This is a genomic window from Photorhabdus khanii NC19 (genome assembly GCF_000517265.1).
Taxonomy (GTDB): Bacteria; Pseudomonadota; Gammaproteobacteria; order Enterobacterales; family Enterobacteriaceae; genus Photorhabdus; species Photorhabdus khanii.
The window spans coordinates 313705-361203 of the sequence record NZ_AYSJ01000014.1 but is presented as its reverse complement, the minus strand read 5'-3'; the positions used below and the strand labels follow the sequence as shown (position 1 = coordinate 361203).

Genomic DNA, 47499 nt, shown 5'->3' with positions numbered 1-47499 from the left:
AAGTGACTCAGCAATGAAACGCTGTGAAAAACCCGCTTTTTTTAAACTGGAAATCTGATATCTTTCTGTCTCGGTCAGTTGTGTACGATGGAGACAAGCAACGATCCACCAAATCATCCCCATCCATAAGANAAAGATGATTTGCTGTTGTTCAATCAAATCAGTGAAATCTGGCAAAGTATATTGTAATGCCAATAAAGCCTATTGTGATCTCCTTAATTTACCTCATAATTATAATATTGAAGGAAAATATGATAGAGAGCTTCCTGCCCCAACAGCAGAATTTGAAGCAGACTTTCAATCACATGATCGTAAAGCAGAAGAACTGGAGCAAAAAACATATTCACTGGAAACCCATCCTTTTGGTAAAAATCAAATTCTTTGTTCATACTTATTTGAATTATACCCTTTCTATAATGACTCAGGAAATTGTATCGGAACTCTATTTCATGCAGGTAAAGTAAAAAATTTTTCTCTAACACATCTGTTTTATGGAAAATTACCCGAATCCATTATGTTCCAAGCGCCATCTGAAATTTTTACTCAACATGAGTGTGATATTATTTTCTTGATTCTACAAAAATCCCCCCGTAAACAAATCGGGAAAATACTGAATATATCCTATCATACCCTTGAAATTCATATATCAAGGATTTATTGCAAAATTGGAGTTAATTCCGACCGACAACTGGAAGAATATTGTCGACTTAATGGTTTTCATCTCTATGTACCAGAAAGATTTTTGCAACAAGAGAGCATCATGTTTTCCTAAATCAGGATATTATATAACAATAAATATGACTATAAAAAATTCGACTATTTCGTCACAAATAATAAACACCCTGGAAACCAGCAACGAACCGTGGGGAGTAAAAGATAAATCCTCCTGTTTTCTCTATGGTAATGATGCATTAATTAAACTTCAAAATATCAATACCACTTATGATTATGAAGGTAAATATGATAGTGACATTCCCTGGAAAGGCAATGAATTTTCTGAAGATTTTATTAAACATGACTTGAAAGTAATAGCAAATGAAGAGAGTGTTTTATCATTAGAAACGCATGTATTTGGACGAGATAAAGTTTTATCATCTTATTTACAGGAAAAGTTTCCACTCTATGATGATGAAAAAAAATGTATCGGCATCCTGTTCCATGCCTGGAAAATTCAGGATAACTCACTCACTCGGCTATTCCATAGCAAACTACCCAATTCTATTATATTTCAATCACCGACTCACCTCCTTACTGAGCGAGAATGGGAGGTAGTCTTCCTTTTTCTGCAAAAATATAGCAGGAAGAAAATCAGCCAATTACTTAATATTGCTGATAAAACCATAGATGTATACATAAGAAAGATTTACAATAAGTTGAACATTAGTTCAGATTCACAATTGGAGGAATATTGCCGACTAAATAGCTTTGATCTCTATGCACCAAAAAGATTTTTATTGTCTTACTTATAAATGTCGTCTATTTACTCAAATTTTTATAAGGTAATAATGTTATAAAGGTCAAATATGAGTCAATCAGGATGTAAAAAAGTCCCTTTTATTACTCCTCAGCTAACTAATATGTGGGATAAAAGCTCAGAACCGTGGTTTGTAAAAGATAAGGAATTCCGCTTTATTTATGCAAATGCAATGTTTATTAAAGTCAATAAGTTACCTGAAAACTTTAATGTTATTGGATATACCGATAAAGAATTACTAACACCAGTTAATAAATTTACTCACCTTTTTGAGAAACATGATCGTAAGGTCTTACAGTATATGCAGAGAATATCATCTCTTACCTCTTATGCTCTAAACAAAAACGAACAATTTACATCCTATTTTTGTAATAAATACCCATTAATGGATGAAAATAATCAGTGTATTGGCGTAATTGCTCACGCCAGAGAAATACATAACTTTACCGTGTCTCATTATATGGAGAATGATATTCCTATATCGATTATATTTCAGCCACCAAATGCTATCTTAAAAGAGAAAGAATGGGTAATAATTTTTTTATTCTGCCGTGGCGTCAGCAATAAATATATTGCTGAAGAAATGAAAATTTCATATCGCACTGTGGAAAAATATTTCGAAAGTATCTATGAGAAACTATCAGTTAACTCAGCTATTGAATTAAGAACATTTTGCAAAGAGAATGCTTATGATCTTTATATCCCCCCAAAATACCTTCAGTCTATAGGCCACATTTTGCTATAAATAATCACGATTTCATTATTACGTATTTCTCTCTGACCTGTTTAATTAATCTACTTTTCGATTAAACTCCCCCCTAAGCTGATATATGGAAAACAATTTGATAAATAAAAATAAAGGGCTTAATACGAGGCTAAATTATCATTTTTCTGAATATTTATTCACTCGTTTCTTTTGTTAAAGACTTTTAGAAAATTAAGAAACCACGAGACCAGCATGAGCACTGATTGAAGCTTATTATGGTCGAATGGTTTGCATTAATATTTTGGTAAAAGAGATCGAGACAGGGTATTTATAACCCTGTTTCAAACTCCAGATATTCCAATCAACGAACAATAACGCCTAACAGAATGCCCAATGCACCAAAGTCAGCGTCACTGAATGTCGTGTTAGCAATACCAATATCCCCCAGAACAGGTAACAGGAATACAGGCAGAAAAGTTATCAGCAAGCCCTGAGCAAAAGCACCGAGAATAGCGCCTCTGCGACCACCTGTCGCATTACCGAATACCCCAGCCGCAGCGCCAACGAAGAAATGTGGCACGACACCGGGAATAATTACCGTCATACCCAATGCATATAATATAAACATACCGATGATACCGGCAATAAAACTACTCAGGAAACCAACTAATACCGCATTAGGCGCGTAAGGGAATACAACCGGACAATCCAAAGCAGGTTTAGCATTCGGAACTAATTTGTCAGAAATTCCTTTAAACGCAGGGACGATTTCTGCAATCACCATTCTCACACCTTGCAGTATGATATATACACCTGCGGCAAAGGTAATGGATTGCATTAACGAAAACATAAACCCATTTTTTCCACCACTGACTCCTCTGACGAAATCACCACCGGCAAACAAACAAGTGATCATGAAAATAATTGCCATCGTGAAAGAGATGGCAACCGGTGTATCACGCAGAAACAGCAAGCTTTTCGGTACATTCATCTCTTCCGTTGAGTGTTCTTTGTTACCCAATTTGCTGCCAATAAAACCGGACAAAACATAGGAGAACGTGGAAAAATGCCCAATGGCAACGTCGTCAGAACCGGTCACTTTTTTCATATATGGATGGGCAATCGCCGGGAAGAAAACCATAGCAACCCCAACAACCACCGAACCAATAACCACCAGCATAGTGCCGTTTATCCCCGCAGTTGCCAGAATGACCGCGACCATCATGGACATAAACAGCGTATGATGCCCTGTCAGGAAGATGAATTTCCACGGGGTAAAACGGGCAATCAAGATATTGATCACCATAGCAAAGAACATAATCATTGCCATTTCTTTACCAAAACTTTTCTGCGCAATGGAAACAATCGCTTCGTTGTTTGGTACTACTCCCTGAATACCAAAAGCATGTTGGAAAATTGCCGCAAAGTCCCCCAATGAAGAGACGATTAATCCAGCCCCGGCCCCCAAGATCACAAAACCCATAATGGTTTTTATGGTGCCCTTGATACATTCAGTCACCGGCTTTTTTTGCACGACCAGACCAATAAGCGCGATAAATCCCACTAAAATCGCAGGCTCTGACAGGACATCACTCATCAGAAAATGGAAGAATTCCATGACAGCCTCCGGTTACAACGCACCAAGTTCGGCTAACGCCACGGACAGACGCGCTTTCATTGCGGCTTTATCCACCATATTGTCCAGTGCAACAATTTTGCCATCGACTGCCTGAGCAACCAGTTGTTCTGCAATATCTTTAGTACCAACAAAAATATCACTTTGAGTTGCTTTTGCTGAACCCAGATCAACATGATCAACGCCAGCATCTATCCCCATCTCTTTCAGAATATTTTTAATGCTCATTTCCATTATCAGGCTGGTACCTAACCCATTTCCGCAAACGACTGTGATTTTCATACTGTTTTCCCATAACAAAAAAATAACAAATTAGTATTTGTTAATAACGAAAAGAATTTCTTCTTTACTTTTAGCGCCTATCAGCAGCGCCGTATCTTGTTGATTATCAAACAGTGCAGCAAGTTGAGAAATCACTTCGATATGGCTATTGCTGTCAGTCGCTGCTAAGACAATCAATAGCTTGACCGGATCATTTTCTTCAGAACCAAATTCAACACCGTTGCTAATAACGGTTAATGCTAAAGACAATTTGTTGACCCCCTCCTCAGGTCTGGCATGTGGCATAGCAATTCCCGGCCCGACAACGTAATAGGGCCCAATGGCCTCATGAGAGCAGTAAATAGCATCAATATAACGGAGTGAGATTGAATGGTTTGCCACCAGAGGCTGGCAAGCAATAGCAATAGCTTCGCGCCAATCTTTAGCGTCAGGGATCACTTGGATCACATTACGGGTAAGTAAAGTTTTTAGCATCAGTTTCTCCTGGTTGAAATTGTGTTCCGTCTTCTATACCCCTGTCCTCTCTCCAGAGATATTAATCACAAATGGTAGCGCTATCTATCATCGTAATTCATTATTGTGATAGCGCTATCATTGTTATCTAATCGATTTACCTGAATACGAAAAACACATCATGGTTTTTTTCCCACGACTTGCCTGAGATAAGGTAGAATCCTACCGTCAAATTCATAGCCGTTAATGAAAAAAATAGAAAAATATTGATGGAAAAGACACGAAAACGCCGTAATACAGGGCGAGTAACATTACAAGATGTTGCTAAGTATGCCGGTGTCGGTTCAATGACGGTCTCTCGCACATTGAGAACACCAGACATGGTATCGGATAAATTACGGGAAAAAATTGAACACGCCATACAGGAGTTGGGATATATCCCCAATGGCGCTGCCGGCGTACTTGCCTCCGGCCAAAGCAATATTATCGCGGTTCTTGTTCCGTCTTTGACAGATAGAGCCAGCGCCACATTTATACAGTCCCTGCAACAAGTGCTGAATAAACATTCCTTTCAGGTTTTACTCGGATGTCATGAATATAACCGCAATAAGGAAGCCGAAATTATCATGACATTGCTGCAAAGCAACGCAGCCGCATTGGTTATCTTCGGTTCTCAACTGGCAGATAAAACCTATGACAATATTTCGCATATCAATATCCCGATTATCAATGTCGCGGGATCTCATCAACAACAGACAACAATCAATATAGAAACGGATTTTTCCGCAGCGGCTTATACCCTGACTGAGCATATGCTGAATAAAGGCCGGAAGCATATTGGTTATATTGGCGCACAAATGGATAATCGTTTGCAAAATCAGCAAATTAATGGCTGGAATAAAGCCATGCTACATCACTATCAGAACGCAGACCAAAATATCACTACGCCAAATGCTGCCAGTATGCAATTTGGTTGTCAGGCAATCGCCGAAATGTTATTACGTCAACCTGAATTGGAAGGCGTGATTTGCAGCCATGAAGTGATTGCTCTGGGAGTCATGTTTGAATGCCAGCGTCGTCTGCTTAAAATACCGGCTGATCTGGCTGTTGCCTGTCTGGAAGGATCGGATAACTGTGATCACACGCAACCAACGCTGACATCAATCCGCATTGATTACCCCAAAATAGGCAAGGACACAGGAAAATGGCTGGTAAAACTACTTAATAAACAGGATGAAGATGAGCCAGAATATCAAAATAATCAATATCACCTGTTTTCGTATAAATTTGAGCCAAGACAAAGTGCTTGATGGAGTTGAAAATCCCAGTAAAGTGCCACAAGAGCCTATAAAAGCGCTAATTATTTATCTGCTGACAACTGCTTAAAAGGAAAACCCGCACAGTCTTCAACCCGATTGACTATGTCAGCAATTGTCGTTTCAGCCAGGGTAGCTTCCAACACACAGGTAATACGCGAGAACTCATCTTCTAAAACCGGAGTGATATTGTGTCCGATATAACATTTGGGATTGGGTTTAGAACGGTGCAACGTAAAATATAATGGATCTTCAACTGTACGATAAATATCCAATAATGAGATTCGCTCCGGTGGACAGGCCAATAACGCTCCCCCTCCCTGACCCATTTGCGAGTAGGTCAACCCGGCTTCTGCAAGGGCGCCCAGAAGCCGGCGAACGACCGTTGGGTTAGTATTCACACTTTTTGCGATATCTTCGGAGCGTACAGCTTGACCATGATGAAGCGCAATATCAGTGAGAATATGAATAGCCACGGCAAAACGAGTAGATGTCGGCACTAGAAAACCCTGTATATCTTAAAAATGTCATTGAGAATAGCAGAAAATAAGAAAAAAGTTATATGATATATAACTAATTTCGCCGCATAGTAAATAGTGAAATTCAGGATGTCAATCTGTCTGATTAACATTCCTGCTCCTCCCGATCTGTTACCCACATCACTATCTGGTTTAGCGAGTGTGACGAGCTTGATATATCAGGTTAGATACGATTTGCATGGGCACGTTCAATCTGAAGAGTATCGGCAACCTGCTGTAATTTAATTAACCGCCCATCCCGCACTGTCCATATATGAACGAAACGAGAAATAAATCGTTTGCCTTTCTTTACTCGTCCCAAATAATTACCCAATACAATGACATGATCACCTGACTCGAAATATTCAGAGCCATCTGCAACGAATTCATCAGTATCGTTAAAAAGTGGCACAAAAAAATTATTCAATATATCTTCAATTCCTTCATAAACCCCACTATATCGAGAGCCTTCGGTAATATCCCAAACAATATCACTCCCCATGATCTGGCGAAGAATACCGACATCCCCCATAGAATCGTAAAAACGACGAACAATAGATATATTTAATGAATCTGACATTGATACTTCTCCTTCAAATTATCCCGCGATGAAATAGGGTCGACTCTGGTAAAACGAGCCGACCTGATATCCCGGAATGTTCAGTAAAGAAATTCTATGGAACGTTGAATTCACATCCCCGGAAAATAACTCGAACATCTTTCATCTTAGGCTATCCATTGTGGGTAAGATATCCCCTTACCTAGGTAAGCACAGGATAATCGATATAGCCTACAGGCCCAGGAGCCATAAAGGTTTCCGGTTGTTGGTCGTTAAATGGCGCTTCAATTAAAAGCCGGTGAGGTAAGTCTGGGTTAGAGATGAACAAGTGACCGAAAGCCACTGCATCAGCCCTGCCGTCAGCAAGCGCTTGCGCGGCACTCTCTTTTGTCAGTTCCTCATTGGCAATATAAGTTGACCCAAAAGTTTCTTTTATCATCTTACCCAAATCACCGTCAACAACAGGATCACGTGAGAAAATGAAAGCAATTCCACGTTTACCCAGTTCACGCGCGACGTATTCGAAAGTCATCATAGGATTAGAATCCGCCATGGAGTAATGACCACCACGTGGTGACAAATGTACACCAACACGAGATGCTCCCCAGACTGAAATGCAAGCATCTGTCACTTCCAGCAACAACCGTGCCCGGTTTTCTACTGAACCACCGTACTGATCCGTACGAAAATTAGCATTATCTTGCAAGAATTGATCGAACAAATAGCCATTGGCGCCATGTACTTCCACGCCATCAAATCCTGCCACTTTCGCATTTTCCGCTCCACGTCTGAACATCTCGACAATGCCGGGAATTTCATCCGATTCCAGAGCCCGTGGAACCACAAAAGGACGTTTTGGGCGTAATAAGCTGACATGACCATCAACTGCAATCGCGCTTGGAGCCACGGGTCGCTCCCCATTAAGGAAAGCGGGATCCGATACCCTCCCCACATGCCAAAGCTGCATGAAAATACGCCCACCGGCAGCATGTACCGCATCCGTAACCAACCGCCACCCAGCAACTTGTTCGTCTGACCAAATGCCAGGAGTATCAGCGTAACCCACACCCTGTGGCGTTACTGAAGTCGCTTCACTAATAATCAAACCAGCAGATACGCGCTGAACATAGTATTCCGCCATCAGAGCATTGGGGATACGTCCTTCTCCCACTGCACGGCTACGCGTCAGAGGAGCCATAATGATACGGTTCGGCAAGTCGAGATCACCAATGCGAATTGGGTCAAAAAGTGTAGGCATATTTTTTTCTCTCATATGGACTATGGACTAAATAAATGCACTTCGTTGCAAATCATCAATAGGTACATAACCAGGTAATACCGCCAGCAAACAACATCGGTCAGGGAATGTATTCATTCTCAAACCCTTAGCAACGGGGGATCCGCCTGATATGAATTAATGTAACTTACACAGTTACATTAAACAAGAGGGATCTGACATTCGATGTCAGGACATATGCTGTTCACCAGCATCATTCTTTCTAAACGATCCATGCAAGCTCTTCGTTAACGCCATTAGAAAGGGCGCAATGAAGCTCAGTTTTATCTTTTTTAGCCCTCTCCCCTCAAAAATTGGTTATGATTACAAATGGCTTACCTGATGCTGACCGGCTGTTAATTGATATGTCAGAAAATTGTTGCGAGGAGAATACCTATATGAATTTATTAGATAATTTACAAAAAAAACTAGATGGTTACTTTAATAAAACAAGTGGAATTAACTATGTAAAAATATTTGATACTCCCAAAATATGGGGGCTTCCTTTTGGAAAGGAGATAATGCCACAGGCTGTTAAAAGAGCAGAGGAATTTGAAGATGCTATTGTCAGCATTCTGGAAAACATGCGTTATCGCTGTGATATTTCCTCCTTGAATGCCCCAGATGCAGAGTGGAGGAAAGTTATCCTATCAGCTATTGATAGCGCATTTACAAAAAAAATCAACAGGAAGGACAGAACTCAGATAAGGTTCTTATTCGCTCAAACACCAACATCTTTGTTAAACGGTGTGAATTCATATTTTGAAGGTACCCCTGAATATCTGGCATTGAAGAATGATATTATCAAATTAATTCAGGAAAGGAGAGATAATTGGGAGTGTATACCTGAAATATGGATTGGTAGGTTTTACAGGATAGTAGACGGGCTTAAAATATCATTAGATAAGAAGCTGCTGCCAGAGGAAATGATCCCAGAAGCTGATACCAGAATGACATGGAATCATACAAAAATTATCGCCGTTGATGGAATTGAGTCATTTGTCGGGGGCCATAATTTAAATATGGATCTTTTTAGAAATTACCCTCCAGTTCATGATGTCTCAGTTAAAGTTATAGGAACGGCATCATTAAGCTCACAATTATTTTTAAATAACATGTGGCAGGCTAATACAGACCTCTTAACTAAAGAATTCTTTGATATAGATAAAAATAGGTGGATTAATGCAAATGGTATTGTGGGAAAGCCGGAAGATCCATTAAAAAAAGAGTACATTACTGAATATATAGACAGAAAAAAAGAAGAATGCCTAAAAAACCCACCTAAGGACCCAGAATATAAGAAAGCCAGCAGGATATTATCCGTAGGTAAATATTGGTCTGGGCCTGATATGCGAACGGATTATAAAAAAGGCTCTGAAATAATGAAAGAGTTTATAATAAAGAATGCAAAGAAAAAAATTCGCATGTCCCAACAAGATCTTGTCAGTGCATGGAAAAAACAATGGCGAGACCATCATGTGTGCCGATGGTTGATCGAAGCATTACTTTCCAACCCCGAGCTGGAAGTTCAAATTGTTGTATCGCCACTTGATGCAGCAGCAGGTGCTGCTGGTGATCAATATTCTTTTGGTTCTGGAGCCAAAAGAACGTTTGAAATATTTAAATACTATTTAACACATGATGAGCATACCGATGAGAAACTGGAAGATCCGGATGGAATCAGGCAAGCCGCACTGAAAAGAATAGCAGTTGCCCCTTTTTTCTTTACAGACAAAGTACCTGAAGATCTTTTGATTGAAGGTACTACATACAAATGGCCAACCCCGGATGAAAATTCTTATACTGCCACGCTAAAAGAACCGTCTCTTTCTGAAAGAGCTCCACAGGTAGGTGCTATAGGACGCCCATTCCGATCCTTAATTAAAGCAAGTGGTCCGGTATATCCCAAAGTCCCCCCTGCTCCTGGAAATCATGCAAAAGTAACAATAATTGATGATGAACTCTACGTGGTTGGTTCTGATAATCTCTATCCGGGGTATCTTTCGGAGTTCAACTATCTTATTGAGGGAGAAGATGCGGTGAAAGCTTTCATAGAATCCTACTGGGAACCGTTGTGGAAATATTCAGGAACACATTCATTTAATCACAAAAATACTTGATGTAAGTAACAAGTGTACTGATATATTCCCGCCAAATGCAGGCGGGAATATAACGTAAAAAGCATTAAGGAGATGACTTTTCAGAGTAGAAAACCAAATCAAAGCGTTTTTCAGCAATAGCCCGGAGGCCGGCAGGACATCAATAAAAAGACCCGATTTTGAACAGATTCACCAATGAATTACACTCATAATACAAATCGGGTACTTTCAAATTACTTACGATTAGATTTTGGCGGCAGCCAGGTATTTTGTCATTTCATCATCAGGCACCATACCACCGCCGGTTGCCCAGACTAGATGTGTAGCCTGTTTCATCTTGTTCACCGAAAGGTTTTTACTACTCAAGTAATCAAGGTTCCCGTTAACACGAGCAGGACCAGCCATCCCAACTAACGCCGAAGGCTCTAATCGGATACCCTCATCACGATTAAGTAAGCCCAACAGGTTATACATTTCTTGATCATGAACGGTATAAAAACCATCCAGCAAGCGTTCCATAGCGCGCCCAACAAAGCCGGAAGCCCTTCCTACCGCAAGACCATCAGCAGCAGTAATATTGTCGATACCAATATCCTGTACACAAATATTGTCGTGCAGACCAGTATATACACCCAACAACATACATGGAGAATGGGTAGGTTCAGCAAAAATACAATGCACATGATCACCAAAAGCTAACTTCAATCCGAACGCGACACCGCCAGGACCACCACCAACGCCACACGGCAGGTAAACGAATAATGGATGATCTTCATCAACGACCCTATTCATTTGCTCAAGCTGCGCTTTTACCCGCTCACCTGCTACAGAATATCCCAGAAACAACGTTTGGGAGTTTTCATCGTCGATAAAGAAACAGTTGGGATTAGATTCCGCTTCTTTACGGCCCTGGGCCACGGCCACCCCATAATCTTGTTTATACTCCACAACATTAACCCCATGTGAACGTAGCTTTTGCTTCTTCCATTCACGGGCATCGGCAGACATATGCACACTGACATTAAAACCCAGCTTCGCACTGATAATACCTATGGATAACCCCAAATTACCGGTGGAGCCTACAGCAATGCTGTATTGATTAAAAAACTGCCTGAACTCTTCTGAAAACAGTTTGCTGTAATCATCGTTTTCAGAAAGCAAACCAGCCTGTAATGCTAATTTTTCCGCGTGAGTTAATACTTCATAAATTCCGCCACGGGCTTTAATCGAACCAGAAATGGGCAAGTGACTATCTTTTTTGAGTAAAACTTTTCCTGCGATATCCACACCATAATGTTGCTCCAGTGTTTTCTGCATCGCAGGAATAGCGACTATCTCTGATTCAATAAAGCCATGTGTGGCTTCTGTTTCCGGGAAAGCTTTACATAAATAAGGTGCAAAACGATTCAGGCGCGCTTCAGCATCCCCGACATCATTAGCATCCAAACCCACGAAAGGTAATCCCTCTTTAAACGTGGTGTTACAAGGGTTAAACCAGAAGATTTCCTCCAATTCCATTAAATTTTTTACTAACGGATATTCATTTAGTAATTGTTGAATCTCAGTACTTTTCATTTATGTGTTAACCCAAGATTGGTGTTTCCCTGGTATATAAAAAAACAACTCTTACTTCTTTAATTATTAGAATTTTTATTATATTCAATATGTTATTTTTACTACGATTTTCTACACAACATCAGCACATCACAGTTTATCTATTTTTTATCTTCCCCTCACTTTGATTACTACGTTACTGTTTATTTTTTATTATTTTAGCTATAAAGCTGCCTATTTTATAGGCTTCCCTGGTACTGACACATCCGCACTTCTTATTCTTATTTTTCAAGACTGAGCTATTATTCCCTCTGATTACACAATGGTAGAAAGAAGAAATGTCCCAGCCAACGCAACAATAGATGCAATAAATGTTGCAGTTGTATAGTATTTAAAAGTTTCACTGAGGGTTGCGCCGCAATACTGCTTAACTAACCAAAACAGTGAATCAGTGACGATAGTACAACCGATAGCCCCGGAACCAATAGCTAACACAATAATTTCAGGGCTGATATCCGGATATAACGGCAATATTGGTGAAACAATCGCTGTTGCGCCCATCATTGCGACGGTTGCTGAACCAACCGCTGCATGCAAAATAATAGCAACCAACCAAGATAAAAGAATTGGATGCATATCCAGGCCCGACAAAATAACGGCCAGCATATCACTAAGCCCACTTGCTTTCAGAATGCTATTGAATGCTCCGCCTGCGCCGATAATCAATAAGATATTAGCGATAGAAGCGAAACAATCTTCCGTCTTCGTCAACAGTGTGCTCATGCCCATATTTTGCTTAATGCCCAAAGTATAATAGGCAACAAACGCGGCAATAAACATGGCTGTAGTAGGGTTGCCGATAAATTCCAACACCGTGTAAAACGTGGTGCTTTTTTCCATATTTAATTCGGCAGCCGTTTTAATCAGCATTAACCCAATTGGCAATAACACAGTAAATAATGTCATGCCTAAAGAGGGTAAATCCTCTTCCTTGTGAACTTTAATTTTAAAAAATTCAGCCGGAACCGATTTAAAAGGCAGACGGCTACCGAGGAATTTCTGAAATAATGAGCCACTAATTAAAGCAGCAAACAGAGCAACTACCAACCCATAAACAATGACTGAACCAATATCCGCACCCAGTTTATTCGTCACAAATAATGCAGACGGGTGTGGAGGAACAATACAATGAACCGCCATCAATGCCACACACAATGGGATCGCTAATTTCAGCAGTGACGTGTTGGTTTTCCTGGCAATAGAAAACGCTAGTGGGATTAGTAAGACCACCCCCACTTCAACAAACAGCGTAATACCACAAACCAGGCCAATCAGTACCATAATGATATCTGGTGAAAGCCATCGGCATTTTTGCAATGTGATACCAATACGCTCTGCTGCACCGGATATCTCCATCATCTTACCAAGAATGGTTCCCAAACCAATCACCGCGGCTAAAAAACCCAGCGTACCACCAATCCCTCTCTCAATAGCACTTACCATCTCAACAGGGTTCATTCCCATCAATGCACCGACATAAAAACTTGCCAACAACAGCGCCAAAAAAGGGTGAATCTTTAATTTAATTATCGTAAATACAATTAACACAATACTTGTGAGTAACGTACCTATCACCCAAGGTTGTGAATCCACTTAACCATTCCCCACAGTTAGCCTCTGCTTGTTACATGCATTTTCACTATTGAATATGAATATTCAATTTTTGACAAATGATTAATACATAGTCATGCATGAGCCAGATTGAGCCAATTAAGTGATGCAGATCAAATTTTTTACTTTATTTGAGATTTGAATCACTAAAACTATCTGAAACATGCCGCCTTAATGATACGGTTGCATTATCTCGTCGTCGATGAAACAGAAACATTATACATATGTACACAGATGATAATTTCATGGTTGTAAATAAGCTACTCAATGGAAACCAGTTATCAAAACTGCATACATTTGAGATAGCGGCCCGTCACTGTTCTTTTGCTCTGGCTGCTGATGAGCTAGCTATCAGTGCCAGTGCAGTCAGCCATCGAATCAGTTCACTGGAACAAGAACTGGGGTTCAAACTTTTCCAACGTTTTCACAGAAAGATTGAATTAACTTGTGAAGGAAAGCGTTTATTTTGGACAATTAAATCGACTCTGGAGCATTTGAATCAGGAAATTCTGGAAATAAAAAATCAGGAGTTATCAGGTAATCTGACTATTTACTCCCGCCCTACTTTTACTCAATGCTGGTTAGTTCCCAAATTGGCTGCTTTTAATCAACTATATCCGTCCATTAATCTGAATATTCTGGTCGGTAACGAAAATGTGAATTTCCGCGGTTATGGTATCGATCTTGCGATTTACTTTGATGATATTATGTCCAATGAGCTATCACATCAATATCTGATGAGTGAATACATTACCCCGGTCTGTAGTCCACAATATGCAGAAAAACATAACCTGATGGGAAATATCGATAATCTGCAATATTGTACACTATTGCATGATAAACAAGCATGGAGCTACGATTCTGACACCAAAGAGTGGGACACCTGGACAGAACACTTTGATATTACACTGGACCCATCACAAAAGTGTATAGTTTTCGATCGCTCTGACTTAGCTTCCGTCGCTGCAATGCACCACGCAGGTGTTGCAATGGGAAGAAAAAATATGATTTGGGAAAAAATTGAAAACAACGAATTAGTCGCGCCCTTCCCCAACACCGAAGTGCTATGTAAACAGTATTACTATACCTGTACCCTACCCCAACAACAGAATGAGAAAGTCAATGCATTTATTCAATGGTTGAAATCAACCATAAATGGATAAAAATACAGTCAGCCGTTAATAGATACATCAAATCTGTTCTGTTTTCAGTGGCGATTACTCATCGCCATAGAATTTAACAAGGCATTCTACCGTGCCTTTGAACTCATCATTTATTGATTCCAGTAAAATATGACCAACAAGGCTGAACTCCCTCTTCTGCAAAGTCCATCCTTACCAAGGTAAGCTTAAGGTCACAGATCAAATGAAACAAATATATTTATACATAAATACCTCAGTGAGATTAGTTTTATATAATGATTCCATATAAGATAATTATAAATCTTTATCACAATTTTCGGCTATAAGAATAGACATTCCTATATTATTAGACTACTAAGTTAGCTAACTCAGTAAAGCTTATTCATTTTTATCTAGCTTACGTCTGACAACCATTCTTATCGAATGAGATAGAAATAGATAAAATTATTTTTTTGCTAATAGTAATAAACGATTTATATTTAATTTTATTAGAATAAAGCATATAAATTGGCGTTTTTCTTAATATAGGAATAAGGAGTCTTTAGTATAGATAAATTATTGGCAAGAAAAGAGTAAAGAATTTCCAGCTAATAACTGATGAATATTAAAACAATAAAGAAATTATTTATAATAATTAAAGCCATCCTTATCTACTGCTATCCACCAGGAAAAAGTAATAATAATAGTTAGTTATTTGCGTCTTAAATGTGAGTTTTGTGAAAAAATATATCTAATAGTTTAATTTATGATATTTATTATAGCTGTTGGTTAGAAAGTCATTCAAATAGTTATAAATTAGTTTACTTCGAAATTATATAGAGTGTAATTAAATGCAAAAACTTTTACTAAGCTGTGGCGTTCTTTTTTCTGTATCCGCAATAACTTTACCTGCTCATGCTGAACAACATACAGCTTCTATCGGATATGCCCATGTGAAACCAAAAGACGTTAAAGCGCTAAATGGCGCGACGCTCAGTTACCGATATGAATTGGATGATCAATGGGGAGTGTTATCATCATTTACCTTTGCTAAAGGAGATGAGAAAAAAACCGAGGATTTCCCAACAATTGATACTAAGTATTATTCTTTGATGACTGGCCCAACTTATAGAATTAACGATTATATTAGTTTATACAGCCAAGTGGGTCTATCCAAATTAAATATAAAATTTTCTAACGATAATGATGGAAAAATAAAAGAAAATGCCTTAGGTTGGGGAGCTGGCTTTATTGTAAACCCAACAACAAATACATCAATTACAGCCGGTTACGAAGGCAGCCGATTTGATATCAAAGACGGTGTGGATAAATATAAAATTTCCACCAATGGCTTTAATATAAGCGTCGGCTATCGTTTCTAATTTAAGCAATAAAAAGATCATATCATCACCAAGGTTAGTCATGTTATATGATTTATAATCTTGGTGATCTATTCAAAAATTTCATCTTAATTCTGCATGTCAGTGACATTAACTTCTTTAGTTTAATCCAGCCAGAGTTTTTTGGTTTGCTATTGGCTGGTAAGGAATGCACATGTATCACTATAGCCCTACAATAGGCTTGGAAAAAATATCGAGTCATGCTTAATCGGGTTGATACATCTAAAATACCGGAAATTAATTGGCCAACTTTGCAATTATAGTCACTGGAAAAAGACCGAGGTAGAATAGTACCCGGTCTTAACAGTTTCATTTACCTGAGCATACAAAAAAATAGATACAATATTCGGTAAGCTTGCCCCAAATATGCCCCACATTAGAAGTAAAATAAAGGAAGTTAATGATAACTGACTGATTTAACTGGTGGGTTGTCGGGGGCTCGAACCCCGGGCCAATTGATTAAGAGTCAACTGCTCTGCCGACTGAGCTAACAACCCAATGTGAACGATTATTCTCCTATACAAAGCTGTCGTCAATATCTATTACTCTTTTTTTCTAAACGAATAATTCATATTCAATCCCAAGAGTACTAATAAGCCAAATTGTAACCAATTTGTTTTTAACGTGAGATCAAGCTGTTATTATTATAGTAATCTGTGTCACAATATTTTCCGCAAACATCACCACATATAAGGCCACTTAAAGAGCCGTAACAATTTACCTAGGAAAATATTGGACACTATTCTATGGCAGAAAATATACAAACAACACTTTCCGCTAAAACCGGGGAAACGCAACTACAACGCAATCTAAGCAATCGGCATATACAGCTTATTGCTATCGGTGGTGCCATTGGCACAGGTCTGTTTATGGGATCAGGGAAAACCATCTCTCTTGCCGGACCATCGATTATATTCGTTTATATGATTATCGGCTTCATGTTGTTTTTCGTTATGCGCGCAATGGGTGAACTACTGCTCTCGAACCTGCAATATAAATCATTCAGTGATTTCTCCGCAGATTTATTAGGACCCTGGGCTGGTTTTTTTGTCGGCTGGACTTACTGGTTCTGTTGGGTCATTACCGGTATCGCCGATGTAGTCGCCATCACCTCATATATCAGCTACTGGCAACCCGATTTTCCCCAATGGATCACTTCCCTGCTCTGCGTTTCACTATTGCTGGCCCTTAACCTGGCAACAGTGAAATTATTCGGTGAAATGGAATTCTGGTTCGCCATGATAAAAATAGTTGCCATTGTCGCGTTAATTGTGATTGGCGCTGTTTTGATTGGTATGCATTTTCAATCCCCTGCGGGTCATACCGCCTCACTGACAAATATATGGAATGATGGTGGATTATTTCCAACAGGGTTAAGTGGATTTTTTGCCGGGTTCCAGATAGCCATATTCGCCTTTGTAGGAATTGAATTAGTGGGTACCGCTGCCGCAGAAACTAAAGATCCAATGAAATCACTTCCCAGAGCAATTAATGCTATCCCGGTTCGTATTATCACCTTCTACGTACTGGCTCTGATAATTATCATGTCAGTCACACCGTGGCGTTCAATCATTGCAGACAAAAGCCCTTTTGTTGAGCTGTTCGTTCTGATTGGTTTACCCGCTGCCGCCAGTATCGTGAACTTCGTAGTATTAACGTCTGCCGCATCTTCAGCAAACAGTGGTGTCTTCTCCACCAGCCGTATGCTATTTGGATTGGCAAAAGAAGGTGATGCACCACAGCAATTTAGCCGCCTTTCACGCCGTTCCGTGCCCGCGTCAGGATTAATTTTCACCTGTTTATGTTTATCCTGCGGTGTGGTGCTGATTTATTTAATTCCTGATGTGATGCATGTATTTACATTGGTGACAACCATTTCAGCCATTCTGTTTATGTTTGTCTGGAGTATGATCCTGTGTTCATATCTGGTTTACCGGAAACGTCGCCCTGCATTACATAAGGCTTCAATATATAAAATGCCGCTGGGGATTATTATGTCGTGGGTCTGTCTGGCATTCTTTGCATTTGTTCTGATATTGCTCACATTACGAGATGATACCCGCCAGGCATTAACCATCACACCGGTTTGGTTTCTGGTATTAATTATTGGTTTTCAAATTGTAAAAAAACGTAGAACTCGCTTATACAGCTAACTTATTTAAAGATTAATGTGAAGGCATTTTGCCTTCACAATTTCCGGTTTTACTTTAAATCACTTAGTGTTGTATTGCGCTTCAGCATCAATAAAACGCTGTTGCGCTTCTCTGCTTGGCGCTTTACCCAACAAGCTGACAACAACTATCGCAATAGAGGCAAAGATAAAACCAGGGATAATTTCATACAACGCAAACCACTGGTACTTCATCCACACTAATACGGTTATTGCACCCACCAACATACCCGCCAGTGCACCATTGCGTGTCATACGTTTCCAGACAACAGAGATCAGTACCACCGGACCGAACGCCGCGCCGAACCCGGCCCAGGCATTACTTACCAGTGCCAGCACTTTATTGTCAGGATTAGTTGCTATTACCATAGCGACGGCTGCCACTAATAGCACCATGAAACGCCCCACCCATACCAGCTCTTTCTGGCTGGCAGATTTGCGAATAAAGGGCTTATAAAGATCCTCAGTCAATGCACTTGCACAGACTAACAACTGGCAGCTAAGCGTACTCATCACCGCAGCCAGAATCGCCGACAATAAAATGCCCGCTATCCACGGATTAAACAGAACAACTGCCAGTTCCATAAAGATACGCTCACGATTGGCAGTGACCGGACCAGCCAGGTCAGGGTGCATTTCAAAATAAGCAATACCAAAGAAACCGACAGAAATCGTTCCTGCCAGGCATAACACCATCCAGGTCATACTGATGCGACGAGCTTTACGAACAGTGTGATGGGAATCTGCCGCCATAAAACGCGCCAAAATATGTGGCTGACCAAAATAACCCAATCCCCAACCCAATAGCGAGATAATAGCGACAAAATTCAACCCCTTAAACATATCCATATAAGCGGGGTTTTTCGCTGCTATCAAAGCAATAGAAGTATCAATGCCGCCGATAGAGAAAATAACGATAATCGGGGTCAAAATAAGCGCAAAGATCATTAGTGACGCTTGAACAGTATCCGTCCAGCTGACAGCCAGGAAGCCACCGAGGAATGTATAGGCAATCGTTGCCGCAGCACCAAGCCACATGGCTTTCTGATAACTGATACCGAAAGTGCTTTCAAATAACAATCCTCCGGCAACAGCGCCAGAAGCACAATAAATAGTAAAGAAGATCAGGATAACCAGTGCGGAAATAATACGCAGGATCTTACTGCTATCTTCAAAACGACTGGTGAAATAATCGGGTAGTGTCAGCGCATTATTATTGACTTCCGTCTGGATCCTTAACCTGCCCGCAACTAATTTCCAGTTCAGGTAAGCGCCTAAAGAAAGGCCAATCGCTATCCAGCTTTCTGAAACCCCAGCGAAATAAACTACGCCAGGCAAACCCATTAATAGCCAGCCGCTCATATCCGAAGCACCGGCAGACAAAGCCGTTACCACGCTACCTAATCGCCTTCCTCCCAAAATATAGTCATCAAAATTTTTGGTTGAGCGATAAGCCAAAAAACCTATCAACAACATTCCAGTAATGTAGACAATAAAGGTGATTAGCATTGGTGTATTTACTGTCATGCAGGTTCTCCATAGTGTTATCTGTGTTTTGCAAAGCCGCAGTTCTCCTGGGGACACAGAGTTTTCCCTGTCAGGTTCAGGAACGTTGCACCTGATTGCACCTAAAGATGGTTTATAATTTAAAATTGAAATAATTATTTTTGTAACAAATTAGCAAGTCACAATGAATCCTAGATTAGCAGCAGGTAATTTAACAACTAATTAACGCCATTTTTTATAAAAAACGTTTGCTGAGTCACATTTATTTGATTTAAAGGTTATACTTTTTAACCATTTCATGGTTACCCCCCTAGCATTAACCATAAAATGCCAAACCAATATATATCAATTAGATAAAGTCACAAAAATAAATATCCCCTCTTAATTATAATAACTGGATTAATTTCACAAAAATCAAACAAGTAATGCTCATAAGGTTGCACAAAGTTGCAACATGTCAGATATTATCATGTAACTTAGATAAACCTTACCTATTGAGGAGCGAGGATGGGTAGTACAACAATGGGCGTGAAGCTTGATGAGGCAACTCGTGATCGCATTAAAGCCGCTGCACTGCGGATTGACCGCACTCCGCATTGGCTGATTAAACAAGCTATTTTCAATTACCTTGAACGTCTTGAAAATGATGAGCAGATCACTGAGCTATCTACCAGTCAGGATCTTAAAGAAGAGAAGATAACCGCAGAAGAAACTGTCATAGACTCTTCTCATCAACCTTTCCTCGACTTCGCAGAACATATCCTGCCTCAATCAGTAAAACGTTCTGCAATCACCGCAGGTTATCGCCTGCCGGAAACACAAGCAGTGCCAATGCTGCTGCAACAGGCGCAATTACCAGAAGATCAGGCACAAGCGACGCATAAACTGGCTTACAGCATTGCAGAAAAATTGCGTAACCAGAAAAACAGCGTTGGACGTTCTGGCTTGGTTCAAGGGTTGTTGCAGGAGTTTTCACTGTCATCTCAGGAAGGCGTTGCCCTGATGTGTCTCGCAGAAGCCCTGCTCCGTATTCCAGATAAAGCCACCCGTGACGCGCTGATCCGCGATAAAATCAGCAATGGCAACTGGCACTCCCATCTGGGCCAAAGTTCATCCATGTTTGTCAACGCAGCAACATGGGGCCTGCTGTTTACCGGTAAACTGGTTTCTACCCACAACGAAGCCAAACTTTCCCATTCACTGAATCGCATTATCAGTAAAAGCGGCGAACCATTAGTTCGTAAAGGCGTAGATATGGCGATGCGCCTGATGGGTGAGCAGTTTGTAACAGGTGAAACTATCGCTCAGGCATTGGCAAGCGCACGTAAACTGGAAGAAAAAGGCTTCCGCTACTCCTATGACATGCTGGGTGAAGCCGCTTTAACTGAGGAAGACGCTCAGGATTATATGGTTTCCTACCAACAAGCAATTCATGCTATCGGTAAGGCATCCAACGGCCGCGGTATTTATGAAGGACCTGGGATTTCCATCAAGCTTTCTGCCCTGCACCCGCGTTATAGCCGCGCTCAGTACGAACGGGTCATGAGCGAGCTGTATCCGCGCCTGCTTTCCCTGACATTACAAGCCCGTCAATATGATATTGGCATCAATATTGATGCAGAAGAAGCCGATCGTCTGGAAATCTCTCTCGACTTGCTGGAAAAACTCTGTTTTGAACCACAATTGGCCGGTTGGAATGGCATCGGTTTCGTCATTCAGGCTTATCAAAAACGCTGTCCATTTGTTATCGACACGATAGTTGATTTAGCACAACGCAGCCGTCGTCGCCTAATGGTGCGACTGGTAAAAGGCGCGTATTGGGATAGTGAAATTAAACGTGCGCAAATAGATGGGCTGGAAGGCTATCCGGTTTACACCCGCAAAGTCTATACCGACGTTTCCTATCTGGCTTGTGCCCGCAAACTACTGTCAGTACCAAACCTGATCTACCCTCAGTTCGCTACCCATAACGCTCATACTTTATCTGCGGTTTATCATATGGCCGGTCAAAACTACTACCCTGGTCAATATGAGTTCCAATGCCTGCATGGCATGGGAGAACCACTGTATGAACAAGTGGTCGGGAAAATTGCTGATGGGAAATTAAACCGCCCATGCCGTATTTACGCACCGGTAGGCACTCACGAAACACTATTAGCTTATCTGGTCCGTCGTCTGCTGGAGAATGGTGCTAATACATCCTTCGTCAACCGTATCGCCGATACCACGTTGCCACTGGATGAACTTGTTGCTGACCCAGTGAAAAAAGTTCAAAAGATGGCCGAAACCGAAGGGCAAATCGGTCTTCCACATCCGAAAATCCCGCTTCCTCATGACCTGTATGGCAAAGATCGCGCAAACTCAGCCGGTCTGGATCTTTCCAACGAACATCGGCTGGCTTCTCTTTCCAGTGCGCTATTAAGTTCTTCTACTGAAGAACGGTACAGTGAACCACTATTGGGTGGCAATTATTGCCATCAAGGTGAACTACCTGCTGCCAAGCCTGTCATTAACCCTGCTGCACCACTGGATATCGTCGGCCATGTTCGTGAAACAACTGAACAAGAAGTCGCTTATGCTCTGAATGCCGCAACAGAAGCCGGAGCAATCTGGTTTGCGACTCCGCCATCAGAGCGCGCAGCAATTCTGGTTCGCGCTGCTGAATTGATGGAAAGCCAAATGCAGCCGCTGTTGGGTATTCTGGTCCGGGAAGCTGGCAAAACCTTTAATAATGCGATTGCTGAGGTACGCGAAGCGGTAGATTTCCTCCATTATTATGCAGGGCAGGTCCGCCACGATTTCGCTAATGATACCCACCGCCCGCTGGGGCCAGTTGTATGTATCAGCCCGTGGAACTTCCCATTAGCCATTTTTACCGGACAGATAGCGGCTGCGTTGGCTGCCGGTAACAGTGTGTTGGCAAAACCGGCGGAGCAAACCCCATTAATCGCCGCGACGGCGGTCAAAATATTGCATCAGGCAGGAATTCCCCATGATGTACTGCAATTATTACCTGGCCGGGGTGAAACCATTGGTTCACTTCTGGTTGGTGATGAAAGAGTACGTGGTGTGATGTTTACTGGCTCCACTGAAGTGGCTGGCCTGTTACAACGTAATATTGCCGGACGGCTTGACACACAAGGGCGCCCAACCCCGCTCATTGCAGAAACCGGTGGCCTGAACGCCATGATTGTCGACTCTTCCGCTCTCACAGAACAAGTTGTTACTGATGTGGTCGCCTCTGCTTTTGACAGTGCAGGTCAACGCTGTTCTGCCTTGCGCATCCTCTGTATCCAAGATGATGTGGCAGAACGCACCATCACCATGTTGAAAGGCGCAATGTCTGAATGCCGAATGGGCAATCCTGAACGTCTTTCTACCGATATCGGCCCGGTCATTGACGCTGAAGCCAAAGCCGGTATTGATCGTCATATTCAGGCAATGCGCACCAAAGGACGTGTGATTTATCAAGCAGCGCAAGACAATGTGGCTGACAGTAAAGAGTGGGAGCAAGGTACTTTCGTTAAACCGACACTGATTGAACTGGAAAGTTTTGATGAATTGAAACAAGAGATCTTCGGCCCGGTTCTGCATGTTGTCCGTTTTAAACGTAATGAGCTGGATAAGTTACTTGATCAGATAAACAATTCCAACTACGGCCTGACACTGGGCGTACATACCCGTATTGATGAAACTATTGTACAAGTCACCTCTAAAGCGAAAGTGGGTAACCTGTATGTTAACCGCAATATGGTAGGCGCTGTTGTTGGTGTGCAACCGTTCGGTGGTGAAGGCTTATCCGGTACAGGTCCAAAAGCGGGTGGTCCGCTCTATCTGTATCGCCTGCTCTCTTGCCGCCCTCAGAATGCCATTAATCAGACGCTGGAACGTCAGGATGTTGAGTATCCGCTGGATGCCAATGCTCGTTCAGTGCTGATGGCACCATTTGATGCACTGGCAGAATGGATTACCACTCAGCACAATGAAGAACTAAATCAGTTAGTTCAACAGTACAAATTGCTGGCACAAGGGGGAACAACCCGCCTGTTGCCTGGGCCGACAGGTGAACGCAATACCTATACCCTGTTACCTCGTGGTCAGGTACTGTGTTTGGCGGATAATCAACAGGATACATGGATCCAACTGGTAGCGACATTATCTGTTGGCTGTCAGTTACTGTGGCAAGATGATGAAATACATCAACAACTGTTCCGCCAATTGCCGGATAGTGTCCGTAAAACAATCACTCTGGTGCGGGACTGGCAGAATGAAGATACGAAATTTGAAGCCGTCATTTACCACGGCGATTCTGATCAACTCCGTCAGGTTTGTGAACACATCGCCCAACGTAAAGGCGCCATCATCTCCGTACAAGGTTTTGCCCGTGGAGAAACTAACCTGCTGTTAGAACGTCTGCTGCATGAACGTTCACTGAGCATTAACACTGCCGCGGCAGGGGGCAATGCCAGTCTGATGACTATCGGTTAATTCCAGAAAAGCGAAGGGGAACACACTGAAAATGTGTTCCCCTGAAATTGAACATCTCTTTGCTATATTATATTTCCAGCTTAGTGGCCGCCCTGTTGCCAGCTCAAATACTGCTCATACTTCCGCAAAGCAATGTTGTAGTTACTGAATGCTGACTGTGACAGTTTATCACTCAGTTGTTCCTGAATTTTCTCTGTTGTGAACTCTTTTACAGGGTAATTGCTTGAAGTGAGCAATTCATCCAAACGTCGTAAACGAACCACATACTCACGAATAGTACTATGACTCATTTCAGTTTGTTCAAACAGGTACTGTTTGAAAGACATGATGTCAAAATAATCTGTCTCGCTATTGCAGTAAATCTCACTGCAAAAACGGCATAACGCGACAAATTTATCTTGCAGTTCATCCCAGGTCTTGTCATCAATCAACTCCGTCATTTCGGAGATAGACTCTTTGTTGATCACCTGGCCATTAAAAACCAAAGAGATGCGGTCAAGAGCTTTGTGACAATGCAAGCAATGAGTTTGACTATGTTTGTAGTCTTTAATGTAACGGCTGAGCGGCCGTTTCTTTTGTGTTGTAACAGACATAAGAGATAAAGCCCTGTGTGTAGTCTTAAACAAAAAACAAATAAGCAAAAAGTTACTTTTCCGGATTTAAGCGTGCCCGCAAGCGTTTAATCGCCTGGCTGTGTAACTGACTTATACGGGACTCCCCGACTTCAAGTACTGCGCCAATCTCTTTCAGATTAAGTTCTTCCTGATAATACAGCGTCAGAACCATTTTTTCTCGCTCAGGTAACGAATCAATAGCATCAATTACCCGCTGACGAACGTCACTTTCCAGCAATTGTTGTAAGGGATTGGTTTCATGCCCTTCTTCAATAGCAGGCTCACAGCTTTCACCATGCATTTCATGCCATTCATCATACGAAAACAATTGACTGTTATTCGTATCTAACAGTATCTGCCGATATTCTACCAGATCAATCTTTAATTCTTTAGCAACTTCCTGCTCACTGGCTGGACGGCCTAAGTCTTGCTCAAGTTTACGGATGGTTTGCGTCACTTCGCGCGCATTACGTCGCACGCTACGCGGAGCCCAATCGCGGCTCCTTAACTCATCCAACATTGCACCTCTGATGCGCTGTACCGCATAAGTGGTAAACGCGGTTCCCTGTAAGGAATCAAAACGTTCCACCGCATTTAGTAAGCCGATTCCCCCGGCCTGAAGCAGATCATCCAGCTCCACACACGCGGGTAACCTAACTTGTAGCCTTAACGCTTCATGGCGAACTAATGGTACATAGCGCTTCCAGAGGCTGTTTTTGTCCATCACGCCTTCGGCGGTATACAAATCGCTCACAACAACAGACACCTTTGGAATAAGAGACTAACTACCATTATCCAATCCCCTAACAAGGGCAATCGTTTGAACAATGTAGTAAAAGCACTTCTTTTTCACCTATGCGAAATTTATTGCCCGCCTAATAGTAACACAAATTTTAGGCTGTTCACGATAAACGACTAAAAAAGAAGGACCGGCGAGCCGATCCTTGATTTATTTGAATTTTTATGTGAATCAGGTTCACATATTGTCTTAGCCGAGAAATTAACGCAGCAGAGACAGGACAGTTTGAGGAACCTGGTTAGCCTGAACCAGAACCGCAGTACCCGCCTGTTGCAGGATTTGACCACGGCTCATGTTAGACACTTCGGTCGCGTAATCAGCATCTTGGATACGGCTACGAGCAGCGCTCAGGTTGTTAACGGTGTTGTTCAGGTTGTTAACGGTAGATTCAAAACGGTTTTGGATAGCACCCAGAGAGCTGCGCAGTTTGTCAACTTGTGACAGAGCATTGTCTAAATCGCCTAATGGCTTAGCATTCTTGTCAATCAGGTTTGTTTTAACGCCTACCTTAACGTTACCCTCATTGTCAATAGTGGCTTTATAATATACGTCTTCACCAGTTTCTTTATCTTTACCGGTTATAACGTATTCGCCCTCAATTTCCTTACCATCTTTATCGATGGATTTAACGACTTTGGGATCTTTAACACTATCAAGATCAGTTACTGGTTTTACTGGAGTCTTGTCAGGGCTACCGTCACCTTTTGGAATTTCTTTAACTTCCACGCCAACATGTACTCCAACTAATGAGTTAACATTAAATTTGTCCAGCCCCAGTGTTCCTTTGTCGATTTGTTTCAGATTGATGGTGATAGTTTCATTATCGTTAGCACCAACCTGGATGGTCAATTCACTATCTTTACTTAAGACATTAACGCCATTAAATTGAGTTTGTTTAGAGATACGATCAATCTCGTCGAAACGTTGAGTCACTTCGTCATTAATAGAGCTAATATCGCTTTCAGAGTTGCTGCCATTTTGCGCCTGAACAGTCAGTTCACGAATACGCTGTAAGTTGGTATTGATTTCGTTCAGCGCACCTTCGGTAGTCTGTGCAATAGAGATACCGTCGTTAGCGTTACGTGCTGCCTGAGACAAACCTTTAATGTTTGCAGTGAAACGGTTAGCGATCGCTTGACCAGCAGCGTCATCCTTCGCGCTGTTGATACGCAGACCAGAAGACAAACGCTCGATAGCGTTACCCAAAGCACTCTGGGATTTATTCAGGTTATTCTGAGTCAGCAAGGACAAGCTGTTGGTGTTGATGACTTGTGCCATAGTTAGAGTTCCTTTTAAAATCAAGTCGATAAATAAGTTTGGGCCTTTGCCCACGGTGTTCACCACCGCCAACAGTTTTATCGGCGTTCCTCAAAAAACCTTTAATTTTTCTTGAAAAAACTTTTTCTTTTTTATCACACTTCCCTTATAAGCCAAACAGCGCCCGTTCTTGGCGATTATTCCTACCATCAAAAAATTATTTTTATTAGTAAACTTTTTTCGAAACTTACCGATAACCGGTTCAACAAAGCTTTACTAATAAAGGAGTCAATAATGGCTAGCATTTCTTCATTAGGAGCCGGATCGGGGATGGATCTGGGCTCTATACTGGATAAACTTCAGGCAGCAGAACAAAAACGTTTAGAACCACTGACACAACAACAAACCAGTTATAAAGGTAAGCTAACAGCTTTTGGTACGCTAAAAGGCAGCCTGGAAAAGCTGGAAACTGCGTCTGAATCACTGAAAAAATTCGATAAACTCAATACAACCACCGCCAGTGAAAAACATGAGGCATTCACTGCTACGACTGACTCTAAAGCCAGCCCAGGTAACTACCGTATTGAAGTTGAACAATTGGCGCAGGCGCAGGCATTACAGACAGGAAAAGTCGATGATCTGAAAACGTATCAAGGAGAATCTCTGGGCGAAGGCAAAACCCGGACAATCACCATCACTCAGCCTGGCGAAAAAAAGCCAATGCAAATCAAGTTGACAGACGCACAAACTTCCATCCTTGAACTGCGTGACGCAATTAATAAACAGGAAGGTAATGTCAACGCCAGTATTATTAAGGCAAAAGATGGCGAAAACTATTTAGTTCTGACGGCTAAAAAAGCCGGCACTAAATCAATCATGACAATCAAGGTTGAAGGTGACGACAAACTGGGTCAGTTTCTGAACTACACTCCGGGCACAGATGGCGGTAAAGGCACAGGTGGGTTAACTCAAACCGTTGAAGCTAAGAACGCACTCTTGAAAGTTAACAATATCGAAATTGAGCGTCAAACAAACCATATTACTGACGCACCAGAAGGCGTTAAGCTGGATCTGAAAAAAACGACTCACGATAAAGATAAACCGGGGGAACATAAGCCTGAATTGCTAGTGGTATCCCGTGATATTGAGCCGACGAAAGAGGCGATTAAAAACTGGGTTGATGCTTATAATGAGCTGCAAACGACGTTTGATTCTCTGACCAAATTTAAACCGGTAAAACAGGGGGAAGAACCGTCGAAAGATAATGGCGCTTTATTAGGTGATAGCACATTACGTGGAATACAAAACCAACTGAGAAGCCAAGTTTTCAGTTTTCAGGCCGTTAATGATATTTCGACCCTGAATAAACTGGGCATTAAACAGAAACTTGACGGCAAACTGGAAATCGATACCGAAAAACTGGAAAAAAATCTAAAAGAAAAACCCGCTAATGTGAAAGCCTTCTTTATGGGTGACGGTAAAGAAACCGGTTTTGCCACCCAAACACACAAACTATTAAAAAATGCCTTGGATAGCCATGAAGGTATATTAGTCACCGCAACTAACGGCATTAACAAGCGTCTGAAAACACTTGAAAAGCAAGTGGGCAGAACACAAATCAACATTAACGAAACGATTGAACGTTACAAACGCCAATTTTCACAACTGGATAAGATGGTCTCTTCCCTGAAGCAAACCAGTAACTTCCTATTACAACAGATGAAATAATTAAAGGAAATTATGTATCAACGTTCGGCAAGTCAATTATATGCCCAGATAGATGTGGAGAGCGAAATTATGAATGCTTCCCCCTATCAGTTGATTCAGATTTTGTTCAACGGGGCGCTAAGCGCCCTGCGTCGGGCAATTATTCTGATGGAGCAAGGTAATATCGCGGAAAAAGGCGCAGCTATTTCCAAAGCGATCAATATCATTGATAATGGCCTCAAACAGGGGTTAGATAACGAGAAAGGCGGAGAGCTGGCACACAATCTTGCTTCCCTTTACGACTATATGACCCAACGTTTACTCCACGCTAATTTACGCAATGATGAGCCAGCCATTACCGAAGTTATAAAGTTACTCACCGAGATTTCAGAAGCTTGGCGGCAAATTGGCCCTCATTACAACGCCAGTCAGGATATTGTTTAATGGATAATGAAATGGATCTTTTGTCAGCTTACCAACGGATCCTAAGTTTAAGTGAGCAGATGCTTAATTTAGCTAAAAACGAAAAATGGGATGAGCTTGTTGATATGGAAATCACCTACCTCAAAGCAGTAGAAGTGATCAGCCAATCTTCAATATCATCTGCCACCTCTCTTTCGTTACAGCAGAAAATGACCCACATTTTGCAGACAATTTTAGATAATGAAAATGAGATAAAAGGACTGCTACAGAGAAGACTTGATGAACTCAGCAAACTCATCAAACAAGCAGGCCGACAGCAATTATTAAATGATAGCTACGGCCAATTTCCTGTTGAACCCTATCATACTCTTATGAGCTCTACGGAACAGAAGTAATTGAGAAATAAAGGTGATGTATCTTCATCACCATTATTTACTCATCTTGTGAGTTTAGTTTAGAATGCATTGATTGCAATTCAGGTTATAAGAAATAGATAAAGAATTACAATTTAATCATACCATCCGCAATGTAAGCGGAATGTTTTTCCTACTTGTTCTAACAACTTACCAAGTTCTGCTGTGTCACCATTCCGATAGTGAATATGCACCTCTTGGCCTGTTGAGTTGCTACTTTTTTCTGTTAAAGTTCCAAGATTATACTTTTTGCCATCTACAGTAGTTATCAAAGTTTTATTATCCAAATCTGGAACTTGAGCAGCCGAGCCAGTTACAGCCTTAAAATCTATTCTGAGTTGATTAGCTGCCGCAGTACCATACCCAGGACCAAACCAATAAATATTGTAAGGCCTTCCATTTGTTGTTAGATTATTTTCAACATTTGTTGGTTGCGCTCCCCACAAGCCAGTACCGGACAGTGATGCTACTTCAGTCTTTACATCAAAAGCTAAACTATACTTTGGAGTCTCTAGTTTCGGCTCTGGCTGCGGTTCAGGCTTAGCCTTATCTTCAAAAAATTCCCAATCACACGCCATCATATCTTCTTGCGTTGGCTGCCATGGTACAAAATTGCCATGTTCATTGCGTAGATCAATATGCGTCAAATAATCATATTTAGTGCCAACGGCTACACCATCAACAGCATAAGCACTATCTTTCTCAACGGTTAAATCATTTACACGTGGAGTGATAGCCAAATACATACCTTTATCACCCCAAACAGAACGAGCAACACGCTTACGTAGTTTTAATTGAATCAAAGCCCAAGAAAAAGAACCGAGCGGAGCAACGAGGCAATGGCATTCATATTGCTTAGGATCAAACGGACATTCATTCTCAGGTTTCATAATTTCAGACATACTATTTCCTTACATTTATAAATAATTAAAAATCAAACTATATGATTCAACTTTCAATCTATTATTAAACATTCAGTAAATTTTGATGAATTAATGGAACCAAAATAAAAACTCAAGATTCAACGATAACAGGATATGCTATTCATTCCCCTTATCTTTTTTATATTTATCAACAACTTCACCTTACACTCAAAAATTAGAGTTGAAAATTATTAAGCAGCTCCATTCAGAAATTTCAATCTGTATCATTCTGTCAATATCTAACCCGGCGAAACAAGAATAACCTTAATACCCAATTTCGCATATAAAAAGCTTAATTCAACCTATACGTGCAACATCCAAAACTCATTGTTTGCTATAACAAAAAAACCACTAATGTGAAGCCAATCCCATTTATTGGATATTTTACCCAGCGGCTCTTCATCATGAAGGAAAATTTAGGCGACCTTGCCCCACAGGGGCCCCATAGTGAAGTGACCCCACAAATCAGCGCTAAAAGGAGCTGATTTAAAAGGTCACTGGGCTATATCGGTTAATGGCAATTGGCGATTAACATTTAGATTTGAAGGTGAAAATACCATTCTCGTCAACTATCAAGATTATCACTGAGGAATAACAAAATGAGCAGAATGTATAACCCGGCACATCCCGGATTTGTTTTACGCGAATATCTCGGAGATATATTATATACCCGTAATCATTGAAGATGCTTGATTTTATCCGAAATGGAGATCATTATCCCCGCTATGAAAATATTTATTACATCAGAACAAAAAATCAAACTTGAGCGTCTTCACGACACCACTCGCGATGGTCAAGTACGAGACAGAATAAAAGCTATCCTTCGGGCTTCTGAAGGGTGGAGTTCTGTTATGATAGCCCAGGCATTGCGACTCCATCAGACCACGGTTGACCGCCATATCAGTGATTACCTTAATCACGGTAAACTTAAATCGGGTAATGGGGGGTCTGACAGTTTACTTTCCCGAGAACAAACTGATTTTTTAGTCAACCACTTATCTCAACATCTTTTCCATCACACCCATGAAATCGTGGCCTATGTCGCTCAGCTCTGGAATATTACCTTTAGCATTCCCGGCATGAATAAATGGCTACACCGTCAGGGTTTTTCTTATAAAAAACCGTGTGGCGTTCCTCATAAATTCGAGGCAGAGAAACAGCGACAATTTATTGAATATTATGAAAATCTTAAAGTCACAGCGAAAGACGAACCCCTCCTTTTCTTGTGAAGGAGTGGGCTTATGTTAGCAATATTGAATTACATTACCTTCCGCCATACAGCCCAAATTTAAACCCAATAGAGCGATTATGGAAGGTCATGAATGAACATGTTCGAAATAACCGTTATTTCGCGGATAAACATGAATTTCGAGACAAAGTCTTCAAATTTTTCACCACAACGCTACCTGATATAGCGGACTCGCTAACGTCTAGAATTAACGACCATTTTCAGGTGCTAAAAACTGCATCTTGAAGTTTCTTGGGTATAAATAGCTTTCCATAATACCGATACACCTATTCACTTTGTTTTCTTCTTGAACAATATTGGTTCTATAGTCTATCTCACTGTTTCCACGGGCCGTTTAGATGAAAAGGCTGTATGTCTTGGTACATAAGGGCTGGTTGGAAGTGAAGCATAATTATGAAAACTTATTTAGTTGTTGCCGATATTAGGCGCGATTATTCATTATGCCGGGTCGGAAATAGAACACCCTCTGGATTCGGCCATGAAATATCTCTCTAAAAATGCGTTGAAGCTTACTCAAAGAAAATCCAATAAAAAACAATACGTTGGAGGGTATTTTCGAGAGGCTTAATACTTAAAGTTCAGTGTATAAAATCGCCTTAAATTACCAAACCTCCTTTATTATTTTTATTTCTTAAGAAAATTTTAGGTATTCTATCCTCGCTTTTTCCTCTGTTTTGAAGCATTTTAGCAATTCCAAATACATTGCGTCCAAGGAAAATATCAGACAACTCGACAGCTATATTCAAAGAATCGTTCATAGCTGCAACTAATCTGACAGCTAATATAGAATTACCCCCCAATTGAAAAAAATCATCAAATATCCCCACACGCTCTAACTTTAGATGTTGACTCAATAACTGGCATATTTTCACTTCCAGAATATTACTTGGTGCCACATAACTACATTCGTCATTGCGATCTGGTTCTGGTAACAAAGAATAGTTTACTTTTCCATTGATAGTAAGAGGTATGGAATCAAGAAAGGTATATGTGGTTGGTACCATATATTCTGGTAAAGTATAAGATAATTTTTCTTTAATTTTTATTTTACTCCAAACATAAACGTTAGAACATACTAAATAGGCAGATAAATACTTATTATCGCCTTCTCCTCTAATAACAACAACACTTTTTAAAACCCCTTCTAATGCTGTTATTATAGCTTCAATTTCTTTTAATTCAATACGGAAACCTCTTAACTGTATTTGCCGATCATTACGACCAAGGTACTCAATATTTCCATCATTCAAATAACAAGCTATATCACCTGTGCGATACATTATCTCATCAGTCGATGAAAATGGATTACGTATAAATCTTTCTTGTGTTAATCTTGGCCTATTTAAATATCCACGAGCTACTCCAGGCCCAGCGATATATATCTCTCCTTTCACACCGGTCGGAACAGGTCTAAGGTAAGTATCCAATATATAAATACATAGATCTTTCAAACGTTTTCCTATTAATTTACAAGAAGATTTTATATCGGACATCTGAATGATATGATAAGTTGCATGCACAGTAATTTCAGTAATTCCATACATATTGACGAATTGTGTTTTAGGTGAAGAAGGTTCAAAATACCACCCAGAAAGCATTGATGGAGATAATTCTTCTCCACCAAAAATAACATATCTTAAATCATTCGGTAATCTTCTTTTTCCCTGCTCATCAATAAAAAGTTCAAAAGCACTAGGAGTTTGATTTAAAATAGTAATTCTCTTTCTACAAACCAATTCATAAAATTCCTTCGTGTCTTTAACGGACTGTTCTGGAACAATAACCAGCTTTCCTCCATAAAGCAAAGCTCCCCATATTTCCCAAACAGAGAAATCAAATGCATAGGAATGAAAAAGGCACCATATATCCTTTTCGTTAAATTTATAAATAGAATCAGTTGACTGAAACAATCTCACTACCTGAACATGCTCGACCATCACTCCTTTGGGCTTGCCTGTTGAGCCGGAGGTATAGATAACATAAGCTAAGTGCTTTTCACATACTCTTGTTACATTAGGATCCGGATTATCTTCACTGAAATTATCCCACTTATCTTGCCATGTGAAAAGTTCCAGTTCTGGCAACTCATTAGGCTTATACCCTTCCAACCGCCGGTGACCTACCTTATCGGTAAGCAGTAGTATTGGCGAAGCATCCTCCAGCTGTTGAAACAGACGCTGTGCCGGGCTACCAGGATCTAGAGGCAAATAGGCGCCACCTGCTTTCAGAACAGCCAACAGACAAATAACCATTGCTGGGCTACGTTTGATACAAAGGGCAACCAGAGAATCAGGTATAACACCCATCTCAATAAGACAATGAGCCAGTTGATTAGACTGACGATTTAAAGTCTCATAGGTAAGCACCGTCTCATTATAGACAAGTGCTATTGCATCAGGGTGACGTATCACCTGATCTTCAAATAATTGGTGCAGACAGAGATTATTTGGATAACATTTTTCTGCTTGATTCCACGTTTCCAGTAAAAGTTTTCGTTCCTCTTCTCCAATCATATTATATGTAAAAACAGGGAGATAGATACCTTCTACCATAGATTGCAATATGCTTAACAGATATATGCGAAATCTCTCGATTGTATCAACATCAAAAACAGCACAAGCATATCGAATTTGCCCAGTAATTATTCCATGTTCATTCTCACTGAAAATAAACTCTAAGTCTGTTTTCACTCTATTTAAAAAAATTTCTTTCGTATGTACCCTGAATCCAGGAAATTCGTGTTTAACATTCTCTTCCCATGAAAACATAACTTGATATAAAGGCGTGTAAGCCATACTACGCGGCGGGTTAACAATTTCCACAACCTTCTCAAACGGTAACTCTTGATTATCCTGCGCTTCAAGTACAGTCTGTTTCACGCGAGCAAGCAATGTTGCTCCATCAGGCTCATCCGAGAGATCAATCCGCAGTACTAACGTATTAACAAAGAAACCAATTAACGGTTCTAATTCATACCTACCACGATTAGCAACTGGAATTGCAACAATGACATCATCAAGACCCGACAAACGGGCAAGAACAATGGCTATGGCTGAAAGCAAAGTAGTGGATAATGTTGTCTCATAGCATTGACTTAATTGTTTTAATTGCAAAGAAAGTAATGCCCCAACTTCAATAGGTAAGGCGGAACCCATAAAGTTCTGTTGTTCTACCCTCGGCCTGTCAATTGGCAATGGCAACAATGGAATAACACCAGAGAGCTTTTCTTGCCAATACATTGCATACATTTTAAGATATTCATCGGTTAACCACTGTGATTGCCAGAGTGCATAGTCGATATACTGAATATCTAATTCCGGCAATTGTGCCTCCAAACCATTACATTCTGCTTGATATAATATATTAAGTTCATTTAGCAGAATATTGACAGACCAGCCATCGAATATAATATGATGAAAAGTTAATAGAAGATAATTCTCTTCACTATCCATCCGGTATAAATGCCCTCTAAACAATGGACCTTGATCCATATCGAATAATTGACAAGCTTCAAACTGAAACAGTTTATTCAATCGCTGCTTAGATATATTTCTTTGGTCACTAAGATTACTCTCAGTAAACGGTATGCAAGAGTCAGCGGGTAATAACTGGATGTAAGGTTCTCCATTTTCTACGGAAAAGGTTGCCCGTAATACTTCGTGACGTTCGAAAAGCTTACCTAATGTAATACGTAGGGCCTCAATATTAACCCAACTACATATTTCTAAAAGTAAAGGAACATTATAAGAATATTCCTTCGGGTCCATTTGCATTAAAAACCACAACCTCCGCTGAGAAGCGGATAAAGGTAATTTATTTACGCGAGGAAAGCGTACTACAGGAGGCAGTTTCACTAACACATCTTCTTGCCCCTGTAATTTGACCAACATATCTGCTTGATCAGCCAAAGTACGATGCTTATAAAGACGTTCAAGAGTCGAAGAAATACAAAATAACTGATTAATTCTATTAAGCAATCGTACAGCAAGTAACGAATGTCCTCCAATTTCAAAAAAATCCTCTTGCCGTCCAATTTGAGCCACATCTAAAAGCTCTGACCAAAGTAACGATAAACGCTGTTCAACCTCACCTTTCGGTTCCTCAAAAGTGATAAAGCGCACAGCCTCTATATCCGGTTTAGGCAAAGCTTGCCGGTTGATTTTTCCATTCGAAGTCAACGGAAATGATTCCAGCAACACATAGGCAGAAGGCAACATATAGTCTGGCAATGTTTGTGAGAGAAAATTACGCAACATCCTATTTAATAAATTTTTCCCCATTTTCTTCTGTTCTTTTATAGGAATAAAATAGGCAACTAACCGTTTATCACCTACTATATCTTCCCTGAGCACAACAACACTATCACTGATATCAGAATGTTGATTCAGTCGTTTTTCAATTTCTCCAAGTTCAATCCGGTAACCTCGTAATTTTATTTGTTGATCATTGCGGCCAACATATTCAATTCGACCATCTGGAAGATAGCGCGCAAGATCTCCACTACGATACATACGTGCACCTAATATGGGACTAAAAGGATCCACCATAAAACGCTCTATGGTCAGTTTAATATTTTTAAGGTAACCTCTTGCCACCCCAACGCCACCAATATAAATTTCCCCGACACAACCCAGTGGTACTGGTTCCCTGTATTCATTCAATAAATAAATACGTGCATTGGCTACCGGACGGCCAATGTGAACAACATGATCATTGTGACCAAGCTCACCAGAGGTCACTAATACCGTGGTTTCTGTCGGACCATAACTATTAATCAACGTTAATTGAGATGGAAGCGATATAAGAGGGAACGTAAAACGATCTCCCCCAATTAGCAAATAACGTAAATGATGATTTAATTTACCCTCCTCAATCGCCAAAGTTGCAATTGGGCTAACTAAAAAGGTGATATCCAATGCTTGATTGTTCAACCATTCAAGCAAAACAGGTACATTGTTGGCAAGCTGACTGGGTGCAAGCACCAACGTTCCACCGCAGGATAATGCTGGCCATATATCACCAGCACTAGCATCAAAAGATAGACTTGTCGTCATAGCACTACGGCTACCTAAACCCAATCGAAATCGAAAAATATGCCAGTGGACAATATTAACAATTTGATCATGCTCAACCATCACCCCTTTCGGTTTCCCTGTTGAGCCCGAAGTATAAATAACATAAGCTAAATGCTTCTCACATACCTTGGTTATATAAGGATCTGGGTTATCTTCACTAAAATTCCCCTCCTCATTTTCCATCACAGAAAACTCCAGCTCTGGCAACTCCTCAGGCTTATACCTTTCCAACCGCCGATGACCTACCTTATCGGTAAGCAGTAGTATTGGCGAAGCATCCATTAACTGTTGACATAGACGCTGCTGTGGACTGCCAAGCTCCATAGGCAGGTAAGCTCCCCCGGCTTTCAAAATACCCAACAGGGAAATGATCATTGCCGGGCTGCGTTCAACACAAAGTGCAACCAAAGAATCAGGAGTCACCCCCATCTGGATAAGACGATGAGCCAACTGGTTAGCCCGACGGTTTAGAGTGTCATAAGTCAGCTCAATTTCACCATGAACAAGTGCTATTGCAGTAGGATAACGAATTACCTGTTCTTCAAATAATTGATGCAAACAAAGATTATTTGGATAATACTCTTCTACATGATTCCAATTTTCCAGTAAAAGTTTTCTCTCTTCAACAACCATGAAATCTATTTTATTTATAGATTGAAATAGATTCTCTTTTTCAACAATAGTATTCAATATTAACAAAATAGAATCACACATATAATTCTTTTTATAAAGAAAAATATCATCATACAAATATCTAAACTCACCGGTATCTGTATTTATCTGAAAAATTAAACATCCTCCTTTTATTATACTTTCATTCAGACCTGTGCACAGATCATCATGATAGCTATTGATACTAAGCGAGTGATTCGTCACATACTGAATAATTACTCCCCAATGAATTGGATTAAGTTCTGGTTTTCTTATAAAAATATCATAAGGGAAGCTTCCTTTTTCTAATAAGTCACTAATTCCTTCATTAAATTTCTTCATGACATCAAAAAAACAAAAATTCTCATTAATAGTTAAATTGACAGGAATAATAGATGACACTATTTTACTTAAAAAGATATCTTGAGACGCAACAGAACAATCATTTATTATTCCTAATTGTATATCATGCTGCCCAGACATTCGATACAAATAAACAATAATAGAAGAAACTATAAGATTAATTTTATCCTGAAAGTTAAATTCATTAAGAAAATCAGTATTATTCCAATCAGAAGTAGAATATTTAGCTTTATATAAATCAATATTCTTACCAAGCAATGGAAAATCTAATCTGTTAAAATTAATCAGTTTTTCAATCCAAAATTCTTCACTCGCAGAAAATTCTCTCAAAAGTTTATTTAATTCTTTCAAGTCCTGTATATCAGGTAAGAGTAAGACATTCCCTATTTCAGGAAAAAACTCCGATGCACTTAACTTATTGCCAAAATTATCTCTAAAATTATTAATTATTACATCATAATCGCTGGTCGCGACAACCATACCGCTTTCATTAATATTGAGTACTGTTCCCGGAGAACAAAGAGAAAGCTGAGTAGTTACCAGAAGTTCAGATATATATACTATGTCATTATTCAATAACATTTTAGGCGTAGTAATAGGATTATAATTATCCTCGCCAAAATTCATCGATCTAACTAAAGCTGATAATTCTTTTGCCTTTAAATTCCAGAGCAGAAAACCACATGATACTGGTTTAAAATCCTTAGCATAATAGGTTCTTTCTGCCTTATTCTGAGCTATCAACTCTAATGTATTATTTAAAAGCTTATCCAATAAAATACTAAACCCTTCTATTGCAGCCTGAAAACATTTTAAATTCAAAGAAAAAGTTGTATCATCCTTTACTTCATTTACAACTATTCTTACTGCTATATCCCCCCTATCAATAACCTCATCAACTCTATGCCAAGTTATTCCATGCTGCTTTTCACCATTTAGAACAGCCCATGCGGTAGAATAAGAGCCCGCATAACGGGGCAAAAGTGCATCATGGTAATTAAATACCCCATGTAGAAACTTTTCTATCAAAGATAAAGGCAGCAATATCGGATTAATAATTGAAAACAACCAAGAGCATGGCTCTATAGACACTAAATCATCTAACTCATCTATTGTGGTAAAACATCTAATCCCACATTCAAAAGCCCATGTAGATAAAAGATTATCACCGGTAATAACTGCCTTTATCTCAACATTTCGACGTAATAACTGTTCTGCACATTCTATCACCATAGAAGTGTTGCCTATCAAAACACATGAGGCCCGCCCCGAGCAATTCATATTATTCTTCCTTTTATCAAATAATTAAAATAAAATTGGCTATGAAGAAGAGTCAGTTTTTCCCTGTCATTAAAAACAAACACCAGAAATTTAAAAATATAAACATGATTAAAATTATTTTTTAATCTCTTCATCCTTCAGTATTTCTTCTATCTCCTCTTTTAAATTATCGGATAATATCTTTGCTAACTTATATACCGTCAAATTATCAAATATTGATTTCATGGGAATTTTTACACCTAATTCATCATATATTTTCGATATCATTCTCATTGCTGATATAGAATTTCCACCAGACTCAAAAAATGTCATATGGATATTTTCCGGTTCTCTTGCTAATATATCGCTCCAAATATTATAAAGATATTGTTCTATATAATTCAATGGTTGTTGTTGCGGTTCATGCTCTATAGCAACATAATGCTCAGTATCAAATAAAGTTTTATCTAGTTTTCCATTGCTTGTTCTAGGTATTTCCTGACAAAATATAATATCTATCGGTAATATTCTGTAAGAAATAAAATCACGAATGTCTCTATTTATTCTATCTAAAAAAACATCACTATCTTTTCCATTAACATCAGACAAAATAATATATGCTGATATTCTACCACTCTTTTTTCTATAAAACGCGGATATCGAATCAATATACTCCAAAGATAAGAAGGCACTTTCTATTTCTGTTATACTTACTCTATATCCACGAATTTTAATTAATTCATCTTTTCTACCTATAAACTCTATATTACCATCATATCTACAAATACCATAATCACCAGTGCAATAAAACTTTTCACCATTAAATAGATTACGTTTACCCTCTATGAGTTTAGCACTCTGAATTTTTCCCCCACCGAAATAACCCAATGCTAAAGAGCGACCAGATACACATATTTCACCCACAGCTCCTACAGGGAGAAGCTCATAATCTCTATTAACAATAGCAACCGCTGTATTATCTATCGGTTTCCCTATAAGTACTTCCTTATCCTTAATATTATTATCTAATTCATAAAAACATACATCCGACATATTTTCTGTCGAACCATAAAGATTAACAAAAGACATTTTTGGAAATAGATTAATGGCTTTATTAGCAATATCCATACGGAATTTCTCACCACTTATAAACCAATAGGAGAGTTTTTTAAATCCATCCAATACATATTTTGGCATCCGTATAATCTCACCCAACATCGTAGGTGTTGTAATGATTGATTGTATATTCTTATTCACTAAGAATTCCGAGAAATCATCAAGAGACTGATAATAATTTACATTAATTAAATGAAGTTCAACACCATGTAACAATGGAGCAAAAAGTTCCCATACGGCTCTAATAAATGAAAAATCAGTTATATGGCATGCATTTCTGTTTTTTAACACTGGAAAACGTCTATTCATCCATGTGATCCTGTTTATGACAGACTCGTGCGTTCCCATAACTCCCTTAGGTTCCGCTGTAGTACCTGATGTATAAATTATATGAGAACATTTTGAAAACATATTTTTACTTTCATATTCATACGCATCAAAGTTTCTGCAATAGGAAGAGAAGACCTTATCAATATCTAATTTATTAAGATTTAAATTAAACTTATGCAATTCATCTAATTCATTTTCTTTAGAAATAAAAACTTTTGGCCTTGAGTCTTCTATAATATATTTAATACGTTGAATCGGGGTATTAGCATCAATAGGAATATATGACGCGCCACTTTTTAATACAGCCAAAATACTTATCACAAAATCTATGGATTTCTCCATGTAAATAGCTACTCTATCATCTTTAGCTATCCCAATTTTCATTAGGTTACTTGAGAGAAAGTTAGCTTTAGTGTTTAACTCAACGTAACTTATGGAAGTTTGTCCACAAACAATTGCTTTCTTCTCTGGTGTCTTATACACCTGTTTTTCAAAGAGCTCATGAATACCTATATCTACTTCATGAATATAACTTTTCCCATAAATTATAGCTAGTCGATTTTTATGATCTTTTTCAGAAAACATCGTTAACTGCCGGTATGATGTATCACTGCTAAAGTATGACATTTTAATCAATAACTCATACATCCCTACGAGCATATCCTTAACATAGACTTCATCAATAACATCGGCGAAATACTTTATTCTTATTTCCAGTTCCTCCTCAGGAACTATTTGTAACGTTATTTTATAATTAGTTTCCATATAACTATGGAGACCTTTGATTGATAGTGCCTCTTCAATCTGTTCATTTCGTTCATCTACCGGGTAATTCTCATACACCAGCAGACTCTCAAACAACCCCTGCTCTCCCGAGACCTCACTCAACCGCCGGATCTCACTCAGCCCCAGATAACCGTATTCCGTGTACGCCGCCTGCCGGCTATGCCGGGCCCGCAACCAGGTATCCAGACCGACCCCCTCACCAAACTCCATCCTCACCGGCACCGTCTGGATTAACAATCCCACCATCCCCTCCACCCCGGCCACCTCCGCCGGACGACCCGATACCGTCAGACCAAACACCACCGTCTCCTCGCCGCTGTAACTGTGCAGCAGATACCCCCACGCACACTGCAACAGCGTACTCATCGTCGTCTGACTCCGCCGCGCCACCTGCTGCAACCGCGCCGTCTCCGCCCGTGATAACACCCGCCTGACCGTGTGCCTCCTCCCCGCCGTCTCCGCCCCTCCCCGCGATACCCGCTCCACATGCAACGACGTCGGCCCTTCCACCCCCGATAACTCCGTTCGCCAAAAGGCTCGTGCCCGTTCCCTGTCCTGCCTGCCCAGCCAGGCAATATACTCCTTATACGCCACCGGTAACGGCAGCGCTGCCGTCTCCCCTTCCCGGTACAACCGCTGTATCTCCTGCCACAGCAGCGGACCGCTCCACCCGTCCAGCAACATATGATGGCATGTCCACAACAGCCGGTAACGCCCGCCGCCACACACCCTTAATCCTATCCGCATCAGCGGCGCTGCCGTCACATCCAATCCCCGTGCCCGGTCCTCTCGGCGCCACGCCTCACTCGCCACCGCCTGCTCCGCCTCCGTCAGCCCCGACCAGTCCGCCTCCGACCATGGCAACCTCACCGTCACCGGGGAACGCACCATCTGCACCAGGCCCCCCTCACTGTCCGCCACAAATTGCGTGCGCAACACCGCATGCCGCTGCACCACCGTTTCCCAGGCCCACCGTAACCGCGCAATATCCGGCGACCCCTCCAGGACCACCAATGTCTGACACAGATACACACCCCCGCTCTCCCCCGACAGCTGGTCGTGATACAACATCCCCGCCTGCATCGGCGTCGCCGGATAGAGGTCCTCTAACCCCGGGTACTGCTGCTCCCAGGCCGACAACTGCGACTCTGACACCCGCACCAGCGGAAAATCCGCCGGCGTATACCCCCCATGCCCGACCGCCACGCAGTGCGCCGTCACCGCCTGCAACCCCTGTTCTATCGCCTCACCCAGCCCCACCATCGTGACCCGCTCGTACTCCCGCCGGCTGTAATCCAGCACCAGATGCAGACGGCCCCCGGCCACCCAGCCGTTCAACCCTAACCGGTGATGCCGTTCATGCTGCCCGCTCACCGGCTCACCCGTTTCACCCGGCACCGGCGTAAACAGGCCCCCTTCGCCCCCATCAAACTGACCCAGGTAGTTAAACACCACTGCCGGCCCGCCCGCCGCTTCCGCCGCCGCCAGTGCCGGGTCGCCGGCCAGATAACGCAAAATACCGTACCCTATCCCATGATGCGGCACCCCCCGACACGTTTCCTTCACCTGCCGGATTAACCCCGCCAGCCCCCCGGCGGCCGTCAGCGACAGCCTCACCGGGTACACCGACGTAAACCACCCCAGCGTGCCACTGGTATCCAGCTCATCAAACAACAGCTCCCGCCCATGACCTTCCAGCCAGACCCACAACTCGCCCTGACCGCTCCAGCGCCAGAACCCCTGCAACACCCCGGCCAGTAACAACTCATCAACCCGGGTTCGGTAGGCCGCTCCCGCCGTCTGCAATAACTGCCCGGTCTCCGCCTCCGTCAGGCGGATAACCACTTCCTCGCTGTCCGCCTGTAACGACACCCCCGCCCCGGGATAATCCACCGCCAGCCCGTCTCCCGTGGCCGACAGCTGCGCCTGCCAGTACTCCCGTTCCGCCTGCAATGCCTCACTCCCGGCATACGCCTGCAAACGCGCCAGCCACTGCGCATAACTACTGGTTTTCGGTGCCAGCCTGACCGCCTCGCCCGCCACTATCTGACGATACCCCACCGCCATATCATCCAGCACAATACGCCACGACACCCCGTCCACTATCAGGTGATGCATCACCAGCAGCAACGTGCCCCCGCCGTCCTCTTCATCAAAGTACACCACCCGCAACAGCGGCCCCTTTTCCAGCGACAGACTCCGCTGCGCGGCCCGGGCCGCCAGCACCTGCCCCTCGCCCGAGAACCGCCGGTGCTGAATACTCGCCGCCACCTGTAAGGCCAACGGCGTTTCATCATACTGCCCAAACCAGCGTCCCCCCGCCCCCCGCCGGTAACGCAGCCGCAACCCGTCATGACGTTCATACAGCGCCGTTACCAGCTGCACCAGCCGGGGCAGACTGAAATCCGCCGGCACACTGACCCGCAGCGACTGGTTATAGTGGTGACAGTCAGCCGGCGTTTCATCGAAGAAGCGCTGCTGGACCGGATGCAGCCCAACCTCCCCCCGCAGGGCCGCCTGCGACACCGCCGTAACCGCCCCCAGATGCGCCGCCAGTCCCCGCACCGTCTTGTGTTCAAACAACTGGCGCACACTGACCGCCAGCCCGGCCCGTACCGCCCGCGAGGTCACCTGAATCGCCAGAATGGAGTCCCCGCCCAGCGTAAAGAAGTTATCGTTCACCCCGACCTGCGGCAGATGCAGGGCCGCCTGCCAGATATCACACAACAGGCGTTCGGCTTCACTGACCGGCGCAACATACCCCGCCGGCTCCTGCGGCAGCGGCGCCGGCACCGGCAGCGCCTGCCAGTCCAGTTTGCCGCTGGGCATCAGGGGCAGGGCCGGCAGCAGCGCCCAGCCGGCGGGGTGCATATAGTCGGGCAGCCGGGTAGTCAGGGTGTGATGACCGCGTGTCAACAAGGCCGGACCGGACTGGTCGTCAGGCTCGGCCACCAGATAAGCCGCCAGCCGTTTTTCACCGGGATGGTCTTCACGCAGCTGAACCACGGCATCGGCCACACCGGGCACCGTACGCAGGAGCGATTCAATTTCACCCGGCTCGATACGGAACCCCCGTAATTTAATCTGGCTGTCCAGCCGGCCAAGATAGGCCAGTGTCCCGTCCGCTAACCAGCGCACCCGGTCACCGGTACGATAAAGCCGGGTCAATCCCTCAGCCCGTTCTGACTCTGTCGCAAACGGGTTCGGCACAAACCGTTCCGCCGTCAATGCCGGCTGATTCAGGTAACCTCGCGCCAGCCCCACCCCGCCAAGATACAACTCGCCAGGGACACCGACCGGACACAGCATTCCTCCAGGTGACAGGACTAATAAGCGTGTATTACTGATCGCTCGCCCTATCGGAATTACCGAAAGCGACGAATTTACATCATCAAAGTAACTCACATCTATCGATGCTTCTGTCGGGCCATACAGATTATGCAACCGAGTTCCCGGATGTTTTATTTGCTCATACGCTTTAACTTGCTCCCGTGTTAACGCTTCACCGCTACAAAATATCTGCTTAACCGTCTCCGGGAGTGTTAATTTCATACTTTGCAGCGCATGGCAGAATCCCGACAGCATGGTCGGTACGAAATGCAGGGTCGTGATTTTATTTTCCACTAACTGCCGATAAATTTGCTCCGGCTCTTTATGACTTCCCGGCTCTGCCATCACGATAGCCCCTCCCGTCCAGTTCGCCCAGAGCAATTCCCATACTGAAACATCAAACGTATACGGGGTTTTTTGCAACACTCGGTCATGACTATCCAGCGGATAGTGCTCCTGCATCCAGTGAATACGATTCAGAACACCTGCATGAGGCACCATTACCCCCTTCGGTCGCCCGGTGGTGCCCGAGGTGTAAATCACATACGCCAGATCTTCACCGCCACTTCTCCTGACCGGGTTCTCCTCCGCATACCCGGATACCGCCTCCTCATCATCCACCACCAATAATCCCGGCGGCTGCGCCATCCCCGCTATCACCCCTTCCAGCTGCGAACGGCAGGCCCCCTGCGTCAAGACCAACCGCGACCCCGTATCTGCCAGCATCCACGCCACCCGCTCTGCCGGATATTCCGGGGACAGCGGCACATACGCCCCGCCCGCCTTCAATATCGCCAGCATACCCGTTACCATCTCCAGACCCCGCTCAACATACAGCCCTATCAGCGTATCCGCTACCAACGCCCCGCCGGTCTCCTTTGCATACCTGCACCTCAGCGCATGCGCCAGCCGGTTCGACCGCGCATTCAACGCCCGGTAACTCAGCGCCGTTTCCCGGTAAATCAACGCCACCTGCTCCGGCGTCCGTGCCACTTGTGCCTCAAATTGTTCTTGCAAACTTTGCATTAAAAAATCTTTACAACTATCTTCACAAAAAGAAATATCAAACTGTCGATTCATTTCCTCTAAAGGCATAAATGAAATTTTATCTACTGGCTTATTTAAATCCAAAATGATGTCTTCAATAATACATCTGAATACTGATGCCATACTTTTTATCATCGATACATTGAAAATATCGATATCAAATTCCCAACTTATCTCAATGTTTTTTTCATTGGGGAAAAGAATTAAACTTAAATCAAACCTAGTATTATTAGTCGCAAAATCTCTATACCTCGTTTCTAAATCTGATAACTTAATCTTTCCCTTATCATGATTATGAAAAATGAACATAATCTGAAATACCGGGTTATAACTCAGTGATCTTACAGGATTCAATTTCTCTACTAGTAAATCAAACGGATAATCCTGATACGTATAGGCATTGAGTGCCATTACCTTTGTCTGTTCCAGCAGTTCACTGAAACGAGGATTTCCAGACAGATCGGTCCTTAATACCAACGTGTTGACAAACAGACCTACCAGATTTTCCAACTCTACCAGCTCCCTTCCCGCAACAGGAGTTCCCATCACAATATCTGTTTCGTTGCTGTAGCGGGAAAGCAAGACAGCAAAGGCCGTCTGCAATGTCATAAACAGAGTGACTCCTTGCGCCTGGCTCAAACAGTTTAGCTTCGCTGTCAACTCCTCGTTCAGCGTCTGACGGTGAACTGCTCCACGGAACCTCTGTTCTACTGATCGAGGATGATCCAACGGCAGACTGTGCACCGCCGGTAACCCTTTTAACTGTTCCAACCAATACCATTCAGCTTCTTTTAAACTACCATTCTGAAGCTGATCCCGCTGCCAATGAGAATAGTCTCTATACTGTAGTGCTAACGGCATCAGAGGATACGGTGCTCCCTTCAGACCCGCTTCATAAAGCAAGTTCAATTCATGACTGATAATCCCCAATGACCACCCATCTGCCGCAATGTGATGTACCATCAACAATAACAGATGCTCTTGCTCTGAACACCGAAACAATGTGGCACGCAGCATCAGATCCAAAGAAAGATCAAATGCTTTCCTTGCTTCTGTTACCAGAATGTTTTCCACTTTTACCTCATCCAACCCAGCAATATCGATTACTGGCACCTCAAATTGCGAAGGAACTAATACTACCTGTAATATCTCCCCATCTATCTCCTGATAGACTGTACGCAAGCTTTCATGGCGTTCAACAATTTTCTTCAAAGCTTCACAGAGAACAACGGCCTGGAGTTTACCAATAATAGAAAAACATAAGTGAATATTATAGTTAGTGTTTTTTGTTTCCATTTTATCCAGAAACCACAACCTACGTTGCGAAAAAGAAACTAAATTATTGTCATATTTTTGAGTTATTATTTTTCTTTTTCCCGAATTACGTTGTTTAATTTTCCGCAGAAGTTGTCTGCCTTTTTCTTGACTTAAATTATTTATCTTATCCATAAATTCACCTATAAAGTTTTTATATGAACCTGTTATATTTATACTAAAAATAAAAAACGAATAAGCTTTTTAATAAATGAGTAATTAGACGACAACACTCTAAATCAAAAAATATAAAAAACTAAGGCAATTCCACTAACATATTAAGTATTTAATGTTAAAATTATAACCCATTTATCATAGCGGTAGAATTTTATTCTTATTAAAACCCTACTCTAAATAACTTTTCAAAATAGTAAATCACTTTGAGGGAACTCAATCCGGTTTGAGCGATCTGATCAATCACCAATAAAGAAAAAAACCACCCAACCGGACTGAGTGATGCCAATCATAGCACCTATACCCCGAAATGAACGTCGCCTGATGCAAAAAGTTGTTCATCAAACGCAGGATAAAAACCACGCCAGGAGGTTAATGGCGATGTTAATGTTACATCGTGGCGATTCTGTCACTCAGGTGGCTAAAACGCTTTGTGCGG

Annotated in this window: 27 protein-coding genes, 1 tRNA gene and 5 pseudogenes; 17 read left to right on the top strand and 16 right to left on the bottom strand. The window is 41.8% G+C overall.

Features of this window, described 5'->3' with window-relative positions; translation table 11 throughout:
* Positions 1–163 precede the first annotated feature (163 nt).
* Genes PTE_RS17095 through PTE_RS17085 form a run of 3 tightly spaced genes read left to right on the top strand, consistent with a single transcriptional unit; the run spans position 164 to position 2219 of the window.
* A complete protein-coding gene (locus PTE_RS17095) occupies positions 164–772 on the top strand; it encodes a helix-turn-helix transcriptional regulator (RefSeq protein WP_245219066.1) in 609 nt (202 codons plus the stop codon).
* A gap of 25 nt (positions 773–797) precedes the next feature.
* Positions 798–1469, top strand: coding sequence for a helix-turn-helix transcriptional regulator (locus PTE_RS17090; protein ID WP_036849121.1), 672 nt, complete (start codon positions 798–800; stop codon positions 1467–1469).
* A 54-nt stretch (positions 1470–1523) separates the two neighbouring features.
* A complete protein-coding gene (locus tag PTE_RS17085; RefSeq protein ID WP_036849120.1) occupies positions 1524–2219 on the top strand; it encodes a helix-turn-helix transcriptional regulator in 696 nt (231 codons plus the stop codon).
* A gap of 322 nt (positions 2220–2541) precedes the next feature.
* Here the strand turns inward: PTE_RS17085 and PTE_RS17080 are convergent, their stop codons facing one another.
* From PTE_RS17080 to PTE_RS17070, 3 genes are read right to left on the bottom strand one after another with little or no spacing between them, the layout of a single operon-like run.
* Positions 2542–3798 carry a PTS ascorbate transporter subunit IIC gene (locus PTE_RS17080; RefSeq protein ID WP_036849117.1) on the bottom strand — a complete coding sequence of 419 codons (1257 nt, stop codon included), beginning with the start codon at positions 3796–3798 and terminating at the stop codon, positions 2542–2544.
* A 12-nt stretch (positions 3799–3810) separates the two neighbouring features.
* Complete coding sequence (locus PTE_RS17075) at positions 3811–4098, bottom strand: PTS sugar transporter subunit IIB (protein WP_036849115.1); 288 nt, start codon at positions 4096–4098, stop codon at positions 3811–3813.
* 30 nt (positions 4099–4128) lie between these two features.
* Positions 4129–4572: a PTS sugar transporter subunit IIA gene (locus PTE_RS17070; protein WP_036849113.1), complete on the bottom strand. Its 444-nt coding sequence runs from the start codon at positions 4570–4572 to the stop codon at positions 4129–4131.
* A 248-nt stretch (positions 4573–4820) separates the two neighbouring features.
* Here PTE_RS17070 and PTE_RS17065 point away from each other — a divergent pair, with 248 nt between their 5' ends.
* A complete protein-coding gene (locus PTE_RS17065; RefSeq protein WP_036849112.1) occupies positions 4821–5861 on the top strand; it encodes a LacI family DNA-binding transcriptional regulator in 1041 nt (346 codons plus the stop codon).
* 50 nt (positions 5862–5911) lie between these two features.
* Here the strand turns inward: PTE_RS17065 and PTE_RS17060 are convergent, their stop codons facing one another.
* The 3 genes from PTE_RS17060 to PTE_RS17050 form a co-directional block, all read right to left on the bottom strand.
* Positions 5912–6367, bottom strand: coding sequence for an Rrf2 family transcriptional regulator (locus PTE_RS17060; protein ID WP_036849110.1), 456 nt, complete (start codon positions 6365–6367; stop codon positions 5912–5914).
* 202 nt (positions 6368–6569) lie between these two features.
* Positions 6570–6965: a nuclear transport factor 2 family protein gene (locus tag PTE_RS17055; protein ID WP_036849108.1), complete on the bottom strand. Its 396-nt coding sequence runs from the start codon at positions 6963–6965 to the stop codon at positions 6570–6572.
* A gap of 181 nt (positions 6966–7146) precedes the next feature.
* Positions 7147–8202 carry an alkene reductase gene (locus PTE_RS17050; RefSeq protein WP_036849106.1) on the bottom strand — a complete coding sequence of 352 codons (1056 nt, stop codon included), beginning with the start codon at positions 8200–8202 and terminating at the stop codon, positions 7147–7149.
* A 416-nt stretch (positions 8203–8618) separates the two neighbouring features.
* Here PTE_RS17050 and PTE_RS17045 point away from each other — a divergent pair, with 416 nt between their 5' ends.
* The gene (locus tag PTE_RS17045; RefSeq protein ID WP_036849104.1) at positions 8619–10340 is read left to right on the top strand and encodes a phospholipase D-like domain-containing protein; all 1722 of its coding nucleotides are present in this window, start codon (positions 8619–8621) and stop codon (positions 10338–10340) included.
* A gap of 222 nt (positions 10341–10562) precedes the next feature.
* Here PTE_RS17045 and PTE_RS17040 read toward each other — a convergent pair whose 3' ends face one another.
* Positions 10563–11894, bottom strand: a complete 1332-nt coding sequence (locus PTE_RS17040; RefSeq protein ID WP_036849102.1) for a D-serine ammonia-lyase — start codon at positions 11892–11894, stop codon at positions 10563–10565.
* Positions 11895–12188: 294 nt separating this feature from the next.
* The gene (gene dsdX, locus PTE_RS17035; protein ID WP_036849100.1) at positions 12189–13526 is read right to left on the bottom strand and encodes a D-serine transporter DsdX; all 1338 of its coding nucleotides are present in this window, start codon (positions 13524–13526) and stop codon (positions 12189–12191) included.
* A 242-nt stretch (positions 13527–13768) separates the two neighbouring features.
* On the opposite strand from dsdX, the gene dsdC reads away from it, so the two are divergent.
* The 3 genes and pseudogenes from dsdC to PTE_RS26615 form a co-directional block, all read left to right on the top strand.
* A complete protein-coding gene (gene dsdC, locus PTE_RS17030; RefSeq protein WP_036849099.1) occupies positions 13769–14707 on the top strand; it encodes a DNA-binding transcriptional regulator DsdC in 939 nt (312 codons plus the stop codon).
* An 809-nt stretch (positions 14708–15516) separates the two neighbouring features.
* Positions 15517–16047, top strand: coding sequence for an Ail/Lom family outer membrane beta-barrel protein (locus PTE_RS17025; RefSeq protein ID WP_036849098.1), 531 nt, complete (start codon positions 15517–15519; stop codon positions 16045–16047).
* Positions 16048–16253: 206 nt separating this feature from the next.
* Positions 16254–16328: pseudogene (locus tag PTE_RS26615) on the top strand (tail fiber assembly protein); the annotation flags it as partial.
* Positions 16329–16486: 158 nt separating this feature from the next.
* On the opposite strand, the gene PTE_RS17020 reads toward PTE_RS26615, so the two are convergent.
* A tRNA-Lys gene (locus PTE_RS17020) sits at positions 16487–16562 on the bottom strand.
* Between the two features lie 249 nt (positions 16563–16811).
* Between PTE_RS17020 and cycA the strand changes: the two genes are divergently transcribed.
* Positions 16812–18218, top strand: a complete 1407-nt coding sequence (cycA, locus tag PTE_RS17015; protein ID WP_036849096.1) for a D-serine/D-alanine/glycine transporter — start codon at positions 16812–16814, stop codon at positions 18216–18218.
* Positions 18219–18277: 59 nt separating this feature from the next.
* Here the strand turns inward: cycA and putP are convergent, their stop codons facing one another.
* Positions 18278–19762 (bottom strand): sodium/proline symporter PutP, encoded by a 1485-nt coding sequence (putP, locus tag PTE_RS17010; protein WP_036849089.1) that lies wholly within the window; start codon positions 19760–19762, stop codon positions 18278–18280.
* A gap of 486 nt (positions 19763–20248) precedes the next feature.
* Between putP and putA the strand changes: the two genes are divergently transcribed.
* A complete protein-coding gene (putA, locus tag PTE_RS17005; RefSeq protein ID WP_036849088.1) occupies positions 20249–24229 on the top strand; it encodes a trifunctional transcriptional regulator/proline dehydrogenase/L-glutamate gamma-semialdehyde dehydrogenase in 3981 nt (1326 codons plus the stop codon).
* Positions 24230–24309: 80 nt separating this feature from the next.
* Here putA and fliZ read toward each other — a convergent pair whose 3' ends face one another.
* The 3 genes from fliZ to PTE_RS16990 all read right to left on the bottom strand — a co-directional run bounded on the left by fliZ (position 24310) and on the right by PTE_RS16990 (position 26920).
* The gene (fliZ, locus tag PTE_RS17000) at positions 24310–24822 is read right to left on the bottom strand and encodes a flagella biosynthesis regulatory protein FliZ (protein WP_036849087.1); all 513 of its coding nucleotides are present in this window, start codon (positions 24820–24822) and stop codon (positions 24310–24312) included.
* A gap of 52 nt (positions 24823–24874) precedes the next feature.
* Positions 24875–25597, bottom strand: coding sequence for an RNA polymerase sigma factor FliA (locus tag PTE_RS16995; RefSeq protein ID WP_036849082.1), 723 nt, complete (start codon positions 25595–25597; stop codon positions 24875–24877).
* Between the two features lie 246 nt (positions 25598–25843).
* Positions 25844–26920, bottom strand: a complete 1077-nt coding sequence (locus tag PTE_RS16990) for a flagellin FliC (protein ID WP_036849081.1) — start codon at positions 26918–26920, stop codon at positions 25844–25846.
* Between the two features lie 273 nt (positions 26921–27193).
* Here PTE_RS16990 and fliD point away from each other — a divergent pair, with 273 nt between their 5' ends.
* The 3 genes from fliD to fliT are packed head-to-tail and all read left to right on the top strand — an operon-like array spanning position 27194 to position 29424.
* A complete protein-coding gene (gene fliD, locus PTE_RS16985; protein WP_036849080.1) occupies positions 27194–28627 on the top strand; it encodes a flagellar filament capping protein FliD in 1434 nt (477 codons plus the stop codon).
* Between the two features lie 12 nt (positions 28628–28639).
* Positions 28640–29050, top strand: a complete 411-nt coding sequence (gene fliS / locus PTE_RS16980) for a flagellar export chaperone FliS (protein ID WP_021324066.1) — start codon at positions 28640–28642, stop codon at positions 29048–29050.
* Positions 29050–29424 (top strand): flagella biosynthesis regulatory protein FliT, encoded by a 375-nt coding sequence (gene fliT, locus PTE_RS16975; RefSeq protein ID WP_036849078.1) that lies wholly within the window; start codon positions 29050–29052, stop codon positions 29422–29424. The genes fliS and fliT overlap by 1 nt, the downstream gene beginning before the upstream one ends.
* A 113-nt stretch (positions 29425–29537) precedes the next feature.
* On the opposite strand, the gene PTE_RS16970 is transcribed toward fliT, so the two are convergent.
* Positions 29538–30344, bottom strand: coding sequence for a DUF2829 domain-containing protein (locus PTE_RS16970; protein WP_036849076.1), 807 nt, complete (start codon positions 30342–30344; stop codon positions 29538–29540).
* A 504-nt stretch (positions 30345–30848) separates the two neighbouring features.
* On the opposite strand from PTE_RS16970, the pseudogene PTE_RS26870 reads away from it, so the two are divergent.
* The 3 pseudogenes from PTE_RS26870 to PTE_RS27330 all read left to right on the top strand — a co-directional run.
* Positions 30849–30953, top strand: a pseudogene (locus tag PTE_RS26870) (type II toxin-antitoxin system RelE/ParE family toxin); the annotation flags it as partial.
* A gap of 137 nt (positions 30954–31090) precedes the next feature.
* Positions 31091–31579, top strand: a pseudogene (locus PTE_RS16965) (winged helix-turn-helix domain-containing protein); the annotation flags it as partial.
* 8 nt (positions 31580–31587) lie between these two features.
* Positions 31588–31839: pseudogene (locus PTE_RS27330) on the top strand (transposase); the annotation flags it as partial.
* Between the two features lie 371 nt (positions 31840–32210).
* Here PTE_RS27330 and PTE_RS16955 read toward each other — a convergent pair.
* Both PTE_RS16955 and PTE_RS16950 read right to left on the bottom strand, forming a co-directional pair.
* Positions 32211–38936, bottom strand: a complete 6726-nt coding sequence (locus PTE_RS16955) for a non-ribosomal peptide synthetase (RefSeq protein WP_165577096.1) — start codon at positions 38934–38936, stop codon at positions 32211–32213.
* Positions 38937–39098: 162 nt separating this feature from the next.
* Entirely contained in the window at positions 39099–47021 is a 7923-nt protein-coding gene (locus PTE_RS16950; protein ID WP_036849073.1) for a non-ribosomal peptide synthetase, read from the bottom strand.
* A gap of 321 nt (positions 47022–47342) precedes the next feature.
* On the opposite strand from PTE_RS16950, the pseudogene PTE_RS25195 reads away from it, so the two are divergent.
* Positions 47343–47499 (top strand): annotated as a pseudogene (locus tag PTE_RS25195) (IS630 family transposase); the annotation flags it as partial.

Bases quoted from the DNA above. Each gene is read 5' to 3' on its own strand.
- PTE_RS17090 (WP_036849121.1), top strand. From the start codon at position 798: ATGACTATAAAAAATTCGACTATTTCGTCACAAATAATAAACACCCTG.
- PTE_RS17085 (WP_036849120.1), top strand. From the start codon at position 1,524: ATGAGTCAATCAGGATGTAAAAAAGTCCCTTTTATTACTCCTCAGCTA.
- PTE_RS17080 (WP_036849117.1), bottom strand. From the start codon at position 3,798: ATGGAATTCTTCCATTTTCTGATGAGTGATGTCCTGTCAGAGCCTGCG.
- PTE_RS17075 (WP_036849115.1), bottom strand. From the start codon at position 4,098: ATGAAAATCACAGTCGTTTGCGGAAATGGGTTAGGTACCAGCCTGATA.
- PTE_RS17070 (WP_036849113.1), bottom strand. From the start codon at position 4,572: ATGCTAAAAACTTTACTTACCCGTAATGTGATCCAAGTGATCCCTGAC.
- PTE_RS17065 (WP_036849112.1), top strand. From the start codon at position 4,821: ATGGAAAAGACACGAAAACGCCGTAATACAGGGCGAGTAACATTACAA.
- PTE_RS17055 (WP_036849108.1), bottom strand. From the start codon at position 6,965: ATGTCAGATTCATTAAATATATCTATTGTTCGTCGTTTTTACGATTCT.
- PTE_RS17050 (WP_036849106.1), bottom strand. From the start codon at position 8,202: ATGCCTACACTTTTTGACCCAATTCGCATTGGTGATCTCGACTTGCCG.
- PTE_RS17045 (WP_036849104.1), top strand. From the start codon at position 8,619: ATGAATTTATTAGATAATTTACAAAAAAAACTAGATGGTTACTTTAAT.
- PTE_RS17040 (WP_036849102.1), bottom strand. From the start codon at position 11,894: ATGAAAAGTACTGAGATTCAACAATTACTAAATGAATATCCGTTAGTA.
- dsdC (WP_036849099.1), top strand. From the start codon at position 13,769: ATGTACACAGATGATAATTTCATGGTTGTAAATAAGCTACTCAATGGA.
- PTE_RS17025 (WP_036849098.1), top strand. From the start codon at position 15,517: ATGCAAAAACTTTTACTAAGCTGTGGCGTTCTTTTTTCTGTATCCGCA.
- cycA (WP_036849096.1), top strand. From the start codon at position 16,812: ATGGCAGAAAATATACAAACAACACTTTCCGCTAAAACCGGGGAAACG.
- putP (WP_036849089.1), bottom strand. From the start codon at position 19,762: ATGACAGTAAATACACCAATGCTAATCACCTTTATTGTCTACATTACT.
- putA (WP_036849088.1), top strand. From the start codon at position 20,249: ATGGGTAGTACAACAATGGGCGTGAAGCTTGATGAGGCAACTCGTGAT.
- fliZ (WP_036849087.1), bottom strand. From the start codon at position 24,822: ATGTCTGTTACAACACAAAAGAAACGGCCGCTCAGCCGTTACATTAAA.
- PTE_RS16990 (WP_036849081.1), bottom strand. From the start codon at position 26,920: ATGGCACAAGTCATCAACACCAACAGCTTGTCCTTGCTGACTCAGAAT.
- fliD (WP_036849080.1), top strand. From the start codon at position 27,194: ATGGCTAGCATTTCTTCATTAGGAGCCGGATCGGGGATGGATCTGGGC.
- fliS (WP_021324066.1), top strand. From the start codon at position 28,640: ATGTATCAACGTTCGGCAAGTCAATTATATGCCCAGATAGATGTGGAG.
- fliT (WP_036849078.1), top strand. From the start codon at position 29,050: ATGGATAATGAAATGGATCTTTTGTCAGCTTACCAACGGATCCTAAGT.
- PTE_RS16970 (WP_036849076.1), bottom strand. From the start codon at position 30,344: ATGTCTGAAATTATGAAACCTGAGAATGAATGTCCGTTTGATCCTAAG.
- PTE_RS16955 (WP_165577096.1), bottom strand. From the start codon at position 38,936: ATGGTGATAGAATGTGCAGAACAGTTATTACGTCGAAATGTTGAGATA.
- PTE_RS16950 (WP_036849073.1), bottom strand. From the start codon at position 47,021: ATGGATAAGATAAATAATTTAAGTCAAGAAAAAGGCAGACAACTTCTG.